General features: G+C 38.1%; 54 protein-coding genes (2 of these 54 cut by a window edge). 25 read left to right on the top strand and 29 right to left on the bottom strand.

What is annotated here, in order from left to right; all coding sequences use genetic code 11:
• From L659_RS0115105 to L659_RS0115080, 6 genes are all read left to right on the top strand, one after another.
• Positions 1-352: the end of a DUF1365 domain-containing protein gene (locus L659_RS0115105; RefSeq protein WP_024591085.1), read on the top strand. Its footprint begins 386 nt before the window's first position; the window shows 352 of its 738 coding nt (coding positions 387-738); the start codon falls outside the window, past its left edge; the stop codon is at positions 350-352.
• A gap of 37 nt (positions 353-389) precedes the next feature.
• Entirely contained in the window at positions 390-1,652 is a 1,263-nt protein-coding gene (locus tag L659_RS0115100; RefSeq protein WP_024591084.1) for an SAM-dependent methyltransferase, read from the top strand.
• Positions 1,630-2,130 carry a DUF2878 domain-containing protein gene (locus L659_RS0115095; RefSeq protein ID WP_024591083.1) on the top strand — a complete coding sequence of 167 codons (501 nt, stop codon included), beginning with the start codon at positions 1,630-1,632 and terminating at the stop codon, positions 2,128-2,130. Before L659_RS0115100 ends, L659_RS0115095 begins: the two co-directional genes overlap by 23 nt.
• A gap of 54 nt (positions 2,131-2,184) precedes the next feature.
• Entirely contained in the window at positions 2,185-2,673 is a 489-nt protein-coding gene (locus tag L659_RS0115090) for a chalcone isomerase family protein (protein WP_024591082.1), read from the top strand.
• Between the two features lies 1 nt (position 2,674).
• Positions 2,675-3,214, top strand: coding sequence for a DUF3833 domain-containing protein (locus tag L659_RS0115085; protein WP_024591081.1), 540 nt, complete (start codon positions 2,675-2,677; stop codon positions 3,212-3,214).
• A gap of 210 nt (positions 3,215-3,424) precedes the next feature.
• Entirely contained in the window at positions 3,425-3,700 is a 276-nt protein-coding gene (locus L659_RS0115080) for an HU family DNA-binding protein (RefSeq protein ID WP_002962474.1), read from the top strand.
• 92 nt (positions 3,701-3,792) lie between these two features.
• On the opposite strand, the gene ilvN is transcribed toward L659_RS0115080, so the two are convergent.
• Both ilvN and L659_RS0115070 read right to left on the bottom strand, forming a co-directional pair.
• Positions 3,793-4,290, bottom strand: a complete 498-nt coding sequence (gene ilvN / locus L659_RS0115075) for an acetolactate synthase small subunit (protein WP_007580691.1) — start codon at positions 4,288-4,290, stop codon at positions 3,793-3,795.
• Entirely contained in the window at positions 4,290-6,014 is a 1,725-nt protein-coding gene (locus L659_RS0115070; RefSeq protein ID WP_010552970.1) for an acetolactate synthase 3 large subunit, read from the bottom strand. Before L659_RS0115070 ends, ilvN begins: the two co-directional genes overlap by 1 nt.
• Positions 6,015-6,504: 490 nt before the next feature.
• Between L659_RS0115070 and L659_RS0115065 the strand changes: the two genes are divergently transcribed.
• Positions 6,505-9,501: an immune inhibitor A domain-containing protein gene (locus L659_RS0115065; RefSeq protein WP_024591080.1), complete on the top strand. Its 2,997-nt coding sequence runs from the start codon at positions 6,505-6,507 to the stop codon at positions 9,499-9,501.
• A 57-nt stretch (positions 9,502-9,558) separates the two neighbouring features.
• Here L659_RS0115065 and L659_RS0115060 read toward each other — a convergent pair whose 3' ends face one another.
• The 6 genes from L659_RS0115060 to L659_RS0115035 all read right to left on the bottom strand — a co-directional run bounded on the left by L659_RS0115060 (position 9,559) and on the right by L659_RS0115035 (position 16,654).
• Complete coding sequence (locus L659_RS0115060; RefSeq protein ID WP_007580684.1) at positions 9,559-10,566, bottom strand: isocitrate dehydrogenase; 1,008 nt, start codon at positions 10,564-10,566, stop codon at positions 9,559-9,561.
• A gap of 206 nt (positions 10,567-10,772) precedes the next feature.
• The gene (locus L659_RS0115055) at positions 10,773-12,461 is read right to left on the bottom strand and encodes a hypothetical protein (protein WP_024591079.1); all 1,689 of its coding nucleotides are present in this window, start codon (positions 12,459-12,461) and stop codon (positions 10,773-10,775) included.
• A gap of 11 nt (positions 12,462-12,472) precedes the next feature.
• Positions 12,473-12,856: a DUF3192 domain-containing protein gene (locus L659_RS0115050; protein ID WP_024591078.1), complete on the bottom strand. Its 384-nt coding sequence runs from the start codon at positions 12,854-12,856 to the stop codon at positions 12,473-12,475.
• A 69-nt stretch (positions 12,857-12,925) separates the two neighbouring features.
• Positions 12,926-13,699 carry a flap endonuclease Xni gene (gene xni, locus L659_RS0115045; protein ID WP_007580680.1) on the bottom strand — a complete coding sequence of 258 codons (774 nt, stop codon included), beginning with the start codon at positions 13,697-13,699 and terminating at the stop codon, positions 12,926-12,928.
• Between the two features lie 10 nt (positions 13,700-13,709).
• A complete protein-coding gene (gene ppnN, locus L659_RS0115040) occupies positions 13,710-15,053 on the bottom strand; it encodes a nucleotide 5'-monophosphate nucleosidase PpnN (RefSeq protein WP_007580678.1) in 1,344 nt (447 codons plus the stop codon).
• A 65-nt stretch (positions 15,054-15,118) separates the two neighbouring features.
• Positions 15,119-16,654, bottom strand: coding sequence for a GGDEF domain-containing protein (locus tag L659_RS0115035; RefSeq protein ID WP_007580677.1), 1,536 nt, complete (start codon positions 16,652-16,654; stop codon positions 15,119-15,121).
• A gap of 204 nt (positions 16,655-16,858) precedes the next feature.
• On the opposite strand from L659_RS0115035, the gene L659_RS0115030 reads away from it, so the two are divergent.
• From L659_RS0115030 to L659_RS0115020, 3 genes are all read left to right on the top strand, one after another.
• The gene (locus L659_RS0115030; RefSeq protein WP_024591077.1) at positions 16,859-18,646 is read left to right on the top strand and encodes a M61 family metallopeptidase; all 1,788 of its coding nucleotides are present in this window, start codon (positions 16,859-16,861) and stop codon (positions 18,644-18,646) included.
• Between the two features lie 180 nt (positions 18,647-18,826).
• Positions 18,827-20,917, top strand: a complete 2,091-nt coding sequence (locus L659_RS0115025) for a bifunctional diguanylate cyclase/phosphodiesterase (RefSeq protein WP_024591076.1) — start codon at positions 18,827-18,829, stop codon at positions 20,915-20,917.
• A 98-nt stretch (positions 20,918-21,015) separates the two neighbouring features.
• Positions 21,016-23,187, top strand: a complete 2,172-nt coding sequence (locus tag L659_RS0115020; RefSeq protein ID WP_024591075.1) for a S46 family peptidase — start codon at positions 21,016-21,018, stop codon at positions 23,185-23,187.
• 127 nt (positions 23,188-23,314) lie between these two features.
• Here the strand turns inward: L659_RS0115020 and L659_RS1000000123805 are convergent, their stop codons facing one another.
• From L659_RS1000000123805 to L659_RS0115005, 3 genes are read right to left on the bottom strand one after another with little or no spacing between them, the layout of a single operon-like run.
• Positions 23,315-23,482 carry a hypothetical protein gene (locus L659_RS1000000123805; RefSeq protein WP_165783609.1) on the bottom strand — a complete coding sequence of 56 codons (168 nt, stop codon included), beginning with the start codon at positions 23,480-23,482 and terminating at the stop codon, positions 23,315-23,317.
• 14 nt (positions 23,483-23,496) lie between these two features.
• Positions 23,497-24,087 carry a DUF6338 family protein gene (locus L659_RS0115010; protein WP_024591074.1) on the bottom strand — a complete coding sequence of 197 codons (591 nt, stop codon included), beginning with the start codon at positions 24,085-24,087 and terminating at the stop codon, positions 23,497-23,499.
• Positions 24,088-24,116: 29 nt separating this feature from the next.
• A complete protein-coding gene (locus L659_RS0115005) occupies positions 24,117-24,773 on the bottom strand; it encodes an AbiU2 domain-containing protein (RefSeq protein ID WP_024591073.1) in 657 nt (218 codons plus the stop codon).
• 342 nt (positions 24,774-25,115) lie between these two features.
• Here L659_RS0115005 and L659_RS0115000 point away from each other — a divergent pair, with 342 nt between their 5' ends.
• From L659_RS0115000 to gntR, 4 genes are all read left to right on the top strand, one after another.
• Positions 25,116-26,387 carry an O-acetylhomoserine aminocarboxypropyltransferase/cysteine synthase family protein gene (locus tag L659_RS0115000; protein WP_024591072.1) on the top strand — a complete coding sequence of 424 codons (1,272 nt, stop codon included), beginning with the start codon at positions 25,116-25,118 and terminating at the stop codon, positions 26,385-26,387.
• 258 nt (positions 26,388-26,645) lie between these two features.
• Positions 26,646-27,026: a BlaI/MecI/CopY family transcriptional regulator gene (locus L659_RS0114995; RefSeq protein ID WP_002960288.1), complete on the top strand. Its 381-nt coding sequence runs from the start codon at positions 26,646-26,648 to the stop codon at positions 27,024-27,026.
• Positions 27,027-27,037: 11 nt separating this feature from the next.
• The gene (locus L659_RS0114990) at positions 27,038-28,654 is read left to right on the top strand and encodes a M56 family metallopeptidase (protein WP_024591071.1); all 1,617 of its coding nucleotides are present in this window, start codon (positions 27,038-27,040) and stop codon (positions 28,652-28,654) included.
• 205 nt (positions 28,655-28,859) lie between these two features.
• Positions 28,860-29,870 (top strand): gluconate operon transcriptional repressor GntR, encoded by a 1,011-nt coding sequence (gene gntR / locus L659_RS0114985; protein ID WP_024591070.1) that lies wholly within the window; start codon positions 28,860-28,862, stop codon positions 29,868-29,870.
• 107 nt (positions 29,871-29,977) lie between these two features.
• Here gntR and gntU read toward each other — a convergent pair whose 3' ends face one another.
• Positions 29,978-31,321, bottom strand: a complete 1,344-nt coding sequence (gene gntU / locus L659_RS0114980; RefSeq protein WP_010552956.1) for a gluconate transporter — start codon at positions 31,319-31,321, stop codon at positions 29,978-29,980.
• Between the two features lie 150 nt (positions 31,322-31,471).
• On the opposite strand from gntU, the gene L659_RS0114975 reads away from it, so the two are divergent.
• Positions 31,472-32,005 carry a gluconokinase gene (locus L659_RS0114975; RefSeq protein ID WP_029769909.1) on the top strand — a complete coding sequence of 178 codons (534 nt, stop codon included), beginning with the start codon at positions 31,472-31,474 and terminating at the stop codon, positions 32,003-32,005.
• A 55-nt stretch (positions 32,006-32,060) separates the two neighbouring features.
• Here the strand turns inward: L659_RS0114975 and L659_RS0114970 are convergent, their stop codons facing one another.
• The 10 genes from L659_RS0114970 to hisG form a co-directional block, all read right to left on the bottom strand.
• Positions 32,061-32,249, bottom strand: coding sequence for a DUF1289 domain-containing protein (locus L659_RS0114970; RefSeq protein WP_002960277.1), 189 nt, complete (start codon positions 32,247-32,249; stop codon positions 32,061-32,063).
• A gap of 2 nt (positions 32,250-32,251) precedes the next feature.
• Positions 32,252-32,812 carry a hypothetical protein gene (locus tag L659_RS0114965; protein WP_024591069.1) on the bottom strand — a complete coding sequence of 187 codons (561 nt, stop codon included), beginning with the start codon at positions 32,810-32,812 and terminating at the stop codon, positions 32,252-32,254.
• 108 nt (positions 32,813-32,920) lie between these two features.
• On the bottom strand, positions 32,921-33,535 hold the full coding sequence (hisIE, locus tag L659_RS0114960) for a bifunctional phosphoribosyl-AMP cyclohydrolase/phosphoribosyl-ATP diphosphatase HisIE (RefSeq protein ID WP_024591068.1): 615 nt from the start codon (positions 33,533-33,535) through the stop codon (positions 32,921-32,923).
• Positions 33,526-34,305: an imidazole glycerol phosphate synthase subunit HisF gene (gene hisF / locus L659_RS0114955; protein WP_024591067.1), complete on the bottom strand. Its 780-nt coding sequence runs from the start codon at positions 34,303-34,305 to the stop codon at positions 33,526-33,528. The genes hisIE and hisF overlap by 10 nt, the downstream gene beginning before the upstream one ends.
• Positions 34,287-35,021 (bottom strand): 1-(5-phosphoribosyl)-5-[(5-phosphoribosylamino)methylideneamino] imidazole-4-carboxamide isomerase, encoded by a 735-nt coding sequence (locus L659_RS0114950; RefSeq protein WP_010552951.1) that lies wholly within the window; start codon positions 35,019-35,021, stop codon positions 34,287-34,289. Before L659_RS0114950 ends, hisF begins: the two co-directional genes overlap by 19 nt.
• 33 nt (positions 35,022-35,054) lie before the next feature.
• Positions 35,055-35,645: an imidazole glycerol phosphate synthase subunit HisH gene (hisH, locus tag L659_RS0114945; RefSeq protein WP_024591066.1), complete on the bottom strand. Its 591-nt coding sequence runs from the start codon at positions 35,643-35,645 to the stop codon at positions 35,055-35,057.
• Positions 35,642-36,703 carry a bifunctional histidinol-phosphatase/imidazoleglycerol-phosphate dehydratase HisB gene (hisB, locus tag L659_RS0114940; protein WP_007580650.1) on the bottom strand — a complete coding sequence of 354 codons (1,062 nt, stop codon included), beginning with the start codon at positions 36,701-36,703 and terminating at the stop codon, positions 35,642-35,644. The genes hisH and hisB overlap by 4 nt, the downstream gene beginning before the upstream one ends.
• Positions 36,700-37,809 (bottom strand): histidinol-phosphate transaminase, encoded by a 1,110-nt coding sequence (gene hisC, locus L659_RS0114935; protein ID WP_024591065.1) that lies wholly within the window; start codon positions 37,807-37,809, stop codon positions 36,700-36,702. Before hisC ends, hisB begins: the two co-directional genes overlap by 4 nt.
• Entirely contained in the window at positions 37,799-39,100 is a 1,302-nt protein-coding gene (hisD, locus tag L659_RS0114930; protein ID WP_024591064.1) for a histidinol dehydrogenase, read from the bottom strand. The genes hisC and hisD overlap by 11 nt, the downstream gene beginning before the upstream one ends.
• 5 nt (positions 39,101-39,105) lie before the next feature.
• Complete coding sequence (gene hisG / locus L659_RS0114925) at positions 39,106-40,005, bottom strand: ATP phosphoribosyltransferase (RefSeq protein WP_007580644.1); 900 nt, start codon at positions 40,003-40,005, stop codon at positions 39,106-39,108.
• Between the two features lie 426 nt (positions 40,006-40,431).
• On the opposite strand from hisG, the gene L659_RS0114920 reads away from it, so the two are divergent.
• A complete protein-coding gene (locus tag L659_RS0114920) occupies positions 40,432-40,659 on the top strand; it encodes a hypothetical protein (RefSeq protein ID WP_024591063.1) in 228 nt (75 codons plus the stop codon).
• A 111-nt stretch (positions 40,660-40,770) separates the two neighbouring features.
• Here L659_RS0114920 and L659_RS0114915 read toward each other — a convergent pair whose 3' ends face one another.
• Positions 40,771-42,627, bottom strand: coding sequence for a cytochrome c/FTR1 family iron permease (locus L659_RS0114915; RefSeq protein WP_024591062.1), 1,857 nt, complete (start codon positions 42,625-42,627; stop codon positions 40,771-40,773).
• 283 nt (positions 42,628-42,910) lie between these two features.
• Positions 42,911-44,194: a cation:proton antiporter gene (locus L659_RS0114910; protein WP_007580638.1), complete on the bottom strand. Its 1,284-nt coding sequence runs from the start codon at positions 44,192-44,194 to the stop codon at positions 42,911-42,913.
• A 332-nt stretch (positions 44,195-44,526) separates the two neighbouring features.
• Here L659_RS0114910 and L659_RS0114905 point away from each other — a divergent pair, with 332 nt between their 5' ends.
• The 3 genes from L659_RS0114905 to L659_RS0114895 all read left to right on the top strand — a co-directional run bounded on the left by L659_RS0114905 (position 44,527) and on the right by L659_RS0114895 (position 47,552).
• Positions 44,527-46,443, top strand: coding sequence for an ATP-dependent DNA helicase (locus tag L659_RS0114905; protein ID WP_024591061.1), 1,917 nt, complete (start codon positions 44,527-44,529; stop codon positions 46,441-46,443).
• Positions 46,444-46,452: 9 nt separating this feature from the next.
• Positions 46,453-47,154, top strand: coding sequence for a tRNA (adenosine(37)-N6)-threonylcarbamoyltransferase complex dimerization subunit type 1 TsaB (tsaB, locus tag L659_RS0114900; RefSeq protein WP_024591060.1), 702 nt, complete (start codon positions 46,453-46,455; stop codon positions 47,152-47,154).
• A gap of 68 nt (positions 47,155-47,222) precedes the next feature.
• A complete protein-coding gene (locus L659_RS0114895; RefSeq protein ID WP_007580633.1) occupies positions 47,223-47,552 on the top strand; it encodes a hypothetical protein in 330 nt (109 codons plus the stop codon).
• Positions 47,553-47,808: 256 nt separating this feature from the next.
• Here the strand turns inward: L659_RS0114895 and L659_RS0114890 are convergent, their stop codons facing one another.
• Complete coding sequence (locus L659_RS0114890; protein ID WP_024591059.1) at positions 47,809-49,098, bottom strand: alkaline phosphatase; 1,290 nt, start codon at positions 49,096-49,098, stop codon at positions 47,809-47,811.
• Between the two features lie 415 nt (positions 49,099-49,513).
• On the opposite strand from L659_RS0114890, the gene L659_RS0114885 reads away from it, so the two are divergent.
• The 3 genes from L659_RS0114885 (at position 49,514) to rnd (ending at position 53,315) form a co-directional block, all read left to right on the top strand.
• Positions 49,514-50,365, top strand: a complete 852-nt coding sequence (locus L659_RS0114885) for an alpha/beta hydrolase (protein WP_024591058.1) — start codon at positions 49,514-49,516, stop codon at positions 50,363-50,365.
• A gap of 115 nt (positions 50,366-50,480) precedes the next feature.
• Positions 50,481-52,133: a long-chain-fatty-acid--CoA ligase FadD gene (gene fadD, locus L659_RS0114880; RefSeq protein ID WP_007580629.1), complete on the top strand. Its 1,653-nt coding sequence runs from the start codon at positions 50,481-50,483 to the stop codon at positions 52,131-52,133.
• 51 nt (positions 52,134-52,184) lie between these two features.
• A complete protein-coding gene (rnd, locus tag L659_RS0114875) occupies positions 52,185-53,315 on the top strand; it encodes a ribonuclease D (RefSeq protein ID WP_024591057.1) in 1,131 nt (376 codons plus the stop codon).
• A 152-nt stretch (positions 53,316-53,467) separates the two neighbouring features.
• Here rnd and minE read toward each other — a convergent pair whose 3' ends face one another.
• From minE to minC, 3 genes are read right to left on the bottom strand one after another with little or no spacing between them, the layout of a single operon-like run.
• Positions 53,468-53,731 carry a cell division topological specificity factor MinE gene (minE, locus tag L659_RS0114870; protein WP_004334706.1) on the bottom strand — a complete coding sequence of 88 codons (264 nt, stop codon included), beginning with the start codon at positions 53,729-53,731 and terminating at the stop codon, positions 53,468-53,470.
• A gap of 1 nt (position 53,732) precedes the next feature.
• Positions 53,733-54,542 (bottom strand): septum site-determining protein MinD, encoded by an 810-nt coding sequence (gene minD, locus L659_RS0114865; RefSeq protein WP_007583272.1) that lies wholly within the window; start codon positions 54,540-54,542, stop codon positions 53,733-53,735.
• 5 nt (positions 54,543-54,547) lie between these two features.
• Positions 54,548-55,252, bottom strand: coding sequence for a septum site-determining protein MinC (minC, locus tag L659_RS0114860; protein WP_007583271.1), 705 nt, complete (start codon positions 55,250-55,252; stop codon positions 54,548-54,550).
• Positions 55,253-55,407: 155 nt separating this feature from the next.
• Between minC and L659_RS0114855 the strand changes: the two genes are divergently transcribed.
• Complete coding sequence (locus L659_RS0114855) at positions 55,408-55,695, top strand: YcgL domain-containing protein (RefSeq protein WP_024591056.1); 288 nt, start codon at positions 55,408-55,410, stop codon at positions 55,693-55,695.
• Positions 55,688-56,704, top strand: coding sequence for a lytic murein transglycosylase (locus tag L659_RS0114850; protein WP_007583269.1), 1,017 nt, complete (start codon positions 55,688-55,690; stop codon positions 56,702-56,704). Before L659_RS0114855 ends, L659_RS0114850 begins: the two co-directional genes overlap by 8 nt.
• 39 nt (positions 56,705-56,743) lie before the next feature.
• Here L659_RS0114850 and L659_RS0114845 read toward each other — a convergent pair whose 3' ends face one another.
• The gene (locus L659_RS0114845) at positions 56,744-57,289 is read right to left on the bottom strand and encodes a GbsR/MarR family transcriptional regulator (protein ID WP_010552940.1); all 546 of its coding nucleotides are present in this window, start codon (positions 57,287-57,289) and stop codon (positions 56,744-56,746) included.
• 205 nt (positions 57,290-57,494) lie between these two features.
• On the opposite strand from L659_RS0114845, the gene adhP reads away from it, so the two are divergent.
• Positions 57,495-57,671 carry the 5' end (the start) of an alcohol dehydrogenase AdhP gene (adhP, locus tag L659_RS0114840; protein WP_024591055.1) on the top strand. 834 nt of this gene lie beyond the right edge of the window, so only the first 177 of its 1,011 coding nucleotides appear in the window; it begins with the start codon at positions 57,495-57,497; its stop codon lies off the right edge, out of view.

The raw sequence follows: 57,671 nt of genomic DNA, 5'->3' as shown, positions 1-57,671 counted from the left end.
TAATACACCCTGGAACGAACGTCATTATTATTTAGTCCCTTTAGAAAAAAAAGTGAACTTTAAGAAGGTTTTTTCCGTATCACCTTTTATGAATCTAGATATGAACTATCATTGGCATGTTAAACAATCGCCTGATAAAACATTGATACACATTGAAAATAAGAAAAATGAAGAGTTATTATTTGATGCAACACTTCGCTTAAAACGTAAAGAACTCACTAACGAAGAGATTAATAAGTTGTTTAAACGTTTTCCGGCCATGACATGGTCTATTTTCAAAGGTATTTATTATCAAGCATTAAAGTTGTTTATAAAGCGAGTGCCTTTTTTAGGCCACTCAGGTAAGCCATAAAGCACATAGGTAGTCAGGACAATTAATAGGTATTTTAATGGATAAAGTGTCGAGCTTAAATTGCGAACAAAGCACAAATTGGTTAACTAATATATATAAAAAATTAGTAACTAAAGCCTTTTCATCAATCGAAACAGGTCAAATAGTGCTTATCGAAGGCAACGAAAGAACTGTTTTTGGTGATACGTTTTCTGATCTAAAAACAACCGTTACAGTTAATGATAAAGCTATGTATAAAGCATTTGCATTATCTGGGAGTGTTGGCGCTGGCGAAGCGTATATTTTGGGGCATTGGTCTTGTGACAACTTAACTTCATTCATTGAGATATTTGCTATAAACGAAAAGCAACTCGATGAGTTTGAAAAAAAATTCGCATTTTTTAGTAATATCGCACACCGATTTAATCACATAAAAAACAAAAATTCAGAATCGGGATCTAAGAAAAATATTGTTGCTCATTACGACTTAGGTAATGATTTGTACGAATCATTTTTAAGTAAAGAAATGCTTTATTCAAGTGCTGTATATCCTACAAAAGAAGCCACACTTGAAGAGGCTCAGCAATACAAGCTTAAACGCATTTGTGACCAAGTTGAGCTTCAAAAAAATGATTCAGTAATTGAAATTGGTACAGGGTGGGGGGCATTTGCTATATATGCGGCCACACATTACGATTGCCATGTAACAACAACAACCATATCTGATGAGCAACATGATTATGTAGCTAACAAGATTGTTGAACTTGGTCTTGAAAGTAAAATAACATTACTCAAGCTCGATTACAGACTACTAAAAGGTAAATACGACAAGCTTGTTTCTATTGAAATGATAGAAGCAGTGGGTCATGATTATTTGCCGAGCTTTTTCACTCAGTGTGGTGAGCTCCTAAAAGACGATGGCGCCATGCTTATACAAGCAATTACTATTGGCGATCAGCGTTATAAGCACTACTTAAAAAATTCTGACTTTATCCAACAGTATATTTTTCCGGGTGGATGTTTGCCATCGCTTAACGAAATGAGTGAGCAGATTAAAAATAATACCGATATGGTTATTCATACTGTTAATGATATTGGCGCTCACTACGCACGAACATTAGCAGATTGGCGAACTCGTTTTATAAAAAGCTGGCCTGATTTAGACCGCTCTAAATTTGATGAACGCTTTTATCGTTTATGGTTATTTTATTTTGCTTATTGTGAAGGTGCGTTTAGAGCCAGAGCAACAAGTACGGTACATTTAATGGCGCGTAAACCTCGTTTTACTAGTGATAACGATGATATTGCGCTCGGTTACTAATTTTGTTTTATTTCAAGCAGTGTGGTTTTTATCATTGCTGCTTGAAGCCAATTCGCTACTTTTTAGTGGCTTGATTATTGTTTTAATGTTTTGTTTGTCAAAGCAGAAAAAACAAGACTCCTTACTATTAATTAAAGCCCTACCTTTAGCACTATTGTTAGAATTTATAGCGGTAAAGTTAGGTTTGTTAGAATTTAAAGTTTATCCCTTCCCTCTATGGCTCGTGTTTTTATGGGCTGCATTACTACTTTCTTTAAATACCTCAATGGTTTTTTTGAGTAAATTAAAGCTTTGGCAGGCCTTTTTGGTATGTATGGCATTTGCGCCAGCAAGTTATTGGGCTGGAGCGCGCTTTGAAGTAATAAGTTTAGGTTTACCTTTATGGCAATTCTGGCTCGTTTACGGGGCGCTTTGGTCTACAGTGTTTACTGTTATTCTTTTCATAAACCAAAAAATCAAGTTATTTATCAATAGCTGATCTTCCACAATTTCTATTTCGTAACATTACCCATTGACTCAAAGGGAGCTTATTTTGAAATTTTTACTAAAGGCAGTTACTTTTTATTTGCTTACCACTTCAATTGTTTTAGCTAACACACAATTTAATAAAGTAGGCGAAGCACGAATGGAGTATTTATTTTGGGATGTATATGACGCTGTGCTATTTACCCCTTCAGGTAATTACAATGCAGGAACACATCCTGTTAAGTTTAAGCTTACCTATTTACGTGACTTTGACGCTAAAGAAATAGTAAAAGCAACAAATGAGCAGTGGGAACATCTTGGAAAAACAGGGCTGGCAGATAAATACGACAGTAAATTGTTGTCTATTTGGCCTGATATAAAAAAGGGTGACTCACTAACATTAGTGACAAATGAGCAAGGTATGAGCACTTTTTATCATAATGATGAAAAAATGGGTGAAATTGATGAACCTCAATTTTCGAGTGACTTTTTAGCTATTTGGCTTGATGAAAAAACCTCTGAACCAAAATTACGAAAGCAATTATTAGGGAATTAATATGAACATATTAAACACGTTAAAAGCAGCTGTTATGAGCCTCTCGGCTCTACTTTTAATTAGCTGTTCGGCACCAAATGTTGAACATTATAAAAATACATCGCCAAATTTCGACTTTAAAACGTTTTTTAGCGGAAATTTGAAAGCCTATGGTGTTGTACAAGACTTTAAAGGCGAATTGACCCGAAAGCTTGTCGTAGATATGAATGCGACTTGGGACGGTGACCAGGGCGTTATTGAAGAAAACTTTGTTTATGATGATGGCGAAACCCAAAAGCGAATCTGGAAAATAACGTTAAATGAAGACAATAGTTTAACGGGGACAGCAGCTGATGTTATAGGTACAGCAAAAGGCAAAAGTGACGGCAGCGTATTTCATTGGAATTATGATGTAGAGCTTCCATACGATGGCAGTACTTTAGAAGTGAATTTTGACGATTGGATGTACCTGGTTACACAATCGCGCTTGATAAACCGCACATCTATTGTTAAGTTTGGAGTCGAGGTCGGGGAAGTGACCTTAGTTATCGAAAAAATATAGCTTATTTACCCAGTTGCTTAACTTGCGCCAAAATTGTACTCAAATTAAGTCTTTGTTAACCCAACACGCTGTATTCTACCGAGAATTATTTAAATTTTACTCATTTTTTAAGAATTTAAGCAAAAAATGCAATTTGCTGTTGCTAACTCTTTAAAAATGCATAAAGATAGGTTTTGCGAAGGCAAAATAATAACGAATAGGAATCTAACAATGAATAAAGCTCAATTAGTTGAAAAAATTGCTACTGATGCAGAAATCTCTAAAGCCGCTGCTACTCGTGCTCTTGACGCGTTTACAGGTGCTGTAACTTCTTCTTTAAAAGAAGGTGATTCAGTAGCATTAGTTGGTTTTGGTACTTTCTCAGTAAAAGAACGTGCAGCTCGCACTGGCCGTAACCCACAAACGGGTGCTGAGATCCAAATCGCAGCGGCAACTATCCCAAGCTTTAAAGCAGGTAAAGGTCTTAAAGACCAAGTAAACCCTTAATAGGTTTAACGAATTAAAATAAAAAAAGAGCTATTTAGCTCTTTTTTTTTATGTTTAATAAAGACATCAATTGATGCCTTTATATTATAAATTTATGCTTTTAAGGCTTTATCGCCTCGGCCAATGCCAACAGCACCAGAACGTACAACTTCAATAATATCGGTTTCATGGCGAAGTGTGTCTAAAAACGATTCTATTTTGTCTGTACTACTCACTAGTTGCAGGCTATAGCTTTGTCGGCCCATATCTAAAATAACACCCTGAAACACATCAACTACGCGGGTAACCGCTGCACGTGTCGTCTCGTCTTGAGCAAATACCTTAACAAGCAATAACTCTCGCTCAATGTGACTCATTTCTGTTAAATCGATAATTTTAAGCACGTCGACTAATTTGTTAACTTGCTTTGTGATCTGCTCAACCACTCTGTCATCACCCATGGTGGTAATGGTAATACGTGATAACGACTGATCATCAGTTGTGCCAACAGTTAGGCTGTCAATGTTGTATGCACGTTGTGAAAAAAGCCCAACAATACGCGACAGTGCACCTGGTTCGTTTTCTAATAGAATAGATAAAATACGACGCATTATGCTTTTACTCCTTTACGTAACCACATCTCATCAATGCCACCTAACTTGATTTGCATTGGGTATACATGTTCTTTCTCGTCTACAAGAATATCTAAAAAGACTAAACGATCGTTTATGCTCATAGCTTTATCGATTGCAGGTTGTAACTCATCAAGTGTGTTTACTTTAATACCCACATGCCCGTAGCTTTCAACCAACTTAACAAAATCAGGCAGTGAGTCCATGTAAGATGATGAATGACGACCGCCGTAAACCATATCTTGCCATTGGCGTACCATACCTAAAGAGCGGTTATTGAGTGATACAACTTTTACAGCTAGGTTGTACTGCAAGCAGGTAGATAGCTCTTGAATATTCATTTGAATAGAGCCATCACCTGTAATACACACTGACTCTTTATCAGGAAAGGCTAATTTTACGCCCATAGCAGCAGGTAAACCAAAGCCCATAGTGCCTAGGCCGCCAGAATTTATCCACTGACGAGGATGCTTAAATGGGTAATATTGCGCTGCAAACATTTGGTGCTGTCCAACGTCAGAACTTACGTAAGCATCGCCATTAGTGGCTTTATAAACAGCTTCAATAACGGCTTGTGGCTTAATTTTGTCGCCATCTGTGTTGTAGCTTAAACATTTTTGTTCACGCCAGCTGATAATCTGGCGCCACCAATCTTCTTGCGCGCTGCGATCTATTTTAATTGGGCTTTTATCAATACCCGTTTGTAGTTGTTCAAGTACGGTTGCTAAACAACCTACAACTGGTATGTGTGCTTTGATTGTTTTTGAAATTGAAGTTGGATCTACATCTACATGAACAATTGTGGCATTTGGACAAAACTTTTTAACGTTATTAGTTACCCTGTCATCAAATCGTGCACCAAGCGCTAAAATCACATCGGCGTTTGCCATTGCTTTGTTAGCCTCAAGCGTACCGTGCATGCCTAGCATACCTACAAAGTTTGGATGCACACCTGATATGCCGCCAAGCCCCATTAGTGTATTGGTAATGGGCGCATTTAACGACTCAACTAAATGCGTTAATTGCTCTGACGTATTTGAAATAACAATACCACCGCCAGAATAGATAACCAGTTTTTTGGCCTCTAGAATAGTTGTTACCGCTTTACGAATTTGTTTTGAATGCCCTTTAGTATTAGGGCTGTATGTTCTTAGCTCTGTTGTTTTAGGAAATTCGTATTCAAACTTTATAGCAGGGTTAAGCATATCTTTAGGAAGCTCAACTACAACAGGTCCAGGACGACCTGTACTGGCTATATAAAAGGCTTTAGCTAAGATTGTTGGGATTTCTTTAGCACTTCTACAGTTAAAGCTGTGTTTAACTATAGGGCGAGAACAACCCACAATATCAGTTTCTTGGAATGCATCGTCACCAATTAAACTTGTAGGCACTTGGCCTGACAATACAACCATAGGAATTGAATCCATGTAGGCTGTTGCAATACCCGTTATACAGTTTGTAGCGCCAGGGCCTGAGGTTGCAAGTACAACACCAACGTCTCCAGTAGCACGAGCATAACCATCAGCCATATGTGTGGCAGCTTGTTCATGACGTACTAATATATGCTCAATATCATCTTGCTGAAAAAGTGCATCATATAAGTCTAAAACCGAACCACCGGGGTAGCCAAATATGTATTTTACCTTTAACTCTTTTAATGCCTGAACTACTAGTTCAGAGCCATTATATTCTTGTTTGCTCATCCTCATTCCTCTGTGCGCTTTTTTTATGCATAAAAAAACCCCCGCGTAGTGCGAGGGTTTTTAAAAAGCAGTATCACCTTTTAATACATCCCCGCTGGGCTTATAACTAAGACCAGTACGAGTACGACTAAAAGGTTAATTTGTGTGTTCATAGTTTTTACTCTACTTAGCAAAACACTGCTTTTAAATTAAAAATTCTGTATAGGTTTATTTTTAAGGGTTTTGAACCCTTATGTCAACCTTGAAAGTGGTTTTTTGCATTTTAAATTCGTTTTGTAGCTTTTTTTAATTTAAATCTGCAGAAATGCTGTATTTAACTGAGTTAACTAGCAGAAATTATGCGTTTTAGGTTGTGTGTTTGATTTTAGTTATAAAAGAGTGTGAAAGACCATTAACTTTTATTGCACATGTTAACTATATGTTTTTATCGCATGTTTAAATTTCTATTATTAGGTATGATTACTACATAATTATGTTTGAGGAAAAAACAGTGAAAAAAGTGACGTTAATTGCGCTTTTAACTACGCTATTAAGCCCTATGGTAGCGGCTAATAATTTAAGCCCGCATGATGTTGGTATAACTAACGAAGAACGTCTTTTATATTGGCTTAAAAAAAGAGACCAAATATCCTCTAGTGAGTTAGATAGTTCATTTAAGTCATATATGAGTAACAAAGAAGTTGCCAATCACTCAATTAAAAATGGCTTTAGGCAATTTAAATCCTCCTCTACGGATTTTTCAAACACAAATAAACAACAAGCCGCTTTTTCAACGTCGCTAGTGCCTGATCAAAGCGTTAATGATGTAAAAGTGTTAGCTATCTTAATTGATTTTCCTGACCTCAAACATGACGATAATCGACTTGTAGAGCAAGACACAGACATGTTTTACGCTGATTATTCAACTGAACACTATCAGCAAATGCTTTTTAATACTCAAGGTTATGCGGGCCCTGATGGACAAAGCTTATCAACGGCTACAGATTATTATAAAGCAGCATCTGGTAATAGCTTAAACTTTAACGGGCAGGTATATGGCTGGGTAACCGCTGATAGCAATGCAAAAATATATGGTGAACGCCAAGGCAGTACACGTGATAAAAATGCGCCCGCTTTAGTCAAAGAGGCTGTGGAGAAGGCGGTTGCAAAGTTTAATATTAATTTAGCGGACTATGATTTAACTGATTTAGATGATGTTGATGGCGATGGCATCCTCAACGAGCCTAATGGAATTATTGATCATGTAATGATTTTTCATTCAAGTATTGGTGAGGAGTCAGGTGGCGGTTACCTAAGCACCGACGCTATTTGGTCGCACCGCTACTATGTATTTGATGAAAATAGTGGGCCGAGCGAGATTGCAGGCAGCAGTATTAAACTCTTTGGTTACACAATTAATCCAATTGATGCTGGGATTGGCGTGGTGGTACATGAGTTTGGACATGACTTGGGATTATTGGATGAATACGACTTACAATCTAACACGGTAGGTGAGCCTGTTGCGTCTTGGTCAGTTATGTCGACAGGAAGTTGGGCAGGTTCGCCACGAGGTTCAGAGCCTGTTATGTTTAGTCCTTATGCGCTTGAATATTTACAAAATCGATACCAGGGTAATTGGGTTAATCAGCTCACGCTTGATATGGATGAGATAGATGCTAACGCACAGCAAACATTAATTAATACTGCGAGTACTTCACAACTACAAAGCCAAATAAAAATAACACTGCCATCTCGACTCGAAAAATTTAAAACGCCAGTAGAAGGCGATTTTCAATACTATTCAAATACGGGCGACAATGTTAGTAACAGCTTAGTTAATACAGTAACGCTACCAAACACAACTGAGGCACTTACTTTAAGCTTTATTGCTTATTATAGTATTGAGCGCGACTATGATTTAGTACAGGTAAAAGTAAATGGGGAGCCTATTGCTAGTAATTATACCCAAGCAATTAACCCATACTATGGTGACATTGGTCCGTATATATCAGGTGATTCATTTTTTAATAGTGATGCTAAGCAGCCTAACGGCTATTTAACTCATAAGTTTGATTTATCAGCTTATGCTGGGCAAATAATTGATCTAAAAATTGAATACATAACAGATGCGAACACACATTATTATGGTTTTGTTGTGGATGATATGCGTATTGAGCAAAGTGATACCTTAATTTGGCAAAATAATGCACAAGATCAAATTAACACCGAGTTTAATGGCTTTGAAAAAATAGGTAGTTACACATATGCATCGCCATCACATTACTATTTACAATTGCGTTCATACACAGGTGTTGACAGTAGTTTGCAAGCAGAGCAGTACTCACCGGGATTATTATTGTGGTATAGCAATGAATCTCAAGCCGATAACAACACGACAGAGCATCCAGGTAGTGGTTTTGCATTAGTGGTAGATGCTGATCAGCGCTCGATAAATAAAGGCAGTACGCAAACTCCGGCTGCTTCAGCAATTCAAATTCGTGATGCTGCTTTTAGTTTATATCCACAGCGAGCTGGATTAGGTGATGATGATTTATCAGCTATTACAGAGTTTACTGATAAAACCGACTATAGCTTTTCAGCGCAACAGTCATCGGGCGTTGCCCTCCCACAGGTTGGCTTTGGGTTTAATATTATAAGCCAGTCAGCTGATAGTGAAGATATAGAAGTAGAGCTTAATTACGATGTTACTAAAGGTATTAATTTTACCAAAACAGGTTTAATCGTTAATTTTAATGTAGAAGGTTTTGCACTCACGCCTGCGGATAAATTCACGTGGAGTTTTGACGATGGTAGCTCAAGCACAGAGTTAACGCCTAGTCATGAATACCAAGACTATGGCACCTATAGCGTTGAGTTTATAGCAAGTAATGATACTTCACAGCAAGTAGCGGTTGCTCAAGTTACATTAGTTGAGCCATTATCTGTAAATGAAATTGAATATGAAATAAACCAAGGAATATTAACAGCTCAAGCTTCGTTTACAGGTGGAGTTGCACCGTATACTTATAATTGGCAGCTAGGGGATGGAAGTACTTTAACGACGCAATCGCTCACTTATAATTATTTATACTCTGGTGATTACCAAGTAACGCTTACAGTGACAGATAACGAAGGCACGGAGCAAACTAAAGCAGTTGATGTAACTGCAACTGTTCCGCTTAGCATAGACGCAAACGTTACAGTAAATGATTTAAGCGCTCAATTTAATGCGCAAGTAACCGGCGGCTTTAATAGTTATACTTACAGTTGGGATTTTGGTGATGGCAGTGCGGTATCAAACTTACAAAACCCAAGGCATACTTATCAAACTGACGGGGCATTTAGTGTAACGTTGAATGTTACTGATACTCAAACAAATGATACTTTTGCTAAAGAGTTATCTCTTACAGTGCAAAAGCAACAAAGTAGTTCGGGTTCAAGTGGCGGATCATTGGCAGGTTTATTAGTGTTATTACTTTTATGCTTACCTAGGATAAAGCGCAGCTAGCAAATAAAAAAAAGCCCGCTAAATTAGCGGGCTATTTAAATTAATAACAAATATTAATTATAAACGGTCAATTACTGATTGAGTGAAATCAGTTGTACCGTGGCTGCCGCCTAAATCGCGAGTTGTACGGTCGCCAGATTTAATTACATCAGCAACAGCACTACGAATACGCTCTGCTGTATCGCCCATATCTAAATGCTCAAGCATTTGGATAGACGCTAAAATTACAGATGTTGGGTTAGCTAGGTTTTTGCCAGCAATATCTGGTGCACTACCGTGTACAGCTTCAAAAATTGCAGCGTCTTCACCAATGTTAGCACCTGGAGCCATACCTAAACCGCCAACTAAACCAGCACAAAGGTCAGATAAAATATCACCAAATAAGTTAGTCGTAACAATTACGTCAAACTCTTCAGGTGTCATTACCAGTTTCATACACGTTGCATCAACAATCATTTCATTTGATTCAATTTGTGGGTAACGCTCAGCTACTTCACGTGCTACTTTTAAAAACAAACCAGATGTTGATTTTAAAATGTTAGCTTTATGAACAGCAGTTACTTTTTTACGACCTTCACGTACCGCTAGCTCATATGCAAAAGTTACGATTTTTTCTGCGCCTTCACGCGTAATTATCGATTTTGCTTCTGCTTCATTACCGTCTTCACTTACTATTTGGCCTGCACCTGAGTACATACCTTGCGTATTTTCACGAATAGTAATGATATCAATATCGTCGTAACGCGCTTTAGTGCCAACAAATGATTTAACAGGGCGTACGTTAGCGTATAAACCAAATTGCTTACGAAGTGTTACGTTAATAGACGTAAAACCTTCACCTACAGGCGTTGTTAATGGGCCTTTAAGAGTGATTTTGTTTCTAGCTATTGTATCAACCGTGTCTTGTGGAAGTAACTCACCTGTTTTTTCAAGTGCAGCTAGGCCAGCATCAACAAATTCATAATCAAAGTCGCAACCTGCGGCTTTTAATATTTCAAGTGCTGAGTCGATAATGCTCGGACCGATGCCGTCGCCTTTGATCACTGTGATGGTTTGTTTGGCCATTGACTTTTCCTTTAAAGAGTTTGATTTGCACATAAATTATTACCCTGAGAGAGTAATCGCTTGTTAGATCATTTATGTGAACGTGCTTGAAAATTTAAGGGCGCATTTATATCAACTTATCACCCATTTTGCTAGTTTATACAAGAAATACTGGGTATACACCAAAGTTATAATGGGTATAAAGACGTTAAATAGGGCCCCATAAATTAAATACTATTAAATAACGCGAGAGATTCTAATTTTTGATTAAAATCAGTTGGGTTTTGCCAATTTAGTATTTTCAGTTGTTCGTTTAATGTTTGCAGTTGCCACGCTGTTAGCGCGAGTTCTGGTTTAAAAACACTCTGAGCAACAATTTTAAGTGTGATCCAGAGTTTATGAGAATCAGTTAAGTGTTTTTTAGGTGTTTGCTCTGCTTCTAAAAGTGCCGTTGTCCATGGGTTGTCACTTAATAAATGAGTAAGCTGTTGCGTTAGTTGCTCGTTATTAATTGAATCTACTCCAAAAAATGAGCAAATAGGGGCACTCAATGTTTTATTTGGTGTGTCGTCAATCAGCGTTTTACGAGAAAGCTGTGTACTGCATTGCGTTAATAAAAAATGAGCATAAGCATATAAAGGTAATGTAATGTGTTCAAACTGGTCATGTTTATTTTTACTAACTAATAAGGCCATTATTTTCACTAAGCCATTTAATCTGTTAGTAACGTAGGCTTGCAGAGGGTGTGGGGTGACATTAACTAATTGCTCAAAAACAACTCTTTGAATTATCGCAGGCGCATTATAATAACCGACCATCGATAAACTATGCTTTAAGTCTTTAGCGGCCTGATGCTCCTTATTATAAGGTTTTACTGCCTCACATAAATTAGCAACTACCTGAGGGTGAGCCGCCATTAGCTGGCTTAGCCCTTTATAGCTATATTCGTGCTGTGACTTAATATTACTTATTAGTTCAAGTAAAGACTGTGCTTTATCAACGTCAACCACACTTTTTGACTTAACATGTTCACTGTTAAACACTTTGAAGCTAATGGTTTTATCAGCGCAATGCCATTGTTTTGAGTTGTCGTTAAGCGTTGCTTTAACGCTAAACCAAGCCAATTTATTTGGATTAGCGGTACTAATTAAAATATGTTTTTGCTGCGCATCAGTCGCTAAATAAATCATGGTTTGCTCGGCATAAAAAACGCGGCTTCCCGGTAACAGTGGCCCCAAATGGGCTATAAGTGATTTGATTAGCTGCAGTGCAAACAAATTTGGTGTGCGAATGTACAAGTCAGTAAGTGCTTTAAATAAACTCATGTGTTTATTAGCCGTATTACTAGTAATGTTCATACTAATAATATTTGCTAAAGCAATTAGTGTTATGCCCCCATCGTAAAGCATTATTTTAGGAGCACTTACCAATGCTTGTTTATATTTACTTAACTTAGCTAATAATTGCGTAACGGGTTTGGCAGAATCGCCACTGGATAACATTACTTTTGCAGCTAACTGATGACGCATTTTCCATATGTTTTTATCAGAGTCTTGAAAAGGTGTTTGCTCACAGAGCTTGTTTAATTGCGCTCCAACACATAAATGCTCAATGAGTGAAGCCGTTATGTATAGCTCGCTTAGGGCATTGTTATAGTGTTGAGATTTACAAAGTGCAGCGGTTATTACACTCTGACTAACAACTAAGTTGGTGGCATAAGAATAATTAGGATTATAAAGTGTTAAACGAGCTTGTAATGCGAATGGCTGTTCACTATAGAGCACTCTATATTGCTCAGCTAGCTTACTTGCCATGGGGTATAAGGCTGTCCATTTTTGTTTATTGTTATAATAGCTTAAAAACAGCTGCGTATTATTAAGCAGCTGCTCTAAAGTAGTTGAAACAGCTTCATCCATTAAACCTTCACCTAATTTTGTTCTTGATATTTATTATATGCACTAGGACCCCATAAAAATAGCTGCCCATTTTTAAATAATAACCCAGTACATTCATCCATAGTGGTTATACCGTCAGATGTTTTATGCTGTGTGCGGTAAAAAACAATCTGAAATACCTGTTCACCATCTCGTTTGGCATAAGTAAGGTCGGGGCTGCCTAAATAATCAAGCACAGTATTTAGTGTTGTTGGCTGCTCAAGTGATAGTTTTTCGATATAACGTTTATTAAAAGCTTCTCGGTCTTGCCAGATCATAGCCTGAGGATCGTCTTTATAAAAAGTGATCACCAACGCTGCTATCAGTGCATATAGCCCTAAACCTAAGATTAAATATCGGATAAATTTTTTCAATATGGTTTACTCTGACTCCGGTAACTAATAATAGTATACGTTTTGTAATGTTTAGAGGCTATTAACTTGCGACTAATTAAGTCTTAACTGCTTTAAACTAAAGCCTAAATTTATATCGGTGCGTAAACTAACCAAGTGCTTTGAGATTACGTACATATCCATATTAGCGGCTAACTTTGCTTTAATACTCGGGCTTAGAGACTCATCTTCGGCCGCATGCTCAATTGAATTATAGTTATTAACTATTTGCTGCGCAGACTTAGTACCTATTCCTTTTACTCCCGGAATATCATTTGTTTTATCGCCCGCTAATGCCCAAAAATCAACGAGCTTATTTTGCTCAACACCAAAACGCTCTTTTATACTTGTCTCATCTAAATAGAGTTTTTTAAAGTAATCATAAACTGTAATGTAGGGGCCTAAATAGGGTAAAAAACCTTTATCAGTAGAAACAACAGTATTAGCTATTTGATTATTTGATGCCTTAAATGCAAGCGTTGCAATAATGTCATCGGCTTCATCGTTAATAGGCTCAAATACAACAATACCAGTTTCTTCTATTGCGGTTTTAAAGTGCTCTAAGGCATCTTTTAGCACTTGAGGCATTGGGGCACGGGAGTGTTTGTAGTCTTTATAAAAATGATAACGCCAGCTTTTGTCACCATCAAATACCGCAATCGCATGGGTTGCATTGCTTGTATCTAAAAGCTTTTTACACGCATGAGCTACACGTGCACAGCACGTTTGTATCATTTGTTCATCGCTGTGATGTTTTTGATTTGCGTCAACGGCGTAAATGCGCCTAATTAAATTAAGCGCATCAATAAGAAGTAAATGGGGTTTCAAACTATAAAACTCATGCTTTTATTTTGTAACACGGAATGTATTTGCTGCCAGGGAGTTTCATACGGCCTTGATCAACAAATGCTTGTAATAACGTATCCATATTTTCCATAAGGGCAGGCTCGCCACTTAAAATGTATGGACCGTTTTGCTTAATGGCTTTAACGCCTTCGTCTTTTACATTTCCAGCTACAATACCTGAAAAAGCTCTGCGTAAATTAGCCGCTAATAACTGCTTTGGTTGATCAAGGTGTAAATCAAGACTTGCCATATTTTCGTGTGTTGGGGCAAAAGGTTGTTGAAAATCGTTATCGATTTTTAACGTCCAGTTAAAGTAGTAGGCATCGCCTTCACTTTTACGGTAATCACGAACATTAGCCATAGCCGATCTTAGCTTTTGCCCAACTAACTCAGGATTATCAATAATAACTTCAAACTTATCTAATGCTTCTTTACCAAGCGTCATTTCAACAAATTCACACAGCTCTTTAAAGTACGCTTCACTTTCTTTAGGGCCAGTTAAAATAACAGGTAAACATTGTTTGGTGTTATCTGGATGAAGTAATATGCCTAATAAATATAGCAATTCTTCAGCAGTCCCTGCGCCTCCAGGAAAAATGATAATAGCGTGAGCTGTTCTTATAAAAGCTTCAAGGCGCTTTTCAATGTCAGGTAAAATAACTAATTCGTTAACAATAGGGTTTGGTGGCTCTGCAGCAATAATGCTTGGCTCTGTTAGGCCTAAGTAACGGTTATTGGTATTGCGCTGTTTTGCATGGCCAATAGTGGCACCTTTCATTGGGCCTTTCATGGCACCAGGGCCACAACCAGTACAAATATTTAATCCACGTAAGCCCAGTTCGTAACCTACTTGTTTTGTGTATTTATATTCAACTTCGTTTATTGAGTGTCCGCCCCAGCAAACAACCATACTTGGTTCGCTATTAACACGCAAAGCACCTGCATTTCTGAGCATATCGAATACCATATGAGTAATGGCTTTTTGCTCTTTTAAATCTTTTTCGTATTTTTGACAAATAAACAAAATATCGCGAATAACAGAAAATATATGCTCGTGAATTCCGGTAATTATTTCGCCATCAACAAATGCGGTTTCGGGTGGGTTTTCAAGCTCAATTTTAATGCCTCGTTCGCGGCTTACTAAACGAATATCAAAATCTTTGTATTTGTCGTATATATCGCTACTTTCGTCGGTATGGCTACCTACATTAAGCACTGCTAGTACGCAGTTTCTAAATAACTTATAACGCTCACTAGCAGAAGATTGCTCTAATAAATCAACTTCTAATTGCGACAGTAAATCTAAAACCCCAGTTGGGTTTAACTGTATTAACATAGACGTTCTCCTTACTGCTAAATCGTAAAAAACTACTTGTCATAAAATTTATAATGGCTATGACATTATTTACTGGTACAAAGTCTATCTCGTCCTGAATTTTTGGCCTCGTAAAGAGCATCATCTGCTCTATCAAATGCCTTTAACAGAGTATCGCCTTTTTTAAACTGAGTTGCACCTACCGAGATTGTGATCTCAATTTGTTTTTCTCTAAATTTAAAAGGTATATTTTTAATTACCTTTCTTACTTTATCCAGAGGTAATGTTGCGTTTTCAAGCGACACACCTGGCATTAACAATACAAATTCTTCACCGCCGTAACGCGCTATAAAATCGGACTTTCTTACCGATTTTTGCAACGCTTTTGATATAACCTGTAAGGTAATGTCACCTGCGGTATGGCCAAATCTATCATTGATAGATTTAAAGTGGTCAACATCAATAACCGCAAGCGTAACATCTGATGGCTGCACATTAAACAAATGCATTTCGTGATTGTAACGTTCATCAAATGCAGCTCGGTTAGGCAGTTTTGTAAGCCCATCAAGTAAACTTTTAAAGCGCTGTTCGTTTAAGCGTTTTTTATACGTTGTTAACTTATCTTCTAAAGTAACAATTCGTTTGTTTATTTCACTAAAGCTAGTGCTAAGCATTTCTCTATCTTTTCGTTCTAACTTTTCTTTTGCTAGAAAATCTTCGCTTAGTGATTTTAATTCGTTATCTACAAGTTCTTTTAAAGATGAGATTGACGTTGCTTTTTGTGTTTGTTCGTTGAGGTTTTTTATTTTTAGTTCAATGCTTTTATTCAACGAATCAAACTCAATACTCATCGATTCTGAGTGTCTACTAGTAGAGACAATAGAATTATGTAGATCTTCGAGGGTTTGATTTAATGAAACTAAAAAGCTTTGTGCAGATTTACGCTCTTTGCTAATGTTTTTTACTACGACTTCAATTATGTTAATCGCAACATCGAGTAATGCATCGATTGTGTCACTTTCTGTAATATTATTTTTTATACTATTAATTTGTAGTGTAGCTTCTTCTTCAAGTATAAGTTCGTTAGCCAGCTCAAGTAGTTTTTTTGCACGAGCTTGTTTTACAGGGCGCTGATTATCGGCTTGAGGGTCTTGCTTAGTTAGCAATGCTTCATGATAAAAAAGAATAAGTTGATCAAGTAGCGGAATATAACCATGGGTTGATTGAACGTTATTAATCTCTTGATCGAGTAAATTTCTCAGGGCTCTGCGAGTATCGTCAGGTAAACCTTTAGTTTTTTGTAACTGTTTACCTGCATTTTGTACACTGTTGAATAAATCACGTTGCTGAGCTTGCTGAATCGATTCTTGATTTTTAAGTAATATCAAAGTTTCACTAACAAGGGGAGAGAGGTCTTCAAAGCTCATACCTTTATTGAGTGCACTTCTAAATTTAGCAAGGCGATTATCTAACTCAATATCAAGCCCTTTACAGCTTAGCGAAAGTTTAGCTGCAAAGTCGCACAAAATATCCACTTGATGTTTGCGTGCACTCTCAATAGCCATACGAGCATCAATTGCTTGTTTGAGTTTTTTATCTGTTGGATTAGATCTTTCAGACACCTAAGCGTACCGCCATCAAATTAATTTTATTATCTTCAGTTTACAACAAATTTTTATTATGTGTAGTTATCTAGTAAAAAACTTAGAAATTTTAATAAGCTACTACGTATAAACTCGTATACGGGGCAATTTGTCGTATTTAATTCACTTTTAAATAGGGGCTTGCTAGTCTTGCAGGCAATTAAGTTTCCACTAAGAGTTTCTATGAAAAAGTTATTAGCCCTATCTATTTTAGCTGCATGTTCAGCACCTGTATTTGCCGATGTAAATTATTCTTTAGAAATCTCACAACCACAACATCATTTAGGCGATGTAAGTGTTGAGTTTCCAAAAACAGCGCAAGCACATCTTGATATAAAACTTCCTGCATGGCGAACGGGTCGCTATGAAATGCTAAACCTTGCCAATGGCATTCGTTACTTCAAAGCTAAAGATGAAGATGGCAAAGAGTTAAAATGGGAAAAAATTGATCACAGTACATGGCGTGTACACCTTAATGAGCCAACCGAAGTTAATATTGACTACCAGGTGTATGCAAATGAGCTTGGTAAGCGCGCTCGCCACATTGACGACAGCCATGCATTTATAGATGCATCAGGCTTTTTTATGTTTAGTGAATCATTCCGCCAAGAGCCAGTAACCGTTAATTTAGAGGTACCTAAAAAGTGGCGCTCTGTATCGGGTATGGATAATTTAAAAGGCAAAAATTCATTTAAAGCAGCAGATTACGACGTACTTGTTGATTCACCAATCGAAACGGGTATTAACCAACTACACACATTTGAAGTAGATGGCCGTGAATACGATTTAGTTATATGGGGCGATGGTAACTACGATGTAGAGCAAGTGCTTACCGATCTTAAAAAATTAGTTGCCACTGGTAATGTAATTTGGGATGGCTATCCGTATGAACGTTATGTATTTATGGTACATGCTACGTCGGGTGCTGGTGGTGCAACAGAGCATTTAAACTCAACAATTATTCAACGTCCACGCGATAGATTTGGTAGCCGCGAAGATTACCTAGCCTTTATTAGCACCGCTGCGCATGAGTTTGTTCATACATGGAATGTTAAAGCATACCGCCCTCAAGGTTTAGTGCCGTACGATTACACTAATATGAATTACTCTAAACTGCTTTGGATTGCAGAGGGTTCAACAAGTTATTTTGAAGATCATTTAATGGTTCGCTCTGGTATTGAAACCACAGATGAATTTTTTAAAGTGATGAGTAAAACCATTAATCGTCATTTACAAACACCGGGCCGTGAAGTGCAAAGCGCAAGCGAAACAAGCTTTGATAAATGGATTAACCAAGGTGGCGATCATGCACGTAATTACAGCACTAATATTTATTCAGAAGGTTCATTACTTTCATTAGTTTTAGATATCGACTTGCTAGAAAAAAGCCAAGGTAAAATAAGCTATCGCGACGTACACAAAGCACTTTATAACAATCATAAAATGCCAGCTGGTTTTACAGATGTAGATGTACTTAATATCTTAAAAGATTTAACAGGGCGTGATTACTCAAGCTGGTGGCAAGAAAATGTTGAGTCGCCTGCAAGTATTAACTTTGACGACTTACTTACTAAAGTAGGCTTGAAATTTGAACGTCCTGAAAAAGCAAAAGCCCTTGCAAGCATTGATGCTACCGCTAAAAACACCGGCGAGTTACTTACGTTAAGTTACGTTCGCCGTGGTGGCAGTGCGTGGAAAGCAGGTTTAACTACCGATGATAAAATAGTCGCTATAAACAAACATCACGTAGGTAAAGATTTAAAAACTAGCTTAGAAACGTTTAAAAAAGGCGATAAAGTAACCATTGACTATCTTCGTCGCGATGCTCTTGAAAGCTTAACATTAGTACTATCAGAAGATTTTGATAAGCCTAAAAAAGTAGTTGCTGATAAAGAGGCAACGCCTGAGCAAAAAGCACTATTCAAAGCATGGATTGGCGTGGAACATCCAAATGATGTGACAAAAAAATAAATTCAGTTTTTATAGCGTTTAAATATAGTTAACAATTATTAAAAAAGAGCTTCGGCTCTTTTTTTGTTTTGTATAATGGCGTATATAATGTACATGGAAATTTAATATTAAAATTAAATTTAATTATTATTTAGTATTTCTCTATTATTAAATAAAATTATTTATGGATATAGCCTCAAAATGAAATTAGATAACCCGACTTCAAACTTAACCCATCAATTTGTAATTAACGACTATTTGCATCAGTTATTTGATGCGGTAAATGTTATTTCTGTTCAAGGTTATGACAATGAACGTCGTGTTATTTATTGGAATGAAGGCAGTGAGCGACTTTATGGATATACCAAAGAAGAAGCCATAGGACAAAAAATAGAAGACCTTATAATTCCAGAGCCAATGTGTGAGTTAGTTATTAACGCACATAGTGACTGGGTAAAAAAAGATATAGAAATTCCAGCATCTGAAATTATCTTACAAGACAAAGATGGAAACAATGTATCGGTTTTTTCCAGCCATGTTATGTTTACAAATCAATATAATACAAAACAAATGTACTGTATTGATATTGATTTATCTGAGGTTAAAAAGGCACAAGCAGATGCGTCATTTAATGAGCATATGCTAAAAACTATTTTTGGAGCAATTCCTGACTTATTTTTCTTGATGGAAAACGATGGAACTATTATTGAGTATCATGCCAGTAATGAGACCGATCTCTACACCAAGCCAAAGCAATTTATTGGTAAAAAAATGGGTGATGTACTCCCTCAAGATGTAGCCAAAAAATTTGAAACCTATATCAGCCTTGTATTAGAAAGAGAGCAGATGATGAGCTTTAAATACGAGCTAGCTTTGCCCCATGGGCTCGTTTTTTTTGAAGCAAGAATAAATAAAATAACAGAACATAACCAGTTAATGGTTATTATTCGAGATATTACAGAACAGCATAAATCAGATGAAATAATTAGACATCAAGCGTATTACGATAGTCTAACTTTACTCCCAAATCGTTTTTTAGCACTTGATCGTTTGTCGCAATTACTTATTGAAGCACAAAGAAATAACGAGAAAGCGGCAGTACTGTTTTTGGATTTAGATGATTTTAAAAAAATAAATGACTCTTTAGGCCATGAAACAGGAGACAAACTTTTAATTGAATCAGCGCAAAGGCTACAAGAGGCACTGCGAAAAGACGACACGGTAGGGCGCCTAGGTGGAGATGAGTTTATCGTATTACTACGAGGTATAACTGATCACCATGCAGCGCTAAAAATTACTGAAAAATTGGTCAATAACTTTAGAGCCCCTTTTAAAATTGAGGGCCGGGAACACATACTAACAGCGAGTATTGGTGTAGCCATATACCCAGAAAATGGTACAACCGTTGCTGATTTATTACGAAATGCTGACACTGCAATGTATCAAGCAAAATCATATGGTCGTAATACTTATTCATTTTTTACTAAAAAGATGAACGTAATTATTCAGCGCCGACTAGTAATAGAAGAGCAGATGCGTGGCGCCCTTGAGCGTAATGAATTTGAGTTATTCTACCAGCCCCAATTTGACGCCAAAAATAAACACATCATTGGTGCAGAAGCGTTATTACGCTGGCATAACCCTGTGCTAGGTAATGTAACACCCGATGAGTTTATACCTATTGCCGAAAATACAGGATTAATTGTACCTATTGGTAAGTTTGTAATTAGTCAAGCATTACACTTTTTAAACACATGGCAAAGTACCTGTAAACGCCAACAAAAATACACCATGGCTGTTAACTTATCTCCTCGTCAATTTAGAGACGTAGGGTTGCTCAGTTTTATTCAAAACTCATTGAGTGAAGCAAACGTAAACCCCGAAAGTTTAGAGCTTGAAATAACTGAGGGAGTATTGATGAGTTGCCACACTAATGTTGTTGATATACTGACTGAAATTACTGCATTAGGCATTAACTTATCAATGGATGACTTTGGTACAGGTTATTCATCATTAAGTTATTTGAGAGAATACCCTTTTAATGTACTTAAAATAGATAGAAGTTTTATTGACGGTATTGTACTAAACAATGAAGATTGTAATCTCGTAAAGGCAATTATTGCTATGTCGCACAGCTTAGGACTGACAGTGGTAGCCGAAGGTGTAGAAACAAAAGAGCAGCATACTTTATTGAACGAATTGGGTTGTGATTTTATGCAAGGCTTCTATTTTAGTAAACCCATACCAGCAAAACAGTTTCTTGATTTTTCGATGAATTTTGATAAAAAGTAAGATTAAACACTCGATTGTAACAATTCATTGCACGGCTATTGACCTTATTGTCCCATCGCGAGTAACCTGTTATAGAAACAAATAAAAAGGATTCTATAATGCGTTTAAAACCTCTTGTAGCTACATTAGTAGCCACATTTTCTTTATCACTTTCAAGTAGTGCCATAGCCGACGAAGGCATGTGGCAACCACACCAACTTCCAGAGTTAGAATCAATTTTAAAAGCCAAAGGGCTTGAAATTGATGTTGAATCTATTTCTAAATTAACCGAATTCCCAATGAATGCGGTAATTAGCCTAGGTGGCTGTACAGCATCGTTTGTATCGCCTAAGGGTTTAGTTGTGTCAAACCATCACTGTGTTTATGGCTCGGTACAATACAACTCAACGCCTGAAAACAATATTTTAGAAAATGGCTTTTTAGCTAAAAGTCCTACAGAAGATTTACCTGCAGCGCCGGGCTCACGCGTCTATGTAACAAAAACGGTTACCAACGTAACAGATGAAGTAATTAAAGGTACTAACGAGCTAACAGCAAAAGCACGCTACGACGCACTCGAAAAAAATGAAAAAGCGCTAGTAGCCCAGTGTGAAGCCGATGAAAGCTATCGTTGTAACGTGTATTCGTTTCATGGTGGTTTAGAGTTTTACCTAATTAAGTCACTTGAAATAAAAGACGTACGGTTAACTTACGCACCAGCTATGGGCGTAGGTAAATACGGCGGCGATATAGATAACTGGATGTGGCCGCGCCACACAGGCGACTTTGGTTTTTACCGCGCTTATGTAGGCAAAGATGGAAAACCTGCAGAGTACAGCGAAGACAACGTACCTTACGTACCTGACTCTTACCTAAAAGTAAGTGCCAAAGGCGTGCAAGAAGGCGACTTTGTAATGGTTACAGGCTACCCAGGGCGTACTAACCGCTACCGCATTGCAACAGAGGTAGATAACGTATTTAACGACAGTTACCCTAAAGCACGCGTTCATAACTCAAAATACGTGTCGCTTATTGAAGAAAATTCAGAAGACGGCAGTAAAGCGCGTATTGCTTACGAAAGCACCATTGCAGGTTATAACAACTATATTAAAAACTATGGTTCGATGATCGAAAGCTTCAAAAAAGGCACTATGCTTGAGCGCAAAAAACAGTTTGAGCAAGAGTTAACACAATGGATCAATAGTGATGGTGAGCGTAAAGAACAATACGGAAGCGTATTAGGTGAGCTATCTGAGCTAATTGCGCAATCACAAGAGCACAGTGAACGCGACCGCATGTTAGGTTATGTACATCGCTCACAAATGATCAGTACAGCACGACGTTTATACCGCTTAGCTTACGAAAAACAAAAGCCAAATAGCGAACGTGAATCTGGTTATCAAGAACGTGACTTACCTCGCATTAAAGCAGGGCTTGAGCGCATGACGCGCCGTTATGATAGCAAAGTAGACAAAGCTATTTTACTGCACTTTTTAGAACTGTATGCAGCACTTCCAAAAGAAGAGCGTTTTAGCGACGTTGATAACGTATTTAAAGTACAAAATGGGTTTGATAAAGCAACCCAAAGCGCGTTACTTGATAGCATGTATGAACAGTCAAGACTTGATAATGCCACTGTTCGTAGTTCATTGTTTGAGCAATCGTTTAGCCAGCTAAATCAAAGCCAAGACCCATTTGTGCAGTACGCTAAAGCAATATTTAAAGTAATGAAAGCACAGGAAGATAAATCAAAAGCACTTGCAGGTAAATTACAAGCCGCTCGCCCAGAGCTAATGAGCGCAATCATTGCGTTTAACAAAGCTAAAAACAAACCTGTATACGCCGATGCCAATAGCACATTACGAGTAACCTATGGCACCGTAGGCGGCTACTCACCTCAAGATGGCTTGGTAGCAACACCTTTTACCTCGCTTGAAGGGTTACTAGCTAAAAACACTGATGTTGACCCATTTAATGCACCTAAAAAGCTACAAGAGCAAATTAAAGCCAAGCTTTACGGTGATTACACGGGTGGCATGAATACAGTACCCGTTAACTTTTTATCAAATGTAGACACTACCGGTGGTAACTCAGGTTCGCCAACACTTAACGGCAAAGCAGAGCTTGTAGGCTTACTGTTCGACGGTGTTTACGAAAGTATTATTGGTGATTGGGATTATAACCCAGAGCTTAATCGCTCAATCCACGTTGATTCACGCTACATGCTGTGGGTAATGGATAAAGTAGATAATGCACAAAACTTATTAGACGAAATGACAATCGTAAAATAAGTAATTAGTGAGATAAGAGAAGGGCGCTTACCGTAAAGGAAGCGCCTTTTTTGTTGGTGTTTGATTCGAATGGGTGAACTCACAGCCATAAGCGGACTGTCGTACCCCTAGACTCTTGTTATGCGTATTACTTTTTATTGGGGGGAGTATTAGTTGGATTATTACCATCACTAGACGGTGGCTGGTAACCACCTTGTACACGTCCATCAGTACCTTGACCAGAAGGTGCTGGCTGATATCCTTTACTTTTATCTGGTACATAACCGTTATTCACTTGCTTTGGAGTTTTAGACATATAATTTTCCTTTTTTATGTAAGTTTAAATAATTCAACATGGCTGATTTCTGAGGAGATAATAATTACACCGTCAGTTTGATTGTGCTCTCTTTCAAAACCACCATCACCATTTAATTTCCATGACCGTTCTAAATATATTTGTTCGGGGCTTGGAGCACTGGAAGCAAAGGAGTTACCACTGAATAAGCCTGCAATTTGAGTTTGATCTTTTAAGGTGACAATAACCCAAAATGATTTTCTTTGAGAAAAAACATAATCCCATGGTTTTTGTATTGGGTGTGGAGCATTTTTTTGAAACGCATTAGTTTCTCTAAGTTTCTTCCAAATGTATGTCCAGAATATTGGTGCAACGAATAAAACAAACACATAAAAAATGACATATAAGTTTGTGTGGTTATTGAATAAGTCACTACTCTCAACGCAATAAATGGGGTATAACAATAGCGCGTAATTTATACAGCTGTATGCGACAGCATCAACTAATTGTTTTGATGATTCCTTTATTTGACCAGGAAATAATAGCTCAAATAGCTTTATGGAAATAAATCCAGGAATAACAAATCCTATAAAAAGAAAAAGTTTATCAACTTCCCAAATGTTCAATGAATACTCCTTTCCGTTTAAGCAACTTATTATGCATTTTTATTAGATGCCAACTTTAATTTACTTACAAACTGATTAACATCTTGTTCAAATGGTAATATAATTCTGATATCCGTGTGAACCGTAGGATCTGAGATATCATCAAAGATTTCTTGGATTAGCTCAATAATACTTTCGATGTCATCATGCTCAAATTTCAAATCTAACTTTTTCTTACCCATTAAAGTATTTAGATCATTATGAGCTAATAATTTACTACGCCAACTTTTAATACCTGTGAACTCATAAAGTTTAAGTAGCTCAGAATATTTACCATCAAGTTCAGGGCACTCGCATTGAGTTATAACTCTAGCTAATGATAAATTTTTATTTTTTCCTGTTTGTGCCGGATCTAGCAAACAAGCAAGACTAAGGCAAAGTTTCTCTATATATGCTTTTTGAATTCGGCTAAACACCAAAGAATTGAATTCATTCATTGCATCGATAGATTGTTGTTCTGTAAATAGATCACTATAAATCGTTAAGTCTAAGCATAAGTTGGTAAAGTATTCTTTTATTACCTTTAGCTCGTCTTGATTTACTTTAGTTCGATCGAATTCAACTCGGTGTGGTAAAGGAAGTCCTCTTTCCTTACAAAACTCATCATATGAAGCATAAATTCGAGTTTCGGGTTTATCGATACTCATTGAGTCCTCCTAACACTATTTTGATGGTTTATAACACACCAAAATGGCGTATATTACACATCATGATAATTTCACCAATAATTACTTTTGTAAACAAGTAATTAAAACAGCTAGAAATTAAGCATGTTATTTTGCCACAAAACGGCGTTTAATAATGATATTGGACAAAATTAGACTTCTACTCAAAACATAGGAATAAATTTAACTTTTTCAGTGTCCGGTTATCGCTCTTATCCGCCCTGAACTTAAATCAAACCTCTTCAACACCCTTTAATATATTTCATGTGCATTTTATAACCAAGAAGTGCTAGCTTAGTGGTAAATTAATTGAAGGAAATAATTATGAAATTAGAGTCATTAGCACTGCACCACGGTTACGAATCTGAGCCTACGACCAAATCGGCAGCCGTGCCTATCTATCACACTTCTTCTTATACATTTGATAATACGCAGCATGGCGCTGATTTATTCGATTTAAAAGTACCTGGAAATATTTACATCCGCATAATGAACCCAACTAATGCCGTACTTGAGCAACGTATTGCTGCAATGGAAGGGGGTATTGGTGGGCTAGCTGTTGCCTCTGGGATGGCCGCTATTACGTATGCTATTCAATGCTTGTGTGAAGTAGGCACTAATATTGTAAGTACCAGCCAAGTATATGGTGGCACGTATAACTTATTTGCACATACCTTACCTAGGCAAGGTATTGAAGCGCGCATGATTAAAGCCGATGACTTTACCGCGTTCGAGAATGCAATTGACGACAACACCCGCGCTGTTTTTTGTGAATCTATTGGTAATCCTGCAGGTAATATTGTTGATATTGAACGTTTAGCACGTATTGCACATAGCAAAGGTGTGCCGCTTATTGTTGATAATACCGTGGCTACGCCGTATTTATGCCGCCCATTTGAGCTGGGCGCCGATATAGTGGTTCACTCACTGACAAAGTATATAAACGGGCACGGTACTGCTATTGGCGGCATGATTGTCGACTCAGGAAAATTTGATTGGAAAGCGAATGCCACGCGTTTTGCAATGATGAACGAGCCCGATCCGTCGTATCACAATGTGGTTTATACCGAAGCTTTTGCTGAAGCTGCATTTATTGGTCGTTGTAGAGTAGTGCCACTTAGAAATACTGGCGCAGCGCTTGCCCCTAAAAACGCATCTGACATTTTAATCGGCCTTGAAACCTTAGGCTTAAGAATGGATCGCCACTGCGAAAATGCACAGCACTTGGCTGAGTATTTAGAAAATCATCCAAAAGTGCTTTGGGTTAACTACGCAGGGCTTGAATCAAGCCCGTATAAAGAAATGAGTCAAAAAATTACCAGTGGCAAAGCATCGGGTATTTTAAGCTTTGGTATTGCTGGTGGCCTAGAAGCAGGCACTCGTTTTATTGATGCGCTAAACATGATTTTACGCTTAGTTAATATTGGCGATGCCAAGTCGCTTGCGTGTCATCCAGCGTCAACCACACACCGCCAATTAAATGATGAAGAGCTTGCTAATGCGGGCGTAAGCCGCGATTTAATTCGTTTATCGGTCGGTATTGAGAACATTGCTGACATAATTGCAGATGTAAGCCAAGCGCTCGATAAAGCATAGTTACCTCACTACCTTTCATAAAAAACTTTAAAGCATAAAAAGCGTTAGTTGAAAATAAACTATCGTTTTTTATGTTTTTCTAAAATCTATTAATAAGTATACCTCTTTATTTTATCTACCTTTTTTATAAAACCTTCCTAAGACTTTTATATTTCTACCGTTTGTTTTTTATTCACATGTCAATTTTGTATTGACACTAAGATTACTTACTACTACATTTGTAACAGTACCACTACAAGTGTAGTAATAGGGGCGACAATGAAACTTAGTGATTTTGAAATGGATATTATGCAGCTGCTCTGGCAGGAAGAACCCTGTACCGCGAGTCAACTACATAAGGTGCTTTTAGCTGATAAGCAAAAAGATAAAAAAGTAGCCTATACAACAGTTAAAACTATTGTAGATAGGTTAGAACACAAAGGAGCGATTGAGCGTTGTGGACATGAAGGGCGAGCTATTGTTTTTAGAACAATAGTTACTCAAGACACATTATCGGAGCAAGCTATGCCTAGTTTTATGCAACGATTTTTTAAAGGTAATTCTCGTAGTTTAATTGCCCACTTTATCAAAGAAGAAAAGCTAAATGATGAAGATATAGAATATTTACAAACGCTTTTAAAAAATAAGAAGTTAGATTAAAGGAGAGGGTAATGACGGATTATTTACTAACTTGCACACTTATTAGCTTATGTATTTTGCTTACAGTAAAAGGGCTTAAAAATGCCCCAGCACGATTAAACTTTTACATTTTAATGATTGCCTTGGCATGTTGGTTTGTCCCTTGGCAATACTTATCTCAGTTATCATTTTTTGAAGGATCAGAACGTTACACATTAAATGTGGCGCAAATTGTTCCCGATATAAAAGTGTTAATACCAGATACCTTACACACAACGACTCCGAACACGCTACTAAGTAAGCAGAGTATGTGGGACTTTGTTCCATCAATGAGTAATATTTTTATTATTTTGCTTGTTAGTGGTTTTGGACTGTTTTTATTACGCGTGGGCTTATATGTAAAGCTTATAAAAAATTTATACATTAACTCAAAGCCAAGTCCTGAACTTAACCACATTAACAATCAGTATCCAATTAGACTAACAACCCATACAGAACCTGCTTTTGCTACCGGGTTAATAAAGCCTGTTATTTGGTTAGAGTCGACGATGACACACCGTAAAGAATTAGATTCAGTCATTCAACACGAGGTAACTCATTTACAACAAGGTGATATTTATTGGACGTGGCTTATTTGTTTTATAGAAAGCGTTTTTTGGTGGAATCCTATTTGCTTAAAGTTAACTGGTTTAGCAAGGGAGCAACTCGAACTTAGCTGTGATGAGTTGTGTATGCAAAAGCTAAAAGGTAAATACCAATTGGATTTAGCCAGTTTATTGCTACAAGAGCAAAGTGCTAAAAGCTCGCATAACTTTTTTACCCCCCCACTTTTGAATATTGCTCATTCTAAGAGTTTTAATATTCAGAGGATCAAAATGTTAAACAAGGAAAAAACAATGAAAAGTAAATATTTGGTTATGGTTGCGGCGGCAATGTCTTTTAGTGCTTTAGCTGCAGCGCAAATTGTAGATGGTAGTTCAGATAACAAACAGCAAAGTAATAATACGTCTCAGGCTCCTGTTAAAAGTGAAGAATATAAACAACAACTTGCACAGCTTCTAAAAAGTGCTGCTGGGGCAAAAAGTGATACACCTGAACTGTTAAACCAAGCTGCGCAAGGCATTCAAGATTGGCACTTGAATAGAGACAAACTTACTGGTTTTGAAGAAGCTGAAATCAAACTACAAAGCTTTAGGCTGCTAAATCACGTTTACTCTAAACTTGAGCAATATGAAGACATATTGAGTGCTTACGAAAAATGGTACGAGCCGGGCAGTAACCCACCTTACTTTTTAAAAAATTCACTAGCAACGGCCTATATACAGCTAGGGCGTTATGAGCTTGCTGTTGCAGAGCTTGAAGATTTATCAAAACAGCTTGAAGGTAAGCTGCATGTTGGCTCTGCTGATAACTTAGCACTGGCATACATTTACCTTGATGATTACGATAAAGCGTTAAAAACCCTAGAGCAGGTTGATGCAAAAGACGATGTATACGGAAATATCCTTAAATATTATGTTTATGATAAACAAAATAACCGTAAAAAGATGGGTGAAATCAAAAGTAAAATTCCAGAAGCATTTGCAGTTACCCCCGCGTTATTACCACAAAGCGGCATACCTGGTTCGCAATTGTTGAGATTGCTATAAGTTTTTAATTACGATGAGGCTCGGAGTATCTGAGCCTCTGTTTAATGTTATTGGTACAAATACAGATTTATTCATTAAAATAGGTCTAGGTTATTTAAATCTCTTAGGTAATCGCTTAGCGATAACCTAAATAAAAATGGCTAAAAGTAGTGATTTTTCACAATAGTTGGTATGTTACAAGTAACATTTTATTTAATTGTGTGTGATGAAAAAAAACAAACGTTCTTCTCTTCAAGATATTGCCGATGCGGTTGGTGTAACCAAAATGACGGTGAGTCGTTATTTACGTAATCCCGAAAAAGTATCAGAGTCTACTCGCACTAAAATTAGTGCAGCTATTGATACGCTAGGTTACATTGCAAATAAAGCCCCTGATTTACTCTCTAATGCTAAAAGCTACTCTATTGGTGTACTAGTTCCATCGTTAACAAATCACGTATTTGCTCAAGTTATAAGAGGTATTGAAGATGTAACAGGACCTGCAGGGTATCAAACAATGTTGGCCCATTATGGTTACAACCCTGAAATTGAAGAAAAACGGGTTGAGTATTTATTGTCGTACCACGTTGATGGTTTAATTTTATCAGAAAACACACACACAGACAGAACGCTAAAAATGATTGAAATGTCAGGCGTACCTGTGATTGAAATAATGGATACTCATCACTCTCCTATGCAGCAAGCGGTTGGTTTTGATAACGTTAAAGCCGCTTTTGATATGACGACGGCACTTTTAAATAAAGGCTATCGCAATATTGTTTATATAGGTGCAAGGCTCGATGTACGAACACGCCTAAAATTTCAAGGTTATTCAGATGCTATGCTAGCTAAAGGCTTTACGCCTAAAAGTGTGATGACTGATCAAGCTTCATCTTACAGTTTAGGCGCTGAACTTTTACAAAAAGCGCGTACTGACTACCCAGATACTGACTGTTTGTTTTGTACTAATGATGATTTAGCAATTGGGGCTATTTTTGAGTGCCAGCGGAACAACATTTTAGTGCCTAGCCAAATGGGGATTGTGGGTTTTCATGGTCATGATATTGGCCAAGCAATGGTGCCTCAATTAGCAAGTGTGATCACCCCTCGTTATCAGATAGGTAATGTTGCGGGAAGAGAGTTGTTGAGTCGGATTAATTCCGATTTGGATACTAGCATGAATTATAAGCAAGTAATTGATACTGGTTATATAGTTCATCTAGGTGAGAGTGTTTAAATACTCTAATTATATGAGCCTAATTACCTGAGCTTAATTACCTGAGCCTAAATAACAAAAGGCTCAGGTAATTTTTTATATGTGTGATGGCTCTACGCACTGTAAATTTACAAAAACAGAGAAATAATCATAGCGACAAGTGCGCCAACAGTACCAATAATGGTTTCCATAACTGTCCATGTTTTAAGAGTTTGCATTTCGCTCAAACCGAGATAGCGACTCGCTAACCAAAATCCTGAGTCGTTTACATGAGAGAGCACAATAGAGCCCCCACCAATAGCGATGGTAACAGCGGCAAGCTGCGCTCCATCAAGGCCTAAAGGCTGAAGCATTGGAATAATTAAGCCACATGCTGTAAGCATAGCTACTGTCGCAGAGCCTTGAATGACCCGCACAGCGGCTGATAATACAAAAGCGAGTATTACAATCGGTAAGCCTGAGCCAGCTAAGTAATTACCCAGTGCCGTACCTACTCCTGAATCAACTAATACTTGTTTAAATACCCCACCGGCACCAGTGACAAGAATAATAATTCCTGCAGGTTGTAAGGCACTACCACAAATTTCCATGATTCTAGCATTAGGGACACCGCGCCTTGCACCGAGCAAATAAAATGCCATTAGGCAGGCAACTAAAATTGCTGTAAATGGATGACCTATAAAAGCTAACCAATTATATAAATCAGAGTCTTTTTCAACAAAGCGGCTACCAATAGTATTTAAACTAATCATAATTAATGGCAAAGCAATTAAACCTAATGCTAATCCAAAACTAGGCGTCCCTTTACCAACTCTTTGGTTATCGTCAATTTGTTCGTGCTGTGGGAGTTCTACATGAATAGATTTAGAAATAATAGAGCCCCAAATTGGACCTCCTATAATCATTGCCGGTATGGCAGCAATAAGGCCAAATAAAATCATATAACCATAGTCAGCGCCTAATTGAGAGGCAACCAAAATCGGCCCTGGCGCAGGAATAAGAAACGCCTGACAAGACGCTATCCCAGCAAGTAGCCCAATACCAATTTTAACAACGCTGCCACCGCCTTTTCGTACCACAGCAAAAACAATACCGATTAAAAGTACAACGGCTACATCAAAAAAGAGGGGGAGGGCACAAATAAAGCCCGTAAAGGTAAGCGCCCAATTAGCGTTTTTTTCTCCAAAACGGTGTAAAAGTGTGTGGGCAATGCGATCCAGCGCGCCGGTTTCTTCCATGACTTTGCCAAACATGGCGCCTAAAGCGACCACCACCGCTACAAAGCCTAGTGTTCCGGCCATTCCTTTTTGAATTGTAGCGGCAATTATTTCAGGGCTCATTCCTGAGAATAATCCTGCAATCATAGAAACAAGGATTAAAGAGACGACAGCATGTAGTCGTACTTTCATTACTAAGAAAAGCAATAAAAATATGGAGCCTGCCGCTGTTAGTATTAATGATAAATCTGACATTTTTCCCTACTTATATTCAGTGTGAATTATGATGTTTAGTGTGTGTTTAACTTCACTTTCGCATTTGTTACGGGTAACATGTTACCCGTAACTCAATATAATATATACATTGAAAATAATTAATTATTAAATTAAGGCGAGGGTAAATACATGAGTAACACAAATGTAGGTCGTGTTTATATTGTAATGGGGGTTTCAAGCACAGGAAAGTCAAGTGTGGGTGATGCATTAGCAAAGCGCATTGGCGCTAAATTTATCGACGGAGACGACTTACATCCCAAGGCTAATATACTAAAAATGTCATCTGGGCAGCCTTTAAACGATGCTGATCGTGTGCCTTGGCTAGAAAGAATACGTGATGCTGCATTTAGCATTGAAAAGAAAAATGAAATTGCGGTAATAGTCTGCTCTGCATTAAAAAAGAAATACCGAGAACAAATATGTGACGGAAATATAGGCATTACCTTTTTACATCTTTATGGTGATTTTGAACTGGTTAAAAGCCGTATGCAGGACAGAAAAGGGCATTTTATGCCTGTTGATTTACTCAAAAGCCAATTTGAAACGCTAGAAGTTCCAAAAGAAGATGAGCCCAATGTTATAAATATAGATATTAATAACTCATTTGAGCAAGTAGTCGAAAGTTGTATTAGCGCAACTAAAATGAATAGCCACAACAAGTAAAAAGTTTTTAGTTAATCAGTTAACTGTTACTTTTAACATTTAGGGGCTTTATTTGTTATGAGTTAGCATCTGCTCGTGGTGTTTCTAAAATCGCTTTTTTTTCATCTTCAGATAATATTATCCAATCAAAAATTTCTTCGTTGGTACGCCCACACCCGGTGCAGTAACCGCTGCGCCTTTCGCATATTCCTAGGCAATCAGTTTTAAATTTAGATGGTTTTTTGTTTTGATTTAATTGGCGCATTATTAAAGTCCTAACGGTGGTGCAATTTCAAAGCGAGTAGAAAACCCATTACCTTCTTGATTGGTAGAAAGTGTAATAACCGGATTTTTAGTATCAAGTACAAAGGTGCTGTAAATTGAACTTGCTGTTTCTTTTTGGCTTTCAAACCAACCTGTTTTGGTTAAGCATTGGCGTAATTGCTTAGCAAGTGTTTGATGAGACTTTATTGTTTTCGTTTGTGTTTTAACAGGTGTTTGGCATTGGTAGCTTGCTTGCTCTGACTTATTTAAAGTAACTGTACAGGTTGCTCCAATAATATGAGTATTAGTACGCCATTGATTAGTAAACTGGTTATTTACTTTATCTGTTTTGATTGAATTAAAACCAGACTCATAACTGCTTATAAGGTTATTTATGGTGCTGCATTCATTGGTTGTTACTGTGGTTTTTACAGACTGATTCGTTGTAGTAGTGGTTGCTGTAGTTGTAGTTGTAGTCTGATTAGTTTTGCTGGTACAGCCCACTAAAATAAACGCGATAACTAAAGTAAATGCGCCAATAGAAGGAATAATATAGTTTTTCATAGTTCACAGTAACCGATTAATTTAGCCACGCACTATATCACACGTGATTTACTGTAAAAATAAAAAGGCTCATATAAATATGAGCCTTTTTGTTAGTCACAACTAATGCTATTTATGGCGACCTTGCAAGCATTTAACTACATCTTCAAGGGCTAAGCCTTGGCGTTGTAGCAATACGGTAAGGTGATAAATTAAATCAGCAGATTCGTTTGTTAGCTCATCGTTATCGTGTTTCATAGCGGCAAGGGCAACTTCTACGCCTTCTTCACCTACTTTTTGACAACTACGGCTTAAGTCTTTTGCAAATAATGAGGCAGTGTAGCTTTTTTCAGGGTCGTCGTTTTTACGCGCTACAATCACATCTTCTAACTTTGCTAAAAAGCTTAAACTTGGTTTTGCTTCATCACCAAAACAGCTTTGTGTGCCTAAGTGACACGTTGGGCCTTCAGGGTTGGCAAGCACTAAAATTGAATCGTAGTCACAATCGGTATGCACAGATACAACGTTTAAGTAGTTTTCTGATGACTCGCCTTTAGTCCATAAACGTGATTTTGAACGCGAGTAAAACGTTACTTTATTGCTCTCAAGCGTAACTTTTAACGCTTCGCTGTTCATAAAGCCTTGCATTAAAATAACACCAGAGCGGGCATCTTGAATAATAGCAGGGATCATGTCACTTTTAGCGAAATCGACTTGAGCTTGGTTTTGTTGTGTTACTTGCATAATCTTGCTGCCACTTGGTTATCGGTTAAAAATTGTTTTAGTTCGCCAATGTTAATCACATTTTTATGAAAAACGCTGGCGGCTAATGCACCATCTACTTTACTTTGTTTAAATACATCAACAAAATCTTGCATGCTACCTGCACCGCCAGAGGCGATTAAAGGAATGTGACATAGCTCGCGAATTTTACTTAACTGCTCGTTGTCGTAACCGTTACGAACGCCATCTTGGTTCATACAGTTTAATACAATTTCGCCTGCGCCTAGGTCTTGTACACGTTTAACCCATTCCTCGGTTTTATAACGCGTGCGGCTTGATGCATTAGGATCGCCGGTTAATTGGTAAACTAAATATTCACCAGTTGTTTCATCAAAAAAGCTGTCTATGCCAACAACAACACATTGCTTACCAAACTCATCGTGTAATTCTTTAATAAGTTCAGGGCGCGCAATAGCAGGGCTGTTGATGCTTATTTTGTCAGCACCGCGTTCTAAAACACGCGCTGCATCAACGACAGATTTAATACCGCCCGCAACACAAAATGGAATATCGATATTACGTGCAATACTCTCTACCCAATTTACATCAAGTAGGCGTTTTTCAACGCTTGCACTGATTTCGTAAAAAACCAGTTCATCGGCACCGGCTTCGCTGTAAGCTTTAGCCATTGTTAAAATATCGCCAACAACTTCATGGCCTTTAAATTTTACGCCTTTAACTACTTGGCCGTCTTTAACGTCTAAACACGGGATTATGCGTTTTGATAACATGCCAGTGCCTCCTCAACGCTAAATGCGCCATCAAGCAATGATTTACCTAAAATAACGCCGCCAACACCTAGCTCTTTAAGCTTTTTAATGTCATCTAGTGAGCTTACGCCCCCTGAGGCTTGCACTTTAATTGTGCTGTTGTGGCGAGTTAGGTCTTCGTAAAGCTCAAACGATGGACCCGTCATGGTGCCATCTTTACTGATGTCCGTGCATAAAAAGTCGATAACACCTAAGCCAACATAAAAATCTACCAGCTCAAGTAAACCAAATTCAGATTCACTTAACCAACCGTGCGTAGCAGGTGCCCAGCCCGTGGCTGTTTTATTTACATCAAGGGCAATTACAAAGTGCTCTGCGCCAAATTGTTCAATCCAGGCTTTTACTTGTTCGCGTTTTTCTACTGCCATTGAACCAATAACAACTTGGTTTGCACCGGCTTTTAGCCAATCACTTACATCTTGCTCTGAGCGAATACCGCCGCCCACTTGATACGGTACATTAAGTGCTTTGGTTGCAGCTTGAATATGTTTCCACTGTTTTTTACTTGGATCGCGTGCACCTTCTAAATCAACAAGGTGTAGTTTACCTGCGCCGCTGTCGGCGTATTCTTTTAAACGCGCGCCAAGTTCGAAAGGGTAAAACTGTGCTGTGTCGTATTTACCTTGGTACAAGCGCACAATTTGATTTTGTAATACGTCTAATGCTGGAATAATCACAAATAATCTCTTTTTTGTTAGTTAATGGACAACTTACAACTGCCAATCAACAAAATTTTGTAATAAACGTGCGCCAACTTTTGCGCTGCGCTCTGGGTGAAATTGCATGCCCGCGTAATTGTCTTTAGCAACAATGGCCGAAAAGGTTTGACCGTATTCGCCACTCACTAGTGTGGCGTCGTTTACGGTGTGAGCAAAGCTATGAACAAAATACACTTGCTCATCGAATGTTAGCCCTTTAGTTAATGCATGCTCTTTATTAACGGTCAAGTTATTCCAACCCATATGTGGCGACGTTAAATTGCCTACATCAAGCGCTTTTACTTGTCCTGGTATTTTACCTAGGCACTGTACGTTACCTTCTTCGGTGCTTTCGCACAGTAACTGCATACCTAAACAAATACCCATAAGCGGGCGCTGGTATTCATTTATAGCTTGTTGCCAGCCGTTATCGACTAGGCGTTTCATAGCAACCGATGCGTGACCTACACCTGGTAATATAGCGCGCTCAAAACCCGCTAATTGCTCTGGTGAAGTAATTACTGTTGGCGTTTGCCCTAAGCGTTCAAACGCAAAACGTACTGAATTTATATTGGCACAACCGGTATTAATTATGGCAATCATAAACATCCCTTAGAGCTGGCTGTTTGTTGGGTCGTGTCTTGTGCTACTGCCATACGAAGTGCACGTGAAAACGCTTTAAATAAGCCTTCTACTTGGTGATGACAGTTACCGTCGCTTACCGATAAAATAAGGCTAATAGCGGCGTTATCACTTAAGCTTTTGAAAAAGTGCTCAACCATTTGTACGTCTAAATCACCGGCTTTTTCGCGGCTAAAGTTAGCGTTTAATACAAATGATGCACGGCCCGATAAATCAATTTGTGCTTCAGCTTTACACTCATCCATAGGAAGAGCAAAACCATAGCGCGCAATTTGCGATTTAGTACCGAGGGCTTGTTTAAGTGCGACACCTAAGGCAATACCAATGTCTTCAACAAGGTGGTGCTCGTCTATGTGTAAATCACCTTTGGCTTTAATGTTTAAACCAATGTTTGCGTGCGTGCGGATTTGATCAAGCATGTGATCAAAAAAGCCAAGGCCGGTGTCTATGCTGCCATTTTTAGTTTGATCTAGGTTTATTGCCACATCAATTTGGGTTTCTTTGGTATTGCGTGTAACACGACCTTCGCGGTTTGCAGTGGTCAATTTAGTTACTATCGCACTCCAATCGCCGTCGTATAAAATACCTTCACAACATAAGTTTTGAGCAAGGCCAATATCAGTTTCACGGTCGCCAATAACAAAAGAGCGCGCTAAGTCTACTTTGCCTGAGCGCATAAGCTCGGTAAGTAAGCCTGTTTTAGGTTTACGGCAATCGCAGTTTTGCTCGTTAAAGTGAGGGCAAATTAATACTTCGTCAAAGCTAATGCCTTGGCTTTGCATTATGTCCATCATTTTGTCTTGTGCAATATCAAAGTCAGCAGTCGGGAAGCTATCTGTACCCAAACCATCTTGGTTAGATACCATAACTAAGCGATAACCTGCGGCTTGTAATTGTAATAACGCAGGGATAACGCCAGGTAAAAATGCTAGCTTTTCAAGGCTATCTACCTGTTTGTCGGTAATTGGCTCTTCAATGATAGTGCCGTCGCGGTCGATAAATAAATAGGGGTTACTCATGATACTTCGTTTCCTGCTAAAGATGCTGCGGTAGCTGGCGTTTGTAAGCCATCTAACCAAATTTTTACTTGTTCAAGTTCTTGTTCACTACCAATTGAAATTCGTAGCCAGTCGTCTTCACCGTATAGCGTAAAAGCGCGCATAACCAAACCTTGCTCAAGTGCAATTTTAAAGTAATTTTTATCGGCTAATTTTAAAGTAACAAAGTTACCTTCACCAGTGAGAATTTTTAATGCAGCAGGGGAGGCGTTTAGCCAATCCACTAATTTAGCTTTTAAGCTATTTAAAATAGTCACTTGGCGGCGCATCGATGTAATTGCATCAGGTGCAATTGCTTGCGCTGCAATACTTGCTACTACGCCAGATACTGGGTACGGCGCAATGACCTTACGAATTGGCGCTAGTGTTGCTGCTTGTGCAAGCGTAAAGCCCGTTCTGAGCCCTGCTAGCGCAAAGGCTTTAGAAAGCGTACGCAATACGACTACATTACTAAACTCATTAATAAGCTTAGTCGCGCTTTGCTCTGGGCAAAACTCTATATAGGCTTCATCAACAATAACTAATGCAGAACCCATAAGTGCTGTTGCAATCGCTTTTACTTTATCAAGTGGTGTTAGGCTGCCCGTTGGATTATTTGGGTTACAAATAAATACCAGTTTTGAGCTGCCAACAGCTGCAACTATTTCGTCAGCACTGCCACTTAATAATAATTCTTGTGTAAGCGCGTTAATACCAACGTTGTGTGTATCGGCGGTAACTTTGTACATACCGTAGGTTGGTAAAAATAGCGCAATACTATCTTTAGCTGGCTCACAGTATGTGCGCACTAAAAGCTCAATGCCTTCATCTGCGCCGCGCGTCATTAATATATTTTCGCTTTCAAGCTCTGTATAAGCGGCGTAACGGTCAATAACCAGTTGCGGTTGTGGATCAGGGTAGCGATTTAAATCCTCAATACTCAGTTCAAGATTTTTAGCATACGGGCTTTCGTTAGCATTTAGCCACGTAGTACCGGTTAGCTTTTCACTTTTTGCAGAGCTGTATGCAGCAAGGGCTGCAATATTCTTAGGTAATAAGCTAGACGCTTGTGCGCTCTCATTGCTCATTTTTAATTGCCTCTAAACGAATTGAAACCGCATTAGCGTGGGCATCAAGGCCTTCTGCATCTGCAAGTGGTAAAATAGCTTTCGAAAGCTGCGTTAAACCACTTTTGGTAATTGTTTGCACTGTGTATGTACGAAAAAAATCAAGTAAGTTTAAGCTCGAGTATGTTGCACTGTAACCATATGTTGGTAACACGTGGTTAGTACCTGATGCGTAATCGCCTGCAGATTCTGGCGTGTAGTCACCTACAAATACTGAGCCTGCATTTTTAACCTTATCTAGGTATGGTGTTGCATCGCCTAGTTGTAAAATTAAGTGCTCTGGCCCGTATTGCGCCGATACATCAAATGCTTGCTCAATTGAATCAACTAAAATAAGCGATGAATTAGCGAGCGCTTGCTCGGCTGTTTCTTTGCGACTCAAATTAGCCAACTGGCGTGTAAGTGCCTGCTGAGTTTGTTCTATAATACTCTCGCTGTTACATAATAAAATAACTTGCGAGTCTGCACCGTGCTCTGCTTGTGAGAGTAAATCTGCGGCTATAAATTCTGGGTTTGCACGTTCATCTGCAATAACAAGTACTTCAGACGGACCTGCTGGCATATCAATTGCCATACCTGGAATAGTTTGCGCAACGAGCTGTTTAGCCATTGTTACAAAGCTATTACCTGGGCCAAATATTTTGTTCACTTTAGGAACCGATTCGGTGCCATAAGCCATTGCTGCAATTGCGCCTGCGCCACCACTTTCTATCAAAGTAGTAATGCCACATAACTTAGCTGCATATAAAATAGCAGGGTTAATCGCTTTATCACCTTGTACTGGTGTAGCAAGTACAACGGTTTTTGCGCCGCTTAACTGCGCTAATACACCCTGCATAATAACCGACGATGGCAGTGGAGCACTGCCACCGGGTACATAAATACCGACTGCTTCGATGGCTTGATATTTCAGTTCACATACAACGCCTGGTTGGGTCGATAATTTAATATCTTTTGGCAATTGCGCTTCGTGAAAACGTTTAACGTTTGCATAAGCGGTATCAATTGCGTATTTAAGCTCTGCACTTAGTGCTTGCTCTGATGCGTTAATTTCATCAAGCGGAACACATAAGCGAGGGTTAGATCTATTATCAAACTCTTTAGCCATGCTAAGTAAGGCTTTATCGCCTTGCTCTTTTACGTTAGCTAAAATAGTTTTGCATATAGCTTCAACCTTGGCACTAGCAGAAACTGCAGGGCGCATTAGCGCCGCTGCTTGTACTTGTGAAGATTCCTCATTCCAACGAAGCATGGCACTTACTCCATCATTTTTTCAATTGGCATAACTAAAATAGAGTTAGCGCCTAGGGCTTTTAACTGCTCCATTGTTTCCCAAAATAATGTTTCGCTGCTTACCATGTGAAGTGCTACGTATTCATCGTTACCAGCAAGGGCAAGTAGAGTAGGTTGACCAGAACCTGGTAAAATTTCACAAATTTCATCAAGTTTGTTTTTTGGTGCGTGTAGCATGATGTATTTGCTTTCTTTAGCTTGTCTAACACCACGTAGGCGCGGCATAAGCTTATTGATTAGTGCTAGTTTGTCAGCATCTTGAAGATCTTTATTTTGAATTAAACAGGCGTTTGATTCTAAAATTGTTTCGCCTTGAATTAAGCCGTTAGCTTCAAGTGTTGCGCCAGTAGATACTAAATCACAAATTGCATCAGATAAACCCGCACGCGGTGCTACTTCAACAGAACCCGTAAGCATTACTGTACTTGCGTTAATGCCTTCGCGCTTTAACCACTGAGTTAAAATTTCTGGGTAGGTAGTCGCAATACGTTTGCCTTCAAACCAGCTCTTATCGCGAGCGCCAAGCTCTTGTGGCCATGCAAGTGCAAGACGACAGTAACCAAAGTCTAGTTTTGAAAGTTTGGTTACTTCACTTGGAACACCTTGTCGTTCACGTTCTGCTTGAACTTCTACAAGTACGTTTTCGCCAACTATGCCTAGGTCACATACACCGTCCATTACTAAACCCGGAATATCGTCATCGCGCACACGTAGTACGTCAATTGGCATATTAGTTGAGTGTGCAATTAAGCGTTGTTCACGAAGGTTAAGTTTAACACCTAACTGTTTAAGCAGATCTTGACAATCTTTTGATAGGCGGCCGCCTTTTTGGATGGCGATACGTAGACGATTACTATTGTTCATTATTCATTTTCCTTTAATTTAAAAACTAAAAACCCCGAGGGGAACCTCAGGGCGAAAATGAATCAATGTTATTTGAATCGCCAGAGGTTCCTTTTAGGAATAACCTCTCAGCGAAAGACCTGACAGGTTATTCCGGTGAATGGTGGTGATGATGTACTGTTGTCAGGTTTAAACGCATTTTTTATCCTATTTAACTGCCCGTTGTTTTGTTAACGTGCAGTTGTTATCTGTTTAAATAAATTTCGCATTCATAAAAACATAAACAGCTATATTATGGCAAGTTTTTTTTAGCTTAATTAAAGCATATGTTATAACTGTCGATAATATTAAGGTAATAAGCGCGATTTTCGCCAATAATTGGTTGTTTATCACTCAAACCAAGTGGTTAATGAAAAAATAAAAAAATAAAAAAATAAGGAAGTACGCATGGATATTATGATCCCTTATTTAGGAAGAATAACCAGGCTAGAAGTTGAGTCAAAAAGTGCTTTTCATATTGCGGGTGTGCAAAGTGGGACTGCCGCTGAAAAAGTTGAACTAGAGAATAAAAAAAGGCGTGAGTTACAAAAAAAGAAACAGCTCAATGATCAAAAGAGTAAAAAAAAGTCCAACTTAGATGATGACGAAAACCCTCATTTAGATACATGGGCTTGATGACAGCAATTTTACTAAATACATAAGCAATTAACTCAAAAAGGCCCTTTCGGGCCTTTTACTATGTATTTTGCTTATGCCAATTAGCTTAAACTCTTAAGCAGATTGGCATTACTCTTGGCTTTTGCTTTTAAATATATAAAAGCTAAATATAGCGAACACACATACTTGAGCCACAATACCTTGCCATGTTGATTTTATACCAAGCCATGCAATATCAAAGCTCATTGGTAGCGGCGCAATACCTATTATGTCGGCCTCTTGTAATGCAATAACAGCTTTGCCCATAAGCACAAACGAGAGTGCAAATAATAGGTAAGTGGTAATTGCAAAAAACTTAGCAACCGGTAATTTAATTGAGTACTTAATTAATACCCACGTAATAATAGCCAGTATTGCTACAGCTATCGCAAAACCCGAAGCAATAGATGAATATTGAGCAGGCGAGCTTTGCGTTAATAAAGATTGATAGAACAGTACAGTTTCAAAGACTTCACGGTATACGGCTATAAACGAAAGCCCTGCTAAACCCCATAATGTACCCGACTCAAGACGCTTATCTATATTGTCTTTGATGTATTTTTGCCATTGCTGCGCACTGGTTTTACTGTGCATCCATACGCCAACATAAAGTAAAATTACAGCGGCAAACAATGCACCAGCACCTTCCATAACTTCGCGACTTGCACCACTTATTTCTATTAATGTTTGCGCCGCAGCCCACGTTAAGCCACCAGCAATAAGTGCGGTTACCCAACCAACATGTACATATTTAAGTGCGTCTTGGCGTTTAGTTTTAATAAGTACAGTCATAAGGGCAATAATAACGAGGAGTGCTTCTAGGCCTTCGCGTAGTAGTATAACTAAACTCGCTGAGAGGAGTGCACCATCAGTTAGTTTGGTTTCGTTTAGCATGCTATCTGCTTTAGCGAGTTGAGCTAGCGCTGCACTTACTTTTTCGCCAACGATGGCTGCATCTTTCTCGTTTTTAAATGTTTGGCGCAGGTTCATCAGTTGTACTTCGATGTTTTTACGCAGTGTTTCGTCGTAGGCATTTAAGTTGTTTTCAACAAGCTCAAAGCCATCTAGGTAAGCGCTAATTGCTAAATCACTTGCTTGTGAGTAATTGCCTTTAGCATGCGCGGCTTGTGCTGCAAGTAACTGCGTGCGAGTAACCGTTATCGGATTCTTTTTACCGGTAAATAGTTGCTCTGGATTACCACGAAGCCATTTAACGTAATGAGCTTGTGCTTCACTTTGACCTGCCGATAATTGTGCAGGGTTTAAGTTTACAATCTGCGAAGCGGTAATGTTTTGCTCTAGATTTTGTGGTTTTTGAACATCTTTAAATGCCAAGCTACCTACATAAAAAGCTAAAGACCAACGTTGTTGTTCATTAAATTGAGTAAAAGCAATCATTGGCGTGTCGTTAATACCGTTACTTACAGCGTCAAATAACCCCATTAATGAGCGGTTAGTTGCGCGTTCTTCATCGGTAAAATTGGTAGGCTCTGGTGATAAGTTTCTTGCAAGCGGGCCGTCGCCTTGACCACTAGGGCCGTGACACATTGAACAGTTAGCAGCAAAAAGCGCTTTGGTTTGCTCAACAGGAAGTAGTGATGTAGGTAACGATAGTTGCGGCATAAAGGTAAGTAGCGACTCACGAAGCGCTGAGCTTGCTGCACGTACATCGGCAACACTCGCTTTATTGGCAATCGCTGTATGCAGGTCTTTAGCTTGTGCCTTTACTGTATCAAACTCATTTGTTTGGCTTGATAGCTGTCCAGCTTGCTCAATAATAACGTGCGAAAATTCAGTCATTTCTTGATATTCGTCAGGATCAAGTATTTCACCATTCCCAACAGCTGCCACGTAATCAACACCTACATACTCTGCAAGCTGTGCAATTTGTTTTATTTTTGTTTGCTCATTAGGCGAGGCTGAAACACTAAAGCTTGCCATGACCATTATAAAAAGCATAAAAAAACATTGAAATTGTCGTTTGCTCAGAGACACCAAATTTAAAAACATGTGAGAATTATTTATGGACATCGAAAAGCCCTGTAGAGGAAAAGTCAAAATTATAATTGTTTTCATTTGCATTTCAAGCGGATTAATTTAAACAAAGCAGATAAATAAAAAGGATAACAATTTATAGAACTTTAAAGTGTTTTTGTAACACATGAGTAACAGTAACCAAGTGATTTTTATAATAACTTGGTTACTGAATGTGTTGCAGACAAAGCATTTATTACTTGGCTTGCTCAGCTGACTTAATGCTGCTTTGAATAAGCGGCGAAATAGTTAAGCCTTGTACAATAATAGAAAATATAACCACTACGTAAGTAACAATAACGATTAGGTTATGTAGGTCTGAACCGCCTACAAAAACTTGCTCGCGTGGGATTGCTGCCGCCATTGCCAGAGCAAGGCCACCACGTAGTCCACCCCAGGTCAAAATTTTAACACTGTGTTTATCGTAAGTTCTAAAGCGTTTAAAAATTACAAATGGTGCGCCTACACTTATAAAGCGTGCTAGTAATACAACAGGTACCATTAATAACCCTAAACCAATTTCGCCAAGCGTGATTGGCATAGTGACTATTAGCATACCTATTATTAAAAACAGTAGAGCATTTAGAAAGCTGTCGGTTGCATGCCAAAAATCTTTTACGTAGCGGGTATCTTCAGGCCCTGTGCGCTCGGTTGCTTTAGTGCGGGTAATATTACCCATTAATATGCCACTGGTTACCATGGCAAGTGCGCCAGATATTTCCCAAATATTTGCTGCAGCAAAACCTGCTGTTGGGATAGTTAAAGTAATTAATAAGCGAATATTTACATCGCGGCTATTAATAATTAAAAAGTGGCCAACTAATGCAATGACTAAACCAAACGCAATGCCCCCTATTGCATCAACAAAGAATAGCTCTGCTATGTCACCAAATTGTGCATCTGTGCCATAAAAAGCAACAGAAAATATAGTGGTAAATATAACTAAACCAATACCATCGTTAAATAGCGACTCACCTTCTACTTGAACTGAGATGCCTTCTGGCGCTCGCATTTGTTTAATAATAGCAAGTACAGCGATAGGGTCGGTTGGGCTAATAAGCGCGCCAAACAGTAAACAATAAATAAAAGGGACATCAAAACCAAAAACTGAAAATAAATAAAAGCTTAAATAACCCACAATAAATGTGGAAGCAATAGTTGAAAACAATACCAGAGCAGTAATTTCCCACCGCTGCTTACGCAGGGCAAGTAGGTTTATTTCGAGCGCACCCGCATAAAGTAAAAACCCCAACATGCCTTTAAGTAGTAACTCGTTAAAGTCAATACTGGAAACAATTTGGGTCATTGCTAATGCGTTCTGATCGCCTAATAATTTTACTGCAATAATCAGTAATAAAGAAATAACCACAGAGCCAGTAGTAATGGCAATGGTAGTTTGCATTTTGAGGATGTACTGGTTTGCAAAGGCTATAAAAATTGCAATTGCAGAGAGAAAACAAATGAGGTACCAAGCATTCATTGATTAACCTTAACTATTTTTTAAACGACACACAAAAAGGAGGATTATAAACCCGCGTATGTTACTCCTGTAATATTTGAGAGTCACAGTATTTATGCCTAAATATAGCTTTTAATACGGATTGTTTTTAGTAAGAGTTAATAGGAAATTAGGCTTTGTAAATATTGTCATTATTAAATTAAATGTACGTTATAAATACAGTGTTTGTTGTAAACTTTAGTGGTTAATCACATTATTGAAACGTGTGTTGCATCATAAAATAAAAGTCGCTTTTGTAATTACTTGCCCTAAATGCTTTGCTTACGTAAAATCCCGCTATTATTTATTTTAAAGTGATTGGTATTATCAAACAGCTGTTTAGTGCAACCGGGCCTTTGGCGTCATCGTTAGATGGATATACGCCTCGCCAACCACAAATTGATATGGCAGTAGCTGTTGCAGATGCATTAAAAAACAGTTCGCAATTAGTTGTTGAAGCAGGCACGGGTACTGGTAAAACATTTGCATATTTAGCCCCTGCACTTAAATCAAAAGGCCGAACGATAATATCGACTGGTTCTAAAGCCTTACAAGAACAGTTATACCACCGCGATTTACCTCAATTAGTGAAAGCACTAGGTGCTTCTAAAAAAACCGCCTTATTAAAAGGGCGTGCCAATTACTTATGTACCTACCGACTTAACCAGCATGTTGCGCATGTGCCTACTGATAACTCCGACGTAATGCATCAACTAGCTATGGTGGCTAAGTTTGCCAGTGAAACGCAGTCAGGCGATTTAGCCGATTGTATTGGTATAGAAGATGACGCGAAAGTACTGCCTTATGTAAATTCAACAGCCGATAATTGCTTAAGTAAAGAGTGTCCAGATTTTCAAAGCTGTTATATACGCAAAGCACGTTTAACTGCGGCCGATGCCGACGTAGTTGTGATTAACCATCATTTGTTTTTTGCCGACATGGCCGTAAAAGAAAGTGGCTTTGCTGAGCTTATGCCAAAAGCTGACGCGTATATATTTGATGAAGCCCACCAGTTAAGCGAAATTGCCAGTGATTATTTTGGTGAGAGTATTAGTACTAAAAAGCTGGTGGATTTAATTAATGATTTACGTGCTATTTATAGAGCCGAAATTCCCGATATGCTGCAGCTAGGTAAAAGCTTAAATAAGCTTGAAACAAGCGTTGCTGATTTACGATTACAGTTTGGTGTTGATGGCAGTAGAGGCGATTGGCGAGAAAAGCTAAGCGATAAACAAATATGCGCGGCACTTCATCGTGTCATTAGTGATTTAGATTTTGTTTATCAAGTACTTAAACTTTGCCTAGATAGAAGCGACAAAATTGAGCACCCGTTTGAGCGTGCACTTGCGTTTAAAGGGCAGTTAGAACGGGTTTTTGATACTGCTCAAACTGGTTTTAGTTACTGGTATGAAACAACGCGCCGTTATTTAACGATTAATATAACGCCATTAAATGTATCAGCTAAATTTGCTCAAATGATGCAAGACACGGGCGCAGGCTTTGTATTTACATCAGCAACACTTTCGGTCGACAACAAACTAGAGCACTTTAATGCAAGCCTTGGTTTAAAACCAAAGCAAAGCATGATGGTAGATAGCCCATTTGATTACCCTAATCAGGCGCTGCTGTGTTTACCGCGTTACTTACCTGAATCGCACGCTGATAATATGCCGCATGCGATTGTAAAATTAACACTTGAGCTTATAAAGTCAGCGCAAGGGCGTTGTTTTGTGTTATTTACGAGCTATCGAATGATGCACTTAGTTGCCGAAGGGCTCACCACACAAATAGACTACCCAGTTTATATGCAAGGGCAAATGTCTAAGCGTATTATTTTAGAGAAATTTACTCGCCATGGTAATGCGGTATTACTCGGCACGGCTTCTTTTTGGGAAGGTGTTGATGTACGCGGCAGCACATTAAGCTGTGTTATTATAGACAAATTGCCATTTGCAGCCCCTGACGATCCATTGCTTCAAGCTAAAATGCAAGATTGCCAAATGCAGGGAAAAGACCCTTTTTCACACATACAATTACCGCAGGCTGTTATTGCGCTAAAACAAGGTGTAGGGCGTTTAATTCGAGATAGTAAAGACAAAGGCGTACTTGTAATATGCGATAATCGCTTAGTTACACGCCAATATGGCCAAGTATTTTTAAAAAGCTTACCGCCGATGCGCCGCACGCGAAGCTTAGAAGATGCCAATACATTTTTAAAACAAATTAATTAGAGTAATAAAATGATCAAAAGTAATATTCTTGCCCTTGATGCTTCAACTGAAGCACTTTCAATTGTTTTACATTTTCAGGGCCAAACATTTCATCATTTTGAAGAATGTCCGCAGCAACATAGCCAAAAAATACTTCCACTTGTGGATGAGCTATTAACTAAAGCAAACTGTAAATTAAAAGACTTAGATGTCATTGGTTTTGGGCAAGGCCCGGGCAGTTTTACTGGTGTACGTATTAGTGTAGCAATAGCACAAGGTTTAGCGTATTCAACTAATTTGCCGCTTGTAGGTGTGTCTACTTTGGCTATTATGGCGCAACAAGCATTTGAACAAAACGGTAGTCTTAGTGTTTATCCAAGCATAGATGCACGCATGGGTGAGATATACTTTGCACATTACCAAGCGCAAAATAATCTAATGCTTTTAGTTAACCAAGAATGCGTTATAAAACCTGATTTACTAAACAATGATTATATAGCGACCAGTGAGCCATCTGTAGCGGTAGGCACGGGCTTTAAAACCTATCCTGATGCGCTAAATGACTTTGAAAACGTGACAATTAATACTGATATCACATTGCCTGATGCGCGTTATATGTTAGCGCATGTTGAAGCCGCGTTTTTAGCGGGTGACGTTGTAAAAGCGAGTGACGCTCAACCTAAATATGTGCGCGATACGGTAACGTGGAAAAAGCTACCAGGACGTGAGTAATCATATTATTTGCAAATTGGTTGTTTTTAAATCATAATTTTATGCAATATTAAGGTTGGAGATGCGTAATGACGCTGCCTATTGGTTCAGGTTTTTTTACCGGAGATATTCCGGGTAGGGTTAGCCCTACTAAAGTTGTTACTAATAAACCACAGAGTTTATTAGACCAGCCGGCTGCTCAAAAAACGAATACCGATTATGTAAAAAGCAGTGTCGAGGGCGTCGAACTGGCTAATCAACTGTTTAAAAGCAGTGCTAAAAGCAATGAATACAGCCAAACAATTTACGACCAACCGACAGCTCAAGTAAGTAAAGCGATTTCTACTTATACTGAATTTGCCAATTTAGAACGCAGAGCCGAAGTACAAAATTTAATAGGCGTTGATATATACGCTTAAAGCTCATTCAAACGTTTAGATAAATACAGTGATAAAATTCAATAAAAAGCCCGAACATGTGTTCGGGCTTTTTATGTTCAAAACGAGGTGAAATTATACCAATTCGCTTAATTAAGTGATCTATTTTGAGTGAAGAAAATCGTGTCGATAACAAGGCAAAAATTTCGTTATTTAGTTGTTCTATATCAGAAATTTTTAACGTAGTTAACGTCAGATTTAACCCCTCAAATTGATTAAGTATTATTGCGGATTGGTATTACTGCTCAATAAAGCCAATTAGCTTATCGGCAATATCAGTATTATTTTGTGAGCCAATAAATTGCTCACTGCCTTTGCCATAGGCAAATACTTGAACGTCTACAGCGGTGTGTCCGCCGGTTGTCCAGCCAGTAAAGCTCGCATCACTAATAATACTTTTAACAGCTAAATTAAGCGCTTTTTCGCCCATTTTTTTAGCTTGCTCAAGTTTGATTTGGTTTTCAGTTGTAAATTCAATATTGGTGTTAGCAGTCCATACTGGTTTTAAGTCTTTAGACTCCATAAGTTTGTCTGTTAACTTACTAGCCGTTGCCTTAACACCTTTAATTACGTCTGTTTCCCATTTAAATTGGCCGTGCGAACCAATAGTTAAACCGCCCGTTGAGTGATCGGCTGTGACTACAAGTATAGTGTCTTTATTTTTATCAACGTACGCTTTTGCTTTTTCGATTGATTTAGCAAAGTCGTCCATTTCAGCCATCGCACAGGCTATATCGTTAGAGTGACCACACCAATCAATTTGGCTGCCCTCAATCATCACAAAAAAGCCTTCTTCGTTCTGGTTATCTAGTAAACCAAGCGCTTTAGATGTTAACTGAGTAAGGCGAGTTGGGTTTATATCAAGTGCAAATGGCAGGCCTTTGCTTGCATACAAACCAATGGCAGGTATTTGTGTAATTTGGCCCAGATTATTAATATCGTCACCGTATTGGTAACCTGCCGCTTTAAATTCTTCAACTAAATTACGGTCATCACGAATAAAATATTTAGTACCGCCACCTAGCATTAAATCAACGGGTAATTTACCAGCAATCTTATTATCAATATAATCGTTAGCAATATCATCGTAGTTGTAACGAGATTCATTGTGAGCTGTAAAGCTAGCAGGCGTTGCATGGTTTATTTGTGACGTTACAACAAGCGCTGTTGTCATACCACGCTCTTTTGCTATTTCAAGCATAGTTTTAACTGGTTTTTTGTCTGTATCTACAGCAACTGCGCCATTATAACTTTTATGACCGCTACTAAGCGCTGTAGCACCCGCAGCACTGTCTGTTACATAAGTATGGTCATCAGGGTAGGTATGAGCCATGCCTTTTAAAATAGTGTCAAAAACCGTGCCTTCTACTTCTTTTGTTGCAGGGTCGTCTTTAAAATAGCGATAAGCCGTGGTGTAAGCCGGACCCATGCCGTCACCAATCATATAAATTACATTTTTAGGTGCTGATTTTGCGTAAGCACCAGAAGCGGTGCATAAAAGTGCCAATAAGCTGATCTGTTTTTTCATGGTTGTACCTTATGAGTGTACCTTATTTAATAGCCGCTGATATTGTATACAGATAGGATGATAAATAAATGAATATCTGAGATATTTATAATTTATACTTTGATTTTATATACATAGAATTGTAGTTAACGCTGTTAGTTCTATTTATTTAAATTATACTAGTTATAAGCTATCTATATATGGTGTTCTCACCTTTTATTTGTTTAAAAGGTACTCAAAATTAATATGTTAAAAAAACTTTGCTTATTACTCCATTTTTAAGTTATTGAAAATATTGAGTTTGGTTTTCTACTCAGTGCTATATTTGATACCAGGAAGATAATTAAATCGTGAATTTGGCACCATTTTCTAAGTTAGTGGTCTGACAACTTGTATGCTATAAATAATGATGCTCTAAATTAATAAAGGACTTACCGTGCAGCCATTTAATATTGAAACCAATAATTTAAATATTCATGGCTTAAAAGTAGGTTCAGGGAACGAAATAGTAATAGCGTTGCATGGGTGGTTAGACAACTGCCATAGCTTTATGCCAATGTTAAACAACGTTAACCCAAAACACACTTGGTACTGCATTGACTTTGTTGGGCACGGTTTATCGTCTTGGCGAAGTGATGATGCACACTATTATTTTATTGATTATATTGATGATGTGTACCAACTTATAAATGCGCTTGGTGTTAAAAAAGTACATTTAGTAGGTCATTCAATGGGGGCTATGGTTGCAGGACTTTTTGCAAGCTGCTTTAGCGATTATGTAAAGTCTGTTACCTTTATTGAGGGAATTGGTTGTGTTACAACCCCGAGTGAAGGTGTGTGTGAACAGTTAAAAAGTGCAGTACTAAATAGAGCGCGTTTAAAAAATAAAAAGTCGAGAATTTATAAGTCGAAAGAACTTATTTATGAAGCACGCGCTCAAACAACCGATTTAAATAGCGAGCTTATTACGCTATTAATGCAGCGAAATATAAAACAGGTTCTAGATGGTTTTGCGCTAACAACAGATCCAAAACTCAAAAATCACTCAGGTTTTAGGTTTAATGAGGCGCAATGTATTGGTGCAATAAAAGATTTAATTGCACCATGTCAATTAATTTTAGGTAACGAAGGTTATTCGTTTGTAAAACAAAATTTGGCAAAGTATATTAGTTATTACAATAGCTTGAAGGTCATTAATGTAGATGGTGGGCATCATTGCCACATGCAAAGCAGTGAACTATGTTTTGAGCATATTCAAGACTTTATGCTGCAAAATGGTGCATGTTAATTGTAAGTTTGTGTTAAATGTGGGATTATTCCTGCATTAGAGTATTTGCTCAATTGTTAAAGCGCCTTACTTAGATTAAGGTTAATAAAAATATAATTATAAACAGGGGCTAAGAGTGGAAAAAATCTGGCTTAAGCGCTACCCAGAGGGTATGCCTGAAACAATCGATCCTGAGCATTACAACTCGTTACTCGAAGTGTTCGAAAAAAGTTTTAGTGACTACACCGATTTACCTGCATTTACGAATATGGGTAAAACGATGTCTTACGATGAAATAGACACAGCAACAAAAAAAGTTGCTTCCTATATTCAAAATGATTTGGGTCTTAAAAAAGGCGACAAAGTTGCCGTAATGATGCCTAACTTACTACAAACACCAGTCACAATTTTAGGTGTTTTGCGTGCAGGTTGTGTGGTTGTAAATGTTAACCCACTTTACACAGTACGTGAATTAGAGCATCAGCTAAAAGACTCTGACACTACAGCTATTTTCATCCTAGCAAACTTTGCTGACACACTTGAAAAGTCACTTGCTCATACTGATGTTAAGCATATTGTGGTCACGCAAGTAGGCGATATGGTTGGCGGGCTTAAAAAGCATGTAGTTAACTTTGTTGTGAAGCACATTAAAAAAATGGTGCCAAAGTTCAACTTGCCTAACACAATTAAATTTTCAGACGTTTTAGCTGCAGATGAAGCTAAATATACGCGCCCTGAAATGAGCTTGTCTGATCTTGCATTTTTACAGTACACCGGTGGCACAACAGGTGTATCTAAAGGGGCAATGCTGAGCCATGGCAACATGGTTGGTAACCTTGAACAAGTTTCAGGTTGTTTAGACAAAGTGTTAAACCGTGGTGAAGAAGTGGTTGTGACTGCTTTACCGCTTTATCATATATTTGCCTTAACAGCTAACTGCCTAACATTTATGAAGTACGGTGGTTTAAATATATTAATTACAAACCCACGAGATATGCCTGGGTTTGTTAAAGAGCTGGGTCAGCACAATTTCACAGCTATTACCGGTGTTAATACATTATTTAATGGTTTATTAAACACACCAGGTTTTGCTGAACTTGATTTTAGTCATTTAAAAATGTCTTTAGGCGGCGGTATGGCCGTTCAACGTCCTGTTGCTGAAAAATGGCAAAAAGTGACTGGCTCAAAATTAATGGAAGGTTATGGCCTTACAGAATGTTCTCCTTTAGTTACTATTAGTCCTTTTGATTTGAAAGCATATAATGGCTCTATTGGTTTACCAGCGCCTAACACTGATATTAAATTGGTTTTAGATAACGGCGAAGAAGCCGCTAAAGGTGAACCTGGCGAGCTTTGTGTTAAAGGCCCGCAAGTCATGGTTGGTTATTACAAACGACCAGATGCAACCGCTGAATGTTTAAAAGACGGCTGGTTTGCTACAGGTGATATTGCGACTTATGATGACGAAGGTTTCTTCTTTATTGTAGATCGTAAAAAAGACATGATCATCGTATCTGGCTTTAATGTTTTCCCTAATGAGATTGAAGAAGTAGTGGCTATGCACGAAGGTGTGCTTGAAGTAGCTGCTATCGGTATTCCTCACGATGTAAGTGGTGAACAAGTTAAAGTTTTTGTTGTGAAAAAAGACCCTTCTTTAACTGAAAAAGATATAATAAGTCACTGTCGTGATAATTTAACTAATTACAAGGTCCCCAAGCTGGTAGAGTTTAGGGATGAGTTACCTAAGACTAACGTAGGTAAGATACTCCGAAGAGCCTTGAAAGATTAGCAACCTATAAAAAAGCCGACATATGTCGGCTTTTTTATTGTAGGAGATTAAGTGCAATACCAATTGATCGAAACCCAAAATCAACTGAACACTTTTGTTGAACAAATAAAAAATAAACCTATTTTAGCTATTGATACTGAGTTTATGCGTCGTCGTACTTTGTATCCAGAAGTTGCACTTATCCAAGTTTTTGATGGTGAGCATTTAGCGCTTATTGACCCATTAGCAGAACTTTCACTATTTGATTTTTGGGAAATACTTAAAGATCCTGCCGTTTTAAAAGTACTGCATTCTCCTTCAGAAGATATTGAAGTTTTTCAAAAGTACGCAGGCTTTGTCCCAGCCCCATTATTTGATACACAATTTGCGTTGCAGCTACTCGGTGAAGGTAACTGTATGGGTTTTGCTCTTATGGTAAAAGAGCTGCAAGGTATTGAAATAGATAAAAGCGAGTCACGCACTAACTGGCTACAACGCCCGTTAACTAAAAAACAATTAGACTACGCGGCTGCTGATACTTTTTACTTATTACCGTGTTTTGAGCTGATTATCGATCGCATTAATGCCGCTGGCTTCTTTGACATTGTAATAAACGAAAGTGAATTGATTGCCAACAAACGTGCATTTCAAACACCTGACGAGCTTTTATATAAAGATATTAAAAATGCATGGCAACTTAAACCGCACGAACTTGCAGTGTTAAAAGAGCTTGCTGTATGGCGAAGAAATAAAGCTATCAAGAAAAATTTGGCGCTTAATTTTGTGTTAAAAGAACATAACATGACTGAAATTGCCAAACGTGGTCCTTCAAGTTTAAATGCTCTACGTCAAATTCCAGGTGTTGAAGCTATTGAAGTTAATCGCTCTGGTGTCGATATAATAAAGTGTATTGAAGTTGCTAAAGAAGTCCCAGATGCTCAGCACCCTGATGTACTTAAGCGCTTAATTGATTTTCCTACTTATAAAAAAGTAGCAAAAGATATAAAACAAAAAATCACTAAAGTAGCTAAAGAGCACAATATACCAGAAGATGTTATGGCCTCTAAAAAGCAAGTCAATCAACTGATTAGTTGGAATTGGAAGTTAACTAATGAGCAAAAACAGAGTCATATAAAGCCTGATTTACTTAGCTCTTGGCGATATACCTACGTTAAAGACGCTTTAAAAGAATGGGATACTTAAGACTAAATATTTTCTTTAACTGTGTAATACTTATCTATAGTTTTTGTGTTACATAGTTAAAAGTTTTAGTTGCACGAAGGGGATTAAAACGTAGATATTTAGAAAGTTATTGCGAAAATAAAGAGGGCGCTTATAAAGCGCCCTTTCTTCAATTACTTCTTTTCTTCATCAGGTAGTGTAACGTTTAGCTCAAGTACGGCTAAATCGTCTTCGTTCTGATCAAACTGAACCTGAACTGCATCGGTACTTACGTTCACGTATTTACGGATCACATCTAAAATGTCTTGTTTTAATTGTGGTAAGTAATCCGGCGTTCCTCGTTGAGAACGCTCGTGCGCGACAATGATCTGCAATCGCTCTTTTGCTAGTGACGCACTGTTTTTCTTTTCTGAGCGGAAGTAGTCAAGTAAAGACACGTTAACCTCCAAAAATCCGTTTAAATAAGCCTTTTTTCTCAACGTCTAAGAAGCGAAAATCGACGGTTTCACCTAGTAAGCGGTTAATTGCATCAGAATAAGCTTGGCCTGCATCAGATTCTGTATCCAATATAACAGGTTGGCCTGAGTTTGAAGCACTTAATACCGCTTGCGATTCAGGAATAACACCTAATAGTGGGATTGACAGAATATCTTGCACATCTTCTACCGATAGCATTTCACCTTTTTCAACACGACTAGGATTATAGCGTGTTAATAGTAAGTGTTCTTTAATGTTTTCTAGGCCTTCTTCAGCACGTTTTGATTTGCTGTGTAAAATACCTAAAATACGATCTGAATCTCGAACTGACGACACTTCTGGATTTGTTGTCACGATTGCTTCGTCAGCAAAGTACATTGCCATCATAGCGCCAGCTTCGATACCTGCTGGTGAATCACACACAATGTAATCAAAGTCTTCTTTTAATTCGTTTAATACGCGTTCAACACCTTCACGAGTTAATGCGTCTTTATCACGAGTTTGTGAAGCGGGTAGTAAAAACAATTTATCTACACGTTTATCTTTAATAAGCGCTTGGTTAAGGTTTGCCTCACCATTAATTACGTTTACAAAGTCATAAACAACACGGCGTTCACAACCCATAATTAAATCTAAGTTACGTAAACCAATATCAAAGTCGATAATAACTGTTTTATAGCCTTTTAACGCTAAGCCTGTGCCAATTGCAGCACTTGATGTTGTTTTACCAACACCGCCTTTACCTGAGGTAACGACAATTACTTTTGCCATGAGATTTATCCTTTAACCAAAGCTGAAATTTCTAATGATTCGTCTTTTTGTTGTATTTGCACTGCATTTCCCCAATGTTCACCTTGTAGTGAATCACTGATCCAGTAGTTACCATCTATTGAAACCAGCTCGGCCTCAAGTTTTTGGCAAAAAATGTGTGCTTCTTTAAAACCTTTTGCGCCTGCAATAGCGCGACCGCGTAGCGTGCCATAAATATGCACATTTCCATCGGCAATAACTTCAGCACCATGACTAACCGCGCCAAGTACTATCAAATCTCTATCTTTTGCATAAACTTGTTGTCCAGAACGAACTGTACCGCTAATAATTTGCGCTGGTAAATGCACTGTTTTCTCTACAATCGACGTATTAGCCTCTTGTTTAACAGGTTCGCTCTTAACGTCTTGTGAATAATTCAAAACAGACAAGCCAGCAGCTTTAGCTTGTGTATGTTGCTCATCTGAGCCATTACATACACCAACAGCGTTAAAGCTCATACGCTCGATTAATGACTTTAAGTGTACAAAATCAAGTGAACTGTTTTTAATTTCAATTAAATTAACAACAATAGGAGCACCCTCAAAAAACTTAGGGGCCTGGGCTATTTTTATATATAGTTGTTCTGCTAAAAGGTTTATATCAGTACTATAAAGATGCAAAACTGATAACGTAAAAAGATTCCCTTTTAACTCAAAAATTTGGTCCGACATACACGCTCAATTGAATTGTCTGATTAGAAATTAATTTTAGATAAACGTAGGCTGAATAGGGCCTTTATTGAAATTTCTAATCTAATTTTTCTAACTTATTATTACTCTCATGTTATAGTGTGCGGCATTGTTAAGCAAGAATTTATAGGGTCATAATGCTCACTGCAGTATATAAAAGTAAGAAAAAAGCGGATACGTTCTTATTTGTTGAAAAAAGAGATGATTTTGACAAAGTTCCGGAACCTTTAATGGCTATGTTTGGTCAACCTCTTTATGTGATGATCATCAACTTAGCAAAACGTGAGCATTTAGGTGGGGCAGATTTAGAGACTGTAAAAGCAGCGTTATCAAACCCTGATAAAGGCTACTACTTACAAATTCCTCCACCGGAACAAAATTTGCTAAGTCAGTTACGAAAAGAAAATGGAGTTGATAGTGATTAAAAAACTTATCGTTATATTATGTGGTGTATGTTTAAGCTCATCTGTGATGGCAAAAACACAGGCCGAATTTCAAGATTATTTAGCAAATTTAAAGCAAGAAGCCATCTCAAAAGGCTATGAAGCAAAACTTATTGATGATGCTTTTGCAACAGCAACATATAAAGAAAAAGTGGTTTCGGCTGATAAAAACCAGCCAGAAGTAAAAGAAACCCTTGAAACGTATTTACCAAAACGCGTACCACAGTGGAAAATAGACCGTGCACGCAAGCTTTATGCAGAAAACAAAGATGTACTTGAAAAAGTAGCGAAAGAGTTTGGAGTACAAGCACGCTTTATAGTGGCATTGTGGGGACTTGAAAGTAACTTTGGCGCCATTCAAGGTGGCCATAATGTTATTTCGTCACTTGTTACACTTGCTTTTGATGGACGCCGAGAAGCGCTTTATAAACGCCAACTTTGGGCTGCACTCGACATTTTAAAATCGGGCCATATCACGCTTGATAAATTTAAAGGCTCATGGGCAGGCGCAATGGGGCAAACGCAATTTATGCCAACTTCATTTAATGCTTACGCGGTTGATTACAATAATGATGGCCGTAAAGATATTTGGACCACAAAAGAAGATGCTTTTGCTTCAATTGCTAACTATTTAAAGCAAGAAGGCTGGAACGATTCGCTTACGTGGGGTCGCCAAGTACAGTTACCTGAAAACTTTGATAGTAAATACGTTTTAGTGCGTGGTACAAAAACGCGCAAGCAGTGGCTAGAATATTGGAATGATTCTGAGCGCTCATTAGCTGATTGGCAAGCACTGGGTGTTCGTAAAGCTGATGGCTCTGATTTACCTAATGTGGACGTGCGTGCTGCGCTGGTTATGCCTGATGATATAAATGGCCGTATGTACTTAGCGTACGACAACTACAAAGTATTTATGCATTGGAATCGCTCGTATTACTTTGCTACTAGCGTAGGTTACTTGTCGGATAGAATTGGTTATCCAAAAATCTAATTTTAAAATATACCTATAAATAAAGCCGCAATTGCGGCTTTATTCTTTTTTGAATATTTTATCTTTTAAGTCAATAACTTTACCAATTCCAGAACCTAGCTTCATCAGCTTATTAAGTTGCTCTGGCGTTAAACGTTGCAGCTCTGATGACCATTTAGTTACGGTTTCAAGTAGGTTGTGAATTTCACCCATTTGTTTTTGTGCATAAAGCTCATCGTCGTTACTGGCTTCGTCTAATAAGTTATCGCGTAGTAATGTTAAGGTGGGCTCAATTTCGCGCTTTTTACGTTCTTCAAATACGCGATTTGCCATATCCCAAATATCGCCAGCAGGGGCGTAGTACTCTTTTCGATCGCCAGGAATATGCTGCACTTTAATTAATTGCCACGATTGCAACTCTTTAATACCCATGCTTACATTACCGCGAGAAATACTAAGCGCATCTGCAATCTCATTGGCTGTCATTGGATTTTTAGTAATAATCAGCAAACCACACATTTGCCCAATCGTTCGATTGAATCCCCAGCGGCTGCCCATTTCACCACAATGCATTACAAAGGCAAAATTCTTTTCGGATAAACTCATAGCTTAGTAACTTTCAGTAATTTCAGAAAGTAAATGCTAGCACGCTCATTTTGGATAGCAAGTTCTTAGCCATTTTATAAATTGATTTTAACGACTAAAGTATGATTTAGATTAATATTTATACATCTATATTGGGATATGTTGTACACAACAATACGTAAATAAATCCTTTTTTTTAATTTTTTTCACATACGATGGAATGACTATGAAAGCTGCAATTAATAATGAATACAAAGGTAAATTACAAATAACAGATCTGCCAATTCCTGAGGTTGGAATAAACGACGTTTTAGTAAAAATAGCCGCTTGTGGCGTTTGCCACACCGATTTACATGCCTGTCATGGTGATTGGCCGGTAAAGCCAAAAATGCCATTAGTTCCA

Source organism: Pseudoalteromonas sp. S8-8 (assembly GCF_000497875.1).
GTDB lineage: Bacteria > Pseudomonadota > Gammaproteobacteria > Enterobacterales > Alteromonadaceae > Pseudoalteromonas > Pseudoalteromonas arctica.
Note: the sequence above shows the minus strand (reverse complement) of the source record. Positions and strands in the feature narration are given on the sequence as shown.

Excerpts from the sequence above, each read along its gene's own strand:
- L659_RS0114965 (WP_024591069.1), bottom strand. The coding sequence starts at position 32,812 with ATGAAAAACTATATTATTCCTTCTATTGGCGCATTTACTTTAGTTATC.
- L659_RS0115020 (WP_024591075.1), top strand. The coding sequence starts at position 21,016 with ATGCGTTTAAAACCTCTTGTAGCTACATTAGTAGCCACATTTTCTTTA.
- L659_RS0115030 (WP_024591077.1), top strand. The coding sequence starts at position 16,859 with ATGAAAAAGTTATTAGCCCTATCTATTTTAGCTGCATGTTCAGCACCT.
- L659_RS0114895 (WP_007580633.1), top strand. The coding sequence starts at position 47,223 with ATGACGCTGCCTATTGGTTCAGGTTTTTTTACCGGAGATATTCCGGGT.
- hisH (WP_024591066.1), bottom strand. The coding sequence starts at position 35,645 with ATGATTGCCATAATTAATACCGGTTGTGCCAATATAAATTCAGTACGT.
- L659_RS0115055 (WP_024591079.1), bottom strand. The coding sequence starts at position 12,461 with ATGGATGAAGCTGTTTCAACTACTTTAGAGCAGCTGCTTAATAATACG.
- L659_RS0114845 (WP_010552940.1), bottom strand. The coding sequence starts at position 57,289 with ATGAGTTTATCCGAAAAGAATTTTGCCTTTGTAATGCATTGTGGTGAA.
- ilvN (WP_007580691.1), bottom strand. The coding sequence starts at position 4,290 with ATGCGTCGTATTTTATCTATTCTATTAGAAAACGAACCAGGTGCACTG.
- L659_RS0114975 (WP_029769909.1), top strand. The coding sequence starts at position 31,472 with ATGAGTAACACAAATGTAGGTCGTGTTTATATTGTAATGGGGGTTTCA.
- hisD (WP_024591064.1), bottom strand. The coding sequence starts at position 39,100 with ATGCTTCGTTGGAATGAGGAATCTTCACAAGTACAAGCAGCGGCGCTA.
- gntR (WP_024591070.1), top strand. The coding sequence starts at position 28,860 with ATGAAAAAAAACAAACGTTCTTCTCTTCAAGATATTGCCGATGCGGTT.
- hisB (WP_007580650.1), bottom strand. The coding sequence starts at position 36,703 with ATGAGTAACCCCTATTTATTTATCGACCGCGACGGCACTATCATTGAA.
- L659_RS0115070 (WP_010552970.1), bottom strand. The coding sequence starts at position 6,014 with ATGAGCAAACAAGAATATAATGGCTCTGAACTAGTAGTTCAGGCATTA.
- minD (WP_007583272.1), bottom strand. The coding sequence starts at position 54,542 with ATGGCAAAAGTAATTGTCGTTACCTCAGGTAAAGGCGGTGTTGGTAAA.
- ppnN (WP_007580678.1), bottom strand. The coding sequence starts at position 15,053 with ATGTTAATACAGTTAAACCCAACTGGGGTTTTAGATTTACTGTCGCAA.
- L659_RS0115100 (WP_024591084.1), top strand. The coding sequence starts at position 390 with ATGGATAAAGTGTCGAGCTTAAATTGCGAACAAAGCACAAATTGGTTA.
- L659_RS0115060 (WP_007580684.1), bottom strand. The coding sequence starts at position 10,566 with ATGGCCAAACAAACCATCACAGTGATCAAAGGCGACGGCATCGGTCCG.
- L659_RS0114915 (WP_024591062.1), bottom strand. The coding sequence starts at position 42,627 with ATGGTCATGGCAAGCTTTAGTGTTTCAGCCTCGCCTAATGAGCAAACA.
- L659_RS0114990 (WP_024591071.1), top strand. The coding sequence starts at position 27,038 with ATGACGGATTATTTACTAACTTGCACACTTATTAGCTTATGTATTTTG.
- L659_RS0115080 (WP_002962474.1), top strand. The coding sequence starts at position 3,425 with ATGAATAAAGCTCAATTAGTTGAAAAAATTGCTACTGATGCAGAAATC.
- L659_RS0115085 (WP_024591081.1), top strand. The coding sequence starts at position 2,675 with ATGAACATATTAAACACGTTAAAAGCAGCTGTTATGAGCCTCTCGGCT.
- hisC (WP_024591065.1), bottom strand. The coding sequence starts at position 37,809 with ATGAGCAATGAGAGCGCACAAGCGTCTAGCTTATTACCTAAGAATATT.
- L659_RS0114910 (WP_007580638.1), bottom strand. The coding sequence starts at position 44,194 with ATGAATGCTTGGTACCTCATTTGTTTTCTCTCTGCAATTGCAATTTTT.
- gntU (WP_010552956.1), bottom strand. The coding sequence starts at position 31,321 with ATGTCAGATTTATCATTAATACTAACAGCGGCAGGCTCCATATTTTTA.
- L659_RS0115005 (WP_024591073.1), bottom strand. The coding sequence starts at position 24,773 with ATGAGTATCGATAAACCCGAAACTCGAATTTATGCTTCATATGATGAG.
- L659_RS1000000123805 (WP_165783609.1), bottom strand. The coding sequence starts at position 23,482 with ATGTCTAAAACTCCAAAGCAAGTGAATAACGGTTATGTACCAGATAAA.
- L659_RS0115095 (WP_024591083.1), top strand. The coding sequence starts at position 1,630 with ATGATATTGCGCTCGGTTACTAATTTTGTTTTATTTCAAGCAGTGTGG.
- L659_RS0114855 (WP_024591056.1), top strand. The coding sequence starts at position 55,408 with ATGCTCACTGCAGTATATAAAAGTAAGAAAAAAGCGGATACGTTCTTA.
- L659_RS0115025 (WP_024591076.1), top strand. The coding sequence starts at position 18,827 with ATGAAATTAGATAACCCGACTTCAAACTTAACCCATCAATTTGTAATT.
- minC (WP_007583271.1), bottom strand. The coding sequence starts at position 55,252 with ATGTCGGACCAAATTTTTGAGTTAAAAGGGAATCTTTTTACGTTATCA.
- L659_RS0114970 (WP_002960277.1), bottom strand. The coding sequence starts at position 32,249 with ATGCGCCAATTAAATCAAAACAAAAAACCATCTAAATTTAAAACTGAT.
- L659_RS0114920 (WP_024591063.1), top strand. The coding sequence starts at position 40,432 with ATGGATATTATGATCCCTTATTTAGGAAGAATAACCAGGCTAGAAGTT.
- tsaB (WP_024591060.1), top strand. The coding sequence starts at position 46,453 with ATGATCAAAAGTAATATTCTTGCCCTTGATGCTTCAACTGAAGCACTT.
- L659_RS0115000 (WP_024591072.1), top strand. The coding sequence starts at position 25,116 with ATGAAATTAGAGTCATTAGCACTGCACCACGGTTACGAATCTGAGCCT.
- hisG (WP_007580644.1), bottom strand. The coding sequence starts at position 40,005 with ATGAACAATAGTAATCGTCTACGTATCGCCATCCAAAAAGGCGGCCGC.
- L659_RS0114890 (WP_024591059.1), bottom strand. The coding sequence starts at position 49,098 with ATGAAAAAACAGATCAGCTTATTGGCACTTTTATGCACCGCTTCTGGT.
- hisF (WP_024591067.1), bottom strand. The coding sequence starts at position 34,305 with ATGTTATCAAAACGCATAATCCCGTGTTTAGACGTTAAAGACGGCCAA.
- hisIE (WP_024591068.1), bottom strand. The coding sequence starts at position 33,535 with ATGCAAGTAACACAACAAAACCAAGCTCAAGTCGATTTCGCTAAAAGT.
- L659_RS0114995 (WP_002960288.1), top strand. The coding sequence starts at position 26,646 with ATGAAACTTAGTGATTTTGAAATGGATATTATGCAGCTGCTCTGGCAG.